This is a genomic window from Stutzerimonas stutzeri, from assembly GCF_024448935.1.
GTDB lineage: Bacteria > Pseudomonadota > Gammaproteobacteria > Pseudomonadales > Pseudomonadaceae > Stutzerimonas > Stutzerimonas stutzeri_AO.
In genome coordinates, this window is the sequence record NZ_JAMOIE010000004.1 from 55,321 (window position 1) to 111,427 (window position 56,107).

Annotated in this window: 53 protein-coding genes and 1 pseudogene (2 of these 54 running past the window's edge); 33 read left to right on the top strand and 21 right to left on the bottom strand. The window is 62.9% G+C overall.

Features of this window, described 5'->3' with window-relative positions:
- From NA637_RS02020 to NA637_RS02030, 3 genes and pseudogenes are all read right to left on the bottom strand, one after another.
- On the bottom strand, positions 1-576 hold the 5' portion of the coding sequence (locus NA637_RS02020; protein ID WP_256070764.1) for a 3-keto-disaccharide hydrolase. Its footprint begins 15 nt before the window's first position; the window shows 576 of its 591 coding nt (coding positions 1-576); it begins with the start codon at positions 574-576; its stop codon lies off the left edge, out of view.
- Positions 577-2,196, bottom strand: coding sequence for an alpha-amylase family protein (locus NA637_RS02025; protein ID WP_256070765.1), 1,620 nt, complete (start codon positions 2,194-2,196; stop codon positions 577-579).
- Between the two features lies 1 nt (position 2,197).
- A pseudogene (locus NA637_RS02030) lies at positions 2,198-3,741 on the bottom strand (alpha-amylase family glycosyl hydrolase).
- A 177-nt stretch (positions 3,742-3,918) separates the two neighbouring features.
- On the opposite strand from NA637_RS02030, the gene gap reads away from it, so the two are divergent.
- The 5 genes from gap to NA637_RS02055 all read left to right on the top strand — a co-directional run bounded on the left by gap (position 3,919) and on the right by NA637_RS02055 (position 9,822).
- Entirely contained in the window at positions 3,919-4,938 is a 1,020-nt protein-coding gene (gap, locus tag NA637_RS02035) for a type I glyceraldehyde-3-phosphate dehydrogenase (protein WP_256070766.1), read from the top strand.
- Positions 4,939-4,950: 12 nt separating this feature from the next.
- Complete coding sequence (locus NA637_RS02040; RefSeq protein ID WP_256070767.1) at positions 4,951-5,550, top strand: cyclodeaminase/cyclohydrolase family protein; 600 nt, start codon at positions 4,951-4,953, stop codon at positions 5,548-5,550.
- Between the two features lie 420 nt (positions 5,551-5,970).
- Positions 5,971-7,137 carry an iron-containing alcohol dehydrogenase gene (locus NA637_RS02045; protein WP_256070768.1) on the top strand — a complete coding sequence of 389 codons (1,167 nt, stop codon included), beginning with the start codon at positions 5,971-5,973 and terminating at the stop codon, positions 7,135-7,137.
- Between the two features lie 3 nt (positions 7,138-7,140).
- Positions 7,141-8,643: a CoA-acylating methylmalonate-semialdehyde dehydrogenase gene (locus NA637_RS02050; protein WP_256070769.1), complete on the top strand. Its 1,503-nt coding sequence runs from the start codon at positions 7,141-7,143 to the stop codon at positions 8,641-8,643.
- A 414-nt stretch (positions 8,644-9,057) separates the two neighbouring features.
- The gene (locus NA637_RS02055; RefSeq protein ID WP_256070770.1) at positions 9,058-9,822 is read left to right on the top strand and encodes an IclR family transcriptional regulator; all 765 of its coding nucleotides are present in this window, start codon (positions 9,058-9,060) and stop codon (positions 9,820-9,822) included.
- A 224-nt stretch (positions 9,823-10,046) separates the two neighbouring features.
- Here the strand turns inward: NA637_RS02055 and ppnN are convergent, their stop codons facing one another.
- From ppnN to NA637_RS02070, 3 genes are all read right to left on the bottom strand, one after another.
- Entirely contained in the window at positions 10,047-11,420 is a 1,374-nt protein-coding gene (gene ppnN, locus NA637_RS02060; RefSeq protein ID WP_256070771.1) for a nucleotide 5'-monophosphate nucleosidase PpnN, read from the bottom strand.
- Between the two features lie 413 nt (positions 11,421-11,833).
- Complete coding sequence (locus tag NA637_RS02065; protein WP_256070772.1) at positions 11,834-12,784, bottom strand: homoserine kinase; 951 nt, start codon at positions 12,782-12,784, stop codon at positions 11,834-11,836.
- 30 nt (positions 12,785-12,814) lie between these two features.
- The gene (locus tag NA637_RS02070) at positions 12,815-13,096 is read right to left on the bottom strand and encodes a DUF2782 domain-containing protein (protein WP_256070773.1); all 282 of its coding nucleotides are present in this window, start codon (positions 13,094-13,096) and stop codon (positions 12,815-12,817) included.
- Positions 13,097-13,172: 76 nt separating this feature from the next.
- Between NA637_RS02070 and polA the strand changes: the two genes are divergently transcribed.
- Positions 13,173-15,917 (top strand): DNA polymerase I, encoded by a 2,745-nt coding sequence (gene polA, locus NA637_RS02075; protein ID WP_256070774.1) that lies wholly within the window; start codon positions 13,173-13,175, stop codon positions 15,915-15,917.
- Between the two features lie 463 nt (positions 15,918-16,380).
- Positions 16,381-16,923, top strand: a complete 543-nt coding sequence (locus tag NA637_RS02080) for a DUF1523 family protein (protein ID WP_256070775.1) — start codon at positions 16,381-16,383, stop codon at positions 16,921-16,923.
- Between the two features lie 142 nt (positions 16,924-17,065).
- On the opposite strand, the gene NA637_RS02085 is transcribed toward NA637_RS02080, so the two are convergent.
- Both NA637_RS02085 and NA637_RS02090 read right to left on the bottom strand, forming a co-directional pair.
- Positions 17,066-18,319 (bottom strand): TerD family protein, encoded by a 1,254-nt coding sequence (locus NA637_RS02085; RefSeq protein ID WP_256070776.1) that lies wholly within the window; start codon positions 18,317-18,319, stop codon positions 17,066-17,068.
- A 201-nt stretch (positions 18,320-18,520) separates the two neighbouring features.
- Positions 18,521-18,979 (bottom strand): hypothetical protein, encoded by a 459-nt coding sequence (locus NA637_RS02090; protein WP_256070777.1) that lies wholly within the window; start codon positions 18,977-18,979, stop codon positions 18,521-18,523.
- A gap of 282 nt (positions 18,980-19,261) precedes the next feature.
- Here NA637_RS02090 and NA637_RS02095 point away from each other — a divergent pair, with 282 nt between their 5' ends.
- The 12 genes from NA637_RS02095 (at position 19,262) to NA637_RS02150 (ending at position 30,183) form a co-directional block, all read left to right on the top strand.
- Positions 19,262-20,275, top strand: coding sequence for an ATP-grasp domain-containing protein (locus tag NA637_RS02095; RefSeq protein WP_256070831.1), 1,014 nt, complete (start codon positions 19,262-19,264; stop codon positions 20,273-20,275).
- A gap of 47 nt (positions 20,276-20,322) precedes the next feature.
- Positions 20,323-21,465 (top strand): trypsin-like peptidase domain-containing protein, encoded by a 1,143-nt coding sequence (locus tag NA637_RS02100; protein ID WP_256070778.1) that lies wholly within the window; start codon positions 20,323-20,325, stop codon positions 21,463-21,465.
- Between the two features lie 69 nt (positions 21,466-21,534).
- Positions 21,535-22,668, top strand: a complete 1,134-nt coding sequence (locus NA637_RS02105) for a phosphoribosyltransferase domain-containing protein (protein WP_256070779.1) — start codon at positions 21,535-21,537, stop codon at positions 22,666-22,668.
- Positions 22,658-23,416 (top strand): trehalose phosphatase, encoded by a 759-nt coding sequence (locus tag NA637_RS02110; protein ID WP_256070780.1) that lies wholly within the window; start codon positions 22,658-22,660, stop codon positions 23,414-23,416. The genes NA637_RS02105 and NA637_RS02110 overlap by 11 nt, the downstream gene beginning before the upstream one ends.
- Positions 23,409-24,503 carry a cysteine protease StiP domain-containing protein gene (locus NA637_RS02115; RefSeq protein ID WP_256070781.1) on the top strand — a complete coding sequence of 365 codons (1,095 nt, stop codon included), beginning with the start codon at positions 23,409-23,411 and terminating at the stop codon, positions 24,501-24,503. Before NA637_RS02110 ends, NA637_RS02115 begins: the two co-directional genes overlap by 8 nt.
- Positions 24,504-25,445: an HpcH/HpaI aldolase/citrate lyase family protein gene (locus NA637_RS02120; RefSeq protein ID WP_256070782.1), complete on the top strand. Its 942-nt coding sequence runs from the start codon at positions 24,504-24,506 to the stop codon at positions 25,443-25,445. It abuts the gene before it with no gap.
- A gap of 171 nt (positions 25,446-25,616) precedes the next feature.
- Complete coding sequence (locus NA637_RS02125; protein WP_256070783.1) at positions 25,617-26,228, top strand: TerD family protein; 612 nt, start codon at positions 25,617-25,619, stop codon at positions 26,226-26,228.
- On the top strand, positions 26,228-27,421 hold the full coding sequence (locus tag NA637_RS02130; protein WP_256070784.1) for a TerD family protein: 1,194 nt from the start codon (positions 26,228-26,230) through the stop codon (positions 27,419-27,421). Before NA637_RS02125 ends, NA637_RS02130 begins: the two co-directional genes overlap by 1 nt.
- Before the next feature lie 50 nt (positions 27,422-27,471).
- Positions 27,472-27,921 carry a tellurite resistance TerB family protein gene (locus NA637_RS02135; RefSeq protein ID WP_256070785.1) on the top strand — a complete coding sequence of 150 codons (450 nt, stop codon included), beginning with the start codon at positions 27,472-27,474 and terminating at the stop codon, positions 27,919-27,921.
- A gap of 11 nt (positions 27,922-27,932) precedes the next feature.
- On the top strand, positions 27,933-28,982 hold the full coding sequence (locus tag NA637_RS02140) for a TerC/Alx family metal homeostasis membrane protein (protein ID WP_256070786.1): 1,050 nt from the start codon (positions 27,933-27,935) through the stop codon (positions 28,980-28,982).
- Between the two features lie 19 nt (positions 28,983-29,001).
- Positions 29,002-29,577, top strand: a complete 576-nt coding sequence (locus tag NA637_RS02145; RefSeq protein ID WP_256070832.1) for a TerD family protein — start codon at positions 29,002-29,004, stop codon at positions 29,575-29,577.
- A gap of 27 nt (positions 29,578-29,604) precedes the next feature.
- Entirely contained in the window at positions 29,605-30,183 is a 579-nt protein-coding gene (locus tag NA637_RS02150; protein WP_256070787.1) for a TerD family protein, read from the top strand.
- A 101-nt stretch (positions 30,184-30,284) separates the two neighbouring features.
- Here NA637_RS02150 and NA637_RS02155 read toward each other — a convergent pair whose 3' ends face one another.
- From NA637_RS02155 to NA637_RS02195, 9 genes are all read right to left on the bottom strand, one after another.
- Positions 30,285-31,379 (bottom strand): TIGR00266 family protein, encoded by a 1,095-nt coding sequence (locus NA637_RS02155; RefSeq protein ID WP_256070834.1) that lies wholly within the window; start codon positions 31,377-31,379, stop codon positions 30,285-30,287.
- Between the two features lie 248 nt (positions 31,380-31,627).
- Positions 31,628-33,586 carry a DUF4105 domain-containing protein gene (locus NA637_RS02160; RefSeq protein ID WP_256070788.1) on the bottom strand — a complete coding sequence of 653 codons (1,959 nt, stop codon included), beginning with the start codon at positions 33,584-33,586 and terminating at the stop codon, positions 31,628-31,630.
- On the bottom strand, positions 33,583-33,903 hold the full coding sequence (locus NA637_RS02165; protein WP_256070789.1) for a DUF2388 domain-containing protein: 321 nt from the start codon (positions 33,901-33,903) through the stop codon (positions 33,583-33,585). Before NA637_RS02165 ends, NA637_RS02160 begins: the two co-directional genes overlap by 4 nt.
- A 41-nt stretch (positions 33,904-33,944) precedes the next feature.
- Positions 33,945-34,238 carry a DUF2388 domain-containing protein gene (locus NA637_RS02170; RefSeq protein ID WP_256070790.1) on the bottom strand — a complete coding sequence of 98 codons (294 nt, stop codon included), beginning with the start codon at positions 34,236-34,238 and terminating at the stop codon, positions 33,945-33,947.
- Between the two features lie 93 nt (positions 34,239-34,331).
- On the bottom strand, positions 34,332-34,649 hold the full coding sequence (locus tag NA637_RS02175) for a DUF2388 domain-containing protein (protein ID WP_256070791.1): 318 nt from the start codon (positions 34,647-34,649) through the stop codon (positions 34,332-34,334).
- 112 nt (positions 34,650-34,761) lie between these two features.
- On the bottom strand, positions 34,762-34,962 hold the full coding sequence (locus NA637_RS02180) for a DUF1127 domain-containing protein (RefSeq protein ID WP_256070792.1): 201 nt from the start codon (positions 34,960-34,962) through the stop codon (positions 34,762-34,764).
- Positions 34,963-35,169: 207 nt separating this feature from the next.
- A complete protein-coding gene (locus NA637_RS02185) occupies positions 35,170-36,621 on the bottom strand; it encodes an NAD(P)(+) transhydrogenase (Re/Si-specific) subunit beta (RefSeq protein ID WP_256070793.1) in 1,452 nt (483 codons plus the stop codon).
- Positions 36,618-36,944 carry an NAD(P) transhydrogenase subunit alpha gene (locus tag NA637_RS02190; protein ID WP_256070794.1) on the bottom strand — a complete coding sequence of 109 codons (327 nt, stop codon included), beginning with the start codon at positions 36,942-36,944 and terminating at the stop codon, positions 36,618-36,620. The genes NA637_RS02185 and NA637_RS02190 overlap by 4 nt, the downstream gene beginning before the upstream one ends.
- A gap of 12 nt (positions 36,945-36,956) precedes the next feature.
- Positions 36,957-38,078: a Re/Si-specific NAD(P)(+) transhydrogenase subunit alpha gene (locus NA637_RS02195; protein WP_256070795.1), complete on the bottom strand. Its 1,122-nt coding sequence runs from the start codon at positions 38,076-38,078 to the stop codon at positions 36,957-36,959.
- Positions 38,079-38,611: 533 nt separating this feature from the next.
- On the opposite strand from NA637_RS02195, the gene gspE reads away from it, so the two are divergent.
- The 10 genes from gspE to gspM are packed head-to-tail and all read left to right on the top strand — an operon-like array spanning position 38,612 to position 46,273.
- The gene (gene gspE / locus NA637_RS02200; RefSeq protein ID WP_256070796.1) at positions 38,612-40,123 is read left to right on the top strand and encodes a type II secretion system ATPase GspE; all 1,512 of its coding nucleotides are present in this window, start codon (positions 38,612-38,614) and stop codon (positions 40,121-40,123) included.
- A gap of 39 nt (positions 40,124-40,162) precedes the next feature.
- A complete protein-coding gene (locus NA637_RS02205) occupies positions 40,163-40,288 on the top strand; it encodes a hypothetical protein (RefSeq protein WP_256070797.1) in 126 nt (41 codons plus the stop codon).
- Positions 40,288-41,502, top strand: coding sequence for a GspF family T2SS innner membrane protein variant XcpS (xcpS, locus tag NA637_RS02210; protein ID WP_256070798.1), 1,215 nt, complete (start codon positions 40,288-40,290; stop codon positions 41,500-41,502). Before NA637_RS02205 ends, xcpS begins: the two co-directional genes overlap by 1 nt.
- Before the next feature lie 5 nt (positions 41,503-41,507).
- Positions 41,508-41,942 carry a type II secretion system major pseudopilin GspG gene (gspG, locus tag NA637_RS02215; RefSeq protein ID WP_256070799.1) on the top strand — a complete coding sequence of 145 codons (435 nt, stop codon included), beginning with the start codon at positions 41,508-41,510 and terminating at the stop codon, positions 41,940-41,942.
- A 3-nt stretch (positions 41,943-41,945) separates the two neighbouring features.
- Entirely contained in the window at positions 41,946-42,521 is a 576-nt protein-coding gene (gene gspH / locus NA637_RS02220; protein ID WP_256070800.1) for a type II secretion system minor pseudopilin GspH, read from the top strand.
- Complete coding sequence (gene gspI / locus NA637_RS02225) at positions 42,518-42,925, top strand: type II secretion system minor pseudopilin GspI (RefSeq protein WP_256070802.1); 408 nt, start codon at positions 42,518-42,520, stop codon at positions 42,923-42,925. The genes gspH and gspI overlap by 4 nt, the downstream gene beginning before the upstream one ends.
- Positions 42,922-43,638 (top strand): type II secretion system minor pseudopilin GspJ, encoded by a 717-nt coding sequence (gspJ, locus tag NA637_RS02230; protein WP_256070803.1) that lies wholly within the window; start codon positions 42,922-42,924, stop codon positions 43,636-43,638. The genes gspI and gspJ overlap by 4 nt, the downstream gene beginning before the upstream one ends.
- Positions 43,635-44,618, top strand: a complete 984-nt coding sequence (gene gspK, locus NA637_RS02235) for a type II secretion system minor pseudopilin GspK (protein ID WP_256070804.1) — start codon at positions 43,635-43,637, stop codon at positions 44,616-44,618. Before gspJ ends, gspK begins: the two co-directional genes overlap by 4 nt.
- Before the next feature lie 3 nt (positions 44,619-44,621).
- A complete protein-coding gene (gene gspL, locus NA637_RS02240) occupies positions 44,622-45,764 on the top strand; it encodes a type II secretion system protein GspL (protein WP_256070805.1) in 1,143 nt (380 codons plus the stop codon).
- Positions 45,761-46,273 carry a type II secretion system protein GspM gene (gspM, locus tag NA637_RS02245; RefSeq protein ID WP_256070806.1) on the top strand — a complete coding sequence of 171 codons (513 nt, stop codon included), beginning with the start codon at positions 45,761-45,763 and terminating at the stop codon, positions 46,271-46,273. Before gspL ends, gspM begins: the two co-directional genes overlap by 4 nt.
- A 69-nt stretch (positions 46,274-46,342) precedes the next feature.
- Here gspM and NA637_RS02250 read toward each other — a convergent pair whose 3' ends face one another.
- The 3 genes from NA637_RS02250 to NA637_RS02260 all read right to left on the bottom strand — a co-directional run bounded on the left by NA637_RS02250 (position 46,343) and on the right by NA637_RS02260 (position 50,875).
- Positions 46,343-47,746: an aminoacyl-tRNA deacylase and HDOD domain-containing protein gene (locus NA637_RS02250; protein ID WP_256070807.1), complete on the bottom strand. Its 1,404-nt coding sequence runs from the start codon at positions 47,744-47,746 to the stop codon at positions 46,343-46,345.
- 128 nt (positions 47,747-47,874) lie between these two features.
- Positions 47,875-49,950 (bottom strand): ATP-dependent DNA helicase RecG, encoded by a 2,076-nt coding sequence (recG, locus tag NA637_RS02255; protein WP_256070808.1) that lies wholly within the window; start codon positions 49,948-49,950, stop codon positions 47,875-47,877.
- Between the two features lie 4 nt (positions 49,951-49,954).
- Positions 49,955-50,875, bottom strand: coding sequence for a hydrogen peroxide-inducible genes activator (locus NA637_RS02260; RefSeq protein WP_256070809.1), 921 nt, complete (start codon positions 50,873-50,875; stop codon positions 49,955-49,957).
- A 167-nt stretch (positions 50,876-51,042) separates the two neighbouring features.
- On the opposite strand from NA637_RS02260, the gene NA637_RS02265 reads away from it, so the two are divergent.
- The 4 genes from NA637_RS02265 (at position 51,043) to NA637_RS02280 (ending at position 55,478) form a co-directional block, all read left to right on the top strand.
- On the top strand, positions 51,043-51,903 hold the full coding sequence (locus NA637_RS02265; RefSeq protein WP_256070810.1) for an SDR family NAD(P)-dependent oxidoreductase: 861 nt from the start codon (positions 51,043-51,045) through the stop codon (positions 51,901-51,903).
- Positions 51,904-52,365: 462 nt separating this feature from the next.
- The gene (locus NA637_RS02270) at positions 52,366-53,538 is read left to right on the top strand and encodes a zinc-dependent alcohol dehydrogenase (protein WP_256070811.1); all 1,173 of its coding nucleotides are present in this window, start codon (positions 52,366-52,368) and stop codon (positions 53,536-53,538) included.
- A gap of 189 nt (positions 53,539-53,727) precedes the next feature.
- Complete coding sequence (locus NA637_RS02275; protein ID WP_256070812.1) at positions 53,728-54,252, top strand: transcriptional regulator; 525 nt, start codon at positions 53,728-53,730, stop codon at positions 54,250-54,252.
- Positions 54,253-54,545: 293 nt separating this feature from the next.
- Complete coding sequence (locus NA637_RS02280; RefSeq protein WP_256070813.1) at positions 54,546-55,478, top strand: AEC family transporter; 933 nt, start codon at positions 54,546-54,548, stop codon at positions 55,476-55,478.
- Between the two features lie 142 nt (positions 55,479-55,620).
- On the opposite strand, the gene NA637_RS02285 is transcribed toward NA637_RS02280, so the two are convergent.
- Positions 55,621-56,107, bottom strand: the 3' portion of a protein-coding gene (locus NA637_RS02285; protein ID WP_256070815.1) for a methyltransferase. 461 nt of this gene lie beyond the right edge of the window; 487 of the gene's 948 nt are visible here — the last part of the coding sequence; the start codon falls outside the window, past its right edge; it ends in the stop codon at positions 55,621-55,623.

Here is a 56,107-nt window from a genome sequence, read left to right on the forward strand (position 1 = left end):
GATCGACAAGCGGCGAAAGCGTGCCGCCTCGCCATGGTGCTGTAGCACCAAGTGGCCCTCCCTGGCCTGGGCGAAGTCTGGATAGCCACTGAATTTGCTGCGCGTGATACCTTCGCGCAGTGCTGGGTCATCGAGTCGATAGCGCAGCACACAGCGACCACGCAGCCAGTGCTCGACATGGCCGTCGCGTACGGTCAGGGCCGCCTCGATGAACTCGCCAGGCTCCAGGGTCGTTTCCGGCTCGGCTGCCAGCAACCCGTACAAGGCGCCGTTGCGTGTGGTGGGCTCGCGACCGTCGGGATGGCCGGCATCGTCTAACAGCTGCATTTCCGGGCCGCTGTGCCAGCTGAGTTCGGCATTTTCCTCGACGCGGAACAGCACGCCGGAATTGCCGGCGACAGGCAGGGCGAACTCGAAACGAAAGGTGAAATCGTCGTAACGCTGCAGCGATATCAGATCGACCCGCGGGGCGCCGGCGATGGCCTGCAGCTCGCCGTCAACGTTGCGCCAGCTGCCTACGGGAAACCCATCGATATGCCAGCCGCGCCATTGCGCAGCATCGAGGGAGCGTTTCATCTAGCCGAACAATTGCTGCTTGCGCCGCAACCAGCGGTAGCCGTAGCCGTTCGGGCGTAGTCGCAAGGGATGCCCTTTGGGCTGGTCGTAATCGCTGTCGGCCAGCACGTCGACCATGTCCTGAAGGTCGCGTTCGGCGATTTCGATGTCGACCTCCCGGTCCGCCAGATTCACCAGCATCAACACCGTCGAATCGTTGTCATGGCCAATGGCGAAGACCGACGGGCATCCCGCTTCGACCGCGCGGTGCTGACCGCCAGCAATCTCGCGCAGACCGATACGGGTGCGGGTCATGGTCCCGGACCTGGACAGCAAGGAGTCGTCGCGCAGGGTCTGGGCGTAGACGTTTCGCTGCTGGTAACCGAACTCGCCGTCGTCGATCAGCGGCGCGGCCAGCTGTGGGGTGTCGGCGCAGGAGAATCCGGCGTTGGCTTCGTTGGACCACTGCATCGGGGCACGCACCGCCAGCCGCTCGGGGCGCGACAGATCCTCGCCCATGCCGATTTCCTCACCGTAACGGATGACCGGCGTGCCAGGCAGTGCGAACAGCAGTGCATGGGCCATGGCGATGCGTCGTTCGTTTCCGTCGAGCATCGGTGCCAGACGCCGGCGGATGCCGCGGTTGTAAGCGCGCATGTCGGGATCGGGGGCGAAGGCCTGCATGACTTCTTCGCGCTCGTCGTCGCTCAGCCGCTCCAGGTCCAACTCGTCATGGTTGCGCAGCCAGATGGCGTACTGCGCGCGTTCGGGCGGTTCCGGCTGGCGTTCCAGTGCCCGCTGAAGGGTCTCTGCTTCGCTGCGCGCGAGCGAGAGAAAGAAGTGGTTGTTGGCCCAGAAGTTCAGCAACACGGCCAGCCGATCGCCTTCGCCGAAATAGTCGCGGTACTCTTCCGACTCCACGTCGACCTCGCCCAGCAGTACCGCTTCCGGGCGGCGCAGGGTGACGAAGTCGCGCATGTGCTCGAGCAGCCAGTAGCCGTCCGCGCGGTCGCCGTGGCCGGCCTGTTCGATCAGGTGCGAAGCGGCATCGACACGGAATCCCGACACGCCCAGGCGCAGCCAGAAGGCGATGATCCGCTCGATCTCCTCGATCACCTTCGGGTTGCCCGGATTCAGGTCCGGCTCATGGTGGTAGAACAGGTGGCGGTAGTACTGCCCGGCGTCTTCGTCCCGGGTCCAGACGCTCTTTTCCACCGTGGCAAAGATCGGCTCGATGCTGTCGTCCGGTTCGTCCGCCCAGAGGTAATAGTCCCGATAGGGCGACTGCGGGTCGCGGCGCGCTTCCTGAAACCAGCGATGTTCGATCGAGGTGTGTTGCACCACCAGTTCGATGATGACGTGCAGGCCCAGCTCCTCGGCTTTCTCCAGCAAATACACCACGTCGGCGAGATCACCGAAGCGCGGATCGACTTGCAGATGGTCGCTGACATCGTAGCCGGCATCGCGGAAGAGCGACTGATGGAACGGCATCAGCCAGATGGCCGTGGCGCCCAGGCCGCGTACGTAATCCAGGCGCTCGATGACGCCGCGCAGATCGCCGCAGCCATCCCCGTTAACGTCGAGGAACAGTGACGGATCGATCTGATGGATCACCGCGTTCCGATACCAGAGTGGCCGCATGTCAATGTTCCTCCGGGCTGAGAAGCAGCGCCTGGCCGGGTGCCAGTTCGGCGCTATAGCGCTCGCCTTCGCCCTGCGCGTCGCTGGCGACCTCCACCTGCCAGCGTCCGTTGAGCGGAAAGACGTGGGGCTTATCGGCGAAATTCAGACAGATCACCCGTTGCTCATCGTCCAGCTGTCGTCGATAGGCCAGCACGTTGGGGTGCGACGGTAACTCTTCCCAGTCGCCGTGAAGCAGAGCGCCGCTGCGTTTGCGCGCGGCGATCAGTCGGCGGTAGAGCTCGAGGGTCGAGCCGGGGGCACCCCGCTGCCGTTCGGCGGCCAACTCGTCGCTGTCGGGTGGGAAGGGCAGCCACGGCTGACTGCCTGCCCAGCCGTGAGGCGGTGCGGCGAGCCAGGGGATCGGCGCGCGGCAGCCATCGCGACCGCCGGGATCGACCTGCTCGTCCGCTTCGATCACCGCATCTTCCAGCCCCAGCTCCTCGCCCTGGTAGATGAAGGGCGTGCCGCGCAAGGTGAGCAATAGCACCGCCGCGGCATGGGCGCTGCGCAGCGAACCCTGATAGCGGCTGCGCTGACGCACGTTGTCGTGGTTGGACAGCACCCAGGTGGGCCAGGCACCGGCCGGTTGCAGCCAGTGCTGCACGTCGCGGATGCAGGTGCGAAACAGCACCGGGTCCCAGGGCGCGTCGAGCGGGTTGAAGTTGAAGGCCAGGTGCAGCTCGTCGCCGGCGCCGTAGTACTGCAGCACCCGCTCGGTGGAGCGGATATTGACCTCGCCGACCAGCACGCGCTCGCCAGGGTAGCTGTCGACCAGACGCCGAAGTCCGCGCAGCACTTCATGGCTGTAAGGCTGATCGTTGAAATCCGCCAGCGGCTGGCCGGCCTGGCAGCGCGGGTCGTCGGCGAAGCGCGGGTCCTTGCCGGTGCAATGAATGACGTCGATGCGAAAACCGTCGATGCCGCGGTCGAGCCAGAAGCGCAGCACGCCGTGCATGGCCTCGATCACTTCAGGGTTGCGCCAGTCCAGATCCGGCTGCGCGGGCAGGAACAGGTGCAGGTAATACTGCTGGGTCTGCTCGTCCCAGGTCCAGGCGCTGCCGGCGTTGAGTGCGGCGCGCCAGTTGTTCGGCTCGTCGCGCCAGATGTACCAGTCGCGCTTGGGGCTGCCCCGCGAGCGGCGCGACTCGATGAACCAGGGATGCTGATCGGAAGTGTGGTTGGGCACGAAATCGAGCAGTACGCGAATGCCGCGGGCATGGGCTTCGGCGATCAGCCGGTCGATGTCGTTGAGCGAGCCGAACAGCGGATCGATATCGCAATAGTCACTGACGTCGTAACCGGCGTCGGCCATCGGTGAGCGGAAGAGCGGCGACAGCCACAGTGCGTCGACGCTCAGGTATTGCAGGTGGTCGAGGTGGCGCAGCACACCGTCCAGGTCGCCAATGCCGTCACCGTTGCTGTCGGCGAAGGAACGCGGGTAGATTTGATAATTTGATAAACAGTGGCGCCTTTCCACCAGGGTGCGGGGGATGACTCGCTCATTACTCGTGGCCCTTTTCCGGAGTGCGGCAAGCCCGGGGCAACGGGCCTGTGAGAGTTACGACTGACGGACGGTGCCTTGGGTTTCCCCGGTTCATTGATCTCCGTCGGACGGTACTGAACGCCACCGCGGATACTCCGACTAACCTTCACCAGTCTCAACGACCCCGGGAGAGCACCATGTTGCGAGTTGCCATCAATGGTTATGGCCGTATCGGCCGAGCTGTACTGCGAGCCCTGTTCGAGCGAAACTTGGAAAACCAGATCCATATCGAAGCGATCAACGACCTCAGCGAGCGTTCGGCGATGGCGCACCTGACGCGCTTCGACACCACCTTTGGCCGCTTTCAGGGGCAGGTCGATCTGCATGACGATGTGATGCAGATTCGCGGCCAGTCGATCCGTCTGCTGCAAGAGCGCGACCCCAGCCAACTGCCGTGGAAACAGCTCGGGGTCGATGTGGTGCTGGAATGTTCGGGCAAGTTCAAGAAGCGCGCATTGATCGACCAGCACCTGGAGGCCGGGGCCATGCGCGTGTTCGCCTCGCATCCGCTCGATGGCGCCGATCTGACGGTCGTCTACGGCGTCAACCATGAGCTGCTCGACGGCAGCCACCGTGTGATCTCCAATGCCTCCTGCACCACCAATTGCCTGGCACCGCTGGCCAAGGTGCTGCACGAGGCAGTGGGGATCCGTCAGGGCCTGCTCAACACCGTGCACGCCTACACGAATGACCAGAGCCTGCTGGACAAGGCGCACAAGGACCTCTACCGCGCGCGTGCCGCGGCGGAATCGATCATTCCCTCGACTACCGGTGCGGCCAAGGCCATCGGTCTGGTGCTGCCCGAACTCGCTGGGCGGCTGGACGGCCTGGCGGTGCGGGTGCCGACGCCGAACGTGTCGCTGGTCGACCTCACCTTCACTGCCGAGCGTGCACCGGGAAGCGTCGAGGCGATCAACCAGATCCTCCGCCAAGGCGCGCAGCAGCTGCCGCTCGGCGTCATGGAGTGCAACGACCTGCCGCTGGTCTCGCGGGACTTCTTCGGCCATCCGACCTCCTGCGTTGCCGACCTCAGCCACACGCGCGTACAGGGCGACCTGGTCAAGGTGCTGGCTTGGTATGACAACGAATGGGCCTTCTCCAACCGCATGCTCGACGTGCTGCTCCATTGGGGCGAGGGTAATGCGCAGGCTGGCTGACGGATCGCCCGGATGAGCGATGAGGCGAGCATCTGGACGCAACGGCTGGCCGATTTCAGGGCAGCCACGGCGGCCAACCAGCCAACGCCCGGTTGCGGTGCGGCCGCCGCTGTCACGGCTGATATCGGGCTTGCACTGGTACTCAAGGGCCTGCGTATCAGCGAGGCCCACGGGTCCGATCCGACTCGCCGCGCGCTGTTGCAAGCGGCGGAAGCACTGTCGGGCAGGCCCGGCGCGTTCGCCGATGATGATGACCGGGCTTTCGGGGACTACCTGAACGCTGCTCGGGAGGGTGAGCCCGAACAGAAGCAGGCCGCGTCCCGTCAGGCCTGTGCCGTACCGCTGGCGCTGGCGCATTGCTGCCTGGAGGCACTCGCGCTGGCGGTCGATGCCTGGCCATGTACCGACCCGAACGTGCAAAGCGATACCCGGGCCGGCGCCATGCTCATCCATGCCGGGCTCAGCGCAGCCTTGATCAATGTCGATGCGGATATGGCAAGTATCGAAGACGCCGCCAGCCGCGATCAGGTTGCGCAGACTCGAACACGCTTACAGGCTGAGGGCGACGACCTGTTGCAGCGTCTGCTCGGTCAGGCGCTGTCGCCTTCTTAGTGCAGCTGATCGCCAGCAAGCTGGCTCCTACGAAAAGCCCGCGTCGTCAGCCGCTCGTGGTCTGTAGTTGTCTCCGCGCTGACGATCTCACCAACAATGAAAAGCCAGGGTTCAGTGCGGCTGTGGCATAGCAAACCACACATTCCTGTAGGAGCCAGCTTGCTGGCGATCCGGGCCCGCTCCCTCGTCACGTTCAGCACGTATCCATACGGCCCTGGCATACCGGCTCCTCCGATAACGAGAATAAACGTCTCGTTTTAGCTTGACGCTTGCGGTCATTGTTTCTAGTCTCCAAGCCACCTGAGACGAACTTTCTCAATCGAGACCTGAAGTTTTCTCATGCAATCCGTTCACATAGCGCCTCATCTGGCTGGCCTTTAGACCTGTCCGAGCGCAGCGCGAACCCTATCGGAGAACCCAATGAGCCATCGCATCGTTTTGCCGCGTCTGATGGAAGTCGGCGCCGGCGCCAGTCAGCAGGTTGTCTCGGTGCTGCATAACCTTGGCTGCAAACGACCATTGATCGTGACCGACCGGATGATGGTCGAGCTGGGCTATGTCGCCCGGATCAGCGAGATACTGGCCAAGGCTGACATCCCCAGCGACTGCTTTGCCGATACCCTGCCGGAGCCGACCGCGGCATCGATTCGTGCCGGCGTCGAGATGGTCCGTCAGGGCAGCTACGATTCGATCATCGCCCTCGGTGGCGGCAGCCCGATCGATTCGGCCAAGGCCATCGGCATCCTCGGCAAGTTCGGCGGCGAAATGCGCGATTACCGCTTCCCGCGCGATGTCAGCGAAGCCGGCCTGCCGCTGATCGCCATCCCCACCACGGCGGGCACCGGCTCGGAAGCCACGCGCTTCACCATCATCACCGACGAAACCAGCGACGAGAAAATGCTCTGCGCCGGCCTCGGTTTCATGCCCATCGCCGCGCTGATCGACTACGAGCTGACCCTGTCGCTGCCGCCGCGGGTCACCGCCGACACCGGCATCGACGCGCTGACCCACGCCATCGAGGCCTATGTCAGTCGCAAGGCCAGCCTCTACAGCGATGCCCAGGCGCTGCAGGCCATGCACCTGCTGGCGCCGAACCTGCGCGCGGCCTATCACGAGCCCGGCAATCGCCAGGCCCGCGAGGCGATGATGCTTGGGGCGACGCTGGCCGGCATCGCCTTCTCCAACGCTTCGGTGGCGCTGGTGCACGGCATGAGCCGGCCGATCGGTGCCTTCTTCCATGTGCCGCACGGGCTGTCCAACGCCATGCTGCTGCCGGCGATCACCGCCTTCTCGATTCCCGCGGCGCCCGAGCGCTATGCCGACTGCGCGCGGGCGATGGGCGTTGCCGCGCAAACCGACAGCGTCGAGGTGGCCAACGACAAGCTGCTCGCCGAACTGCGCGCGATCAATCAGGAGCTTAAAGTGCCGAGCCCAGAACAGTTCGGCATCACCCGCGAACGCTTCTTCGAACTGCGCGAAACCATGGCGCGCCAGGCGCTGGCCTCCGGCTCGCCGGGCAACAATCCGCGCGTGCCCACGGAAGCGGAAATCATCGACCTCTACGAAACCGTCTGGAACCAGGAGTAACCCATGCAGACCCTCGGCAACCTGATCAACAACGAGGCCGTCGCGGGCCGCTCCGAACGCCACGCGACCGTCTACAACCCGGCCACCGGTGAGCCGCGCCTCTATGTTTCGCTGTCTTCGGCCGACGAAACCCGTGAAGCCATTGCCGCCGCCCAGAGCGCCTTCGCAGACTGGTCGAAGACGCCGCCGCTGGTCCGTGCTCGCGTCATGTTTCGCTTCAAGGCGCTGCTCGAAGCGCGTCGCGACGAGGTGGCGCGGCTGATCTCGCTGGAGCACGGCAAGGTGTTTTCCGACGCCCAGGGCGAAGTCACCCGCGGGCTGGAAGTGGTGGAGTTCGCCTGCGGCATTCCGCATCTGCTCAAGGGCGAGTTCTCACCCAACGTCGGTCGCGATATCGATTCCAACTCGCTGATGCAGCCGCTGGGTGTCTGCGCCGGCATCACCCCGTTCAACTTCCCGGCCATGGTGCCGCTGTGGATGCTGCCGGTGGCCATCGCCTGCGGCAACACCTTCGTCTTGAAGCCGTCGGAAAAGGACCCGAGCGCCACCATGCTGATCGGCGAGCTGCTGGCCGAAGCCGGGTTGCCGGCGGGCGTGCTGAACATCGTCAATGGCGACAAGGAAGCGGTGGACGTGCTGCTCACCGACGAGCGCGTGCAGTCGGTGAGCTTCGTCGGCTCGACGCCCATCGCCGAGTACATCTACAGCACTGCCTCGGCCCACGGCAAACGCTGCCAGGCCCTGGGCGGGGCGAAGAACCACATGGTGATCATGCCCGACGCCGATCCCCAGCAGGTGGTCAGCTCGCTGACGGGCGCCGCCTATGGCTCGGCCGGTGAGCGCTGCATGGCGATCTCCGTGGCGGTGTGCGTCGGTGACGAGGTGGCGGACCATCTGGTCGAGATGCTCAAGGACGAGATCGCGCAAATGCGCACCGGGCCGGGCACGGGGATCGAACCCGAACCGCACATGGGGCCGCTGGTCACACGCGAGCATCAGCAGAAAGTATCCGGCTACATCGACCTGGGCGTGCAAGAGGGCGCAACGCTGGTGTGCGATGGTCGCGGCTTGAAAGTGGAGGGCTTCGAGAACGGCTTCTACGTCGGGCCGACCCTGTTCGACCGGGTGACCCCGAGCATGCGCATCTACCAGGAGGAAATCTTCGGGCCGGTACTCGTGGTGGTGCGGGTGCAATCATTCGACGAGGCGCTGAAATTGGTCAACGATCACGAGTATGGCAACGGTACCTCGATCTTCACCCGCGACGGTGACACCGCACGCCAGTACGAAGAGAACGTGAAGGTGGGCATGGTCGGCGTCAACGTGCCGATTCCGGTACCGATGGCCTTCCATTGCTTCGGTGGCTGGAAGCGCTCGATCTTCGGCCCGCTGAACATGCACGGCCCGGACGGCGTGCGCTTCTTTACCCGGATGAAGACCGTGACCCGGCGCTGGCCGACCGGTATCCGTGCCGGCGCGGATTTCTCGATGCCGACCATGAAGTAACCGCTAGGCTTATCCGCCAAGTCGTAGGAGCCAGTCGTAGGGTGGGCTTCAGCCCACCAATGGGTCGTCGCTTAGCCACCCTAGGGTCTGGAAGCGCTTCATCCGCCCGTCGAGCCTGCAGGGTCCTATGGCTTGCGCTTCTTCACGCGGATGAAGACCAGTGCCTGGCACTTGCCGATCAATATTCGCCTCAGCCGAGATTTTCAGAGCTGGCACGGGCACGGGGACGGGGGCGGGGGCAGGAGGGTAGGCCGTGCGGCGCCTCGCTTGAGCCCAGCTGATCGCGGTGGGCTGAAGCCCACCCTACAGGACGAGCCGGTCTCCCAGCGGGCTTGGTTGCGTCGGTTATACCGACCGATACATTCGTGCCGCCCCGATCGGGCGCTCTCTATTATTCGAACAACAGGGCAGACGATGCGCAGTACCCCCCGTGAAAAAGGTTCATCCATTACCCGCGTGCTCGAGATCATCGAAGCCGTAGCCAGCGCCGCGGAGCCGCTGACGCCCAGTGCATTGGCGGACAAGCTGGACATCCCCAAGCCGAGCGCCCACCGCCTGGTGCAGACATTGGAGAAAGAGGGCTTCCTGCAATTCGGCCTCAAGGGCGGCCTGCTGCCGGGCGATCGGCTGCATGCGACGGCGGTGAATATCCTCGGCAGTGGTCGTCACAAGGCGTTGCGCCAGGCGATCCTGCGTCAGCTGTCCGAGGAGATCGGAGAAACCTGCGGTTTGTCGGTGCCGAATGGCCTGGACATGCTCTATTTCGATCGGGTGCAGACCAACTGGCCGCTGCAGATCAACCTGCCCATCGGCAGTCATACGCCGCTCTGGTGCACGGCCAGCGGCAAGCTCTATCTCGCCTCGCTGCCGCTGGAACAACTGGAAAAGATTCTCCCGCGCCTGCCGATCCGACAGCTGGCACGCAACACCATCACTGACTTGAGCGCCCTGCGTGACGATCTGGCACGTATTCGCGAGGAAGACCTGTCCACCGACTCCGAGGAGTTCATCGACGGCATGGTCGCCTGCGCCGTGCCAGTGCGCGATGCCCGCGGCGAGCTGAGCGCCTGTTTGTTCACCCATGCCCCGGTGATCCGTTGTTCGATGGCGTCCCTGCTCGCCTTCGTGCCTCGCCTGCGGGCGGCGGCGAAGGAGCTGGAGGCGATCGTCGCCGGCTGAGGGTGGATGACGCTCTCTTCTTATCCGCCGTAATCCCGCTCGTTGAGCGTCACACATAGCGGATCGCCACCCGGTGGAGCGCCACCCGGTGGATCGATAAAGCGTGATCCACGTTGGCTGGGGATCGGGGCTGCTTTGGCGTTGGAGGATGGAAGCGCCGAAGGCGTTTGTGTCGTTTACCGCGTCGGGCCGTGCGGCGTTCGCTGTCACGGCCCCCTCTAGGCTCAGGTCACGACGCGGTAGCAGGGTTCGTACGGCCGGCCGCCGGGCAATTTCATCCGGTGCTGTTCGACGAATGCCTGCAGCAGGGCGTCCAGCGGCTTCATGATCGTCTGATCGCCGTGTATTTCGTAGCGGCCGAACTGCTCGATGCGGCGAATCCCCTTGTCCTTGACGTTACCCGCGACGATTCCGGAGAAGGCGCGACGCAGGTTCGCCGCCAGCAGGTGGGGCGGCACGTCGCGGGTCAGCTGCAGGCTGGCCATGTTGTCGTGAGTCGGGTCGAACGGGTGCTGAAAGCCTTCCTCGATTTTCAGCAGCCAGTTGAAATGGAAGGCGTCGTTACGCTCACGGCGGAACTGCTTGACCGCTTTCAAGCCTTCGGACATCTGCCGGGCTACCTGGGTCGGGTTGTCGATGATGATCTGGTACAAGCCCTGGGCTTTTTCGCCGAGCGTGGCGCCGACGAAGTCACGCAGCTGCTGCAGATACGGCGCGGCACTTTCCGGGCCGGTGAGGATGACCGGGAAGGGCACGTCGCGGTTGTCGGGGTGTAGCAGAATGCCCAGCAGGTAGAGAAATTCCTCTGCCGTGCCGACGCCGCCGGGGAAGATGATGATGCCGTGACCGACGCGGACGAAAGCTTCCAGGCGCTTTTCGATATCCGGCAGGATCACCAGCTCGTTGACGATCGGGTTCGGCGCCTCGGCGGCAATGATGCCCGGCTCGGTCAGGCCCAGGTAACGGCCGCCGACGATGCGCTGCTTGGCATGGGCGATGGTCGCGCCCTTCATCGGGCCCTTCATCACGCCGGGGCCGCAGCCGGTGCAGACATTCAGGTTGCGCAGCCCCAGCTCGTGGCCGACGTGCTTGCTGTACTTGTATTCCTCGGTGCTGATCGAATGTCCACCCCAGCACACCACCATGTTCGGTTCGACGCCGGGACGCAGCGTGCGGGCGTTGCGCAGTAGATGGAAGACGTAATCGGTGATGCCCTGGGAGCTGCTCAGGTCGATGCGCGGGCTTCCCAGTTCGCTTTCGGTGTAGACGATGTCACGCAGCGCACTGAACAGCATTTCGCGGGTGCTGGCGATCATCTCGCCGTCGACGAAGGCATCGGCCGGCGCATTGAGCAATTCCAGACGCACGCCGCGATCCTGTTGATGAATACGTACTTCGAAGTCGTCGTAGGCCTCTAGGATGGTCTTGGCGTTATCGATGCGCGCGCCGGTATTGAGAATGGCCAGGGCGCACTGGCGGAACAGCGTGTAGGTACTGCCACAACCAGCTTCGCTCAGTTGCTGGACTTCCCGTTGGGACAGCGTCTCCAGGCTACCTTTCGGGGTAACCGAGGCATTGATTACATAGCGTGAGGTCATGCGTGTTTTCCCTGAAAACAATGCGGCCTGGCCGAGACGGACAGCTGCATCAGGATGTTGAGCGCCACGGCGGTGGGCAGCGGCGTATGAGAATAGGGCCGTCCGAGCGGACAGTGCGCCAGTGGACAGGGTTGCTGCTGGGCGCAGCGGCTAAACCCACAGCCGCAAGCTGCTTGCCGGTGCCGGCTGGATCTTTCCGGGTGCAACGATGCGCCGGGACGGGCTGTACTTGACGTTTGACCGGCGACAACGTTCCTGGAATCCCCTCCTGGGGCATTGCTCTGTTCATGCGTACATCCCGTACGGTCTTGGCTGCAGGCGTTTTGACCGCGAGCATGGCTGTTTGATTGCGCACGGCGCGGAGGGTTTTTCCGCCACGGGGCGCGGCGCGGCCTTCCGCGTGAAGAGGGGTCTCAAAAGGCAAACGGCAGGGCGCTGCGGCAGTGCTGGCGGGCGCTGAGCATACGGCGGAATTCGTCGGGATCCTTGATCAACACAGGTTGGCCAGCGAACGTCTGCGCCGCGATCAAGCGCGACAGCCAGAAACGCACGCAGGCGACGCGTAGCATCGGTTGCCATAGTTCGGCCTCGGCCGGGGTGAAGCGGCGCAGGCTGGAATAGGCGGCCAGCAATGCCTGGCTGCGCGTCTCATCGATCTCGCCGTTGGGGTGCGAGCACCAGTCGTTAAGGGCGATGGCTATGTCATAGAGCATGGGCCCGGAACAGGCGTTGTAGAAGTCGATCACGCCGGTCAGGTGGCTGCCCTCGAAGAGCAGGTTGTCGCGGAACAGGTCAGCGTGCAGGTTGGCCCGCGGCAGCGCCAGAAGCTTCGGCTTCAGTTCGGCAATCTCTGCAAGGCTGTCACGCAGCAGCGGCATTTGAGCGGCGTCCAGCGCCAGCGCCAGGCTCGGGCCTTCTTCCTGCATCCAGTCCAGGCCACGGTCGCTGCGCCGCTCGATGATGTGGTCGCGGGTCGCCAGGTGCAGTCGCGCCAGTAGTCGACCCACTTCAGCGCACTGATGGGGGTTGGGCGCCCTGACGTGTTTGCCGGCCAGGCGCGGCTGCAGCAGGGCCGGCTTTTGCGCCAGCGTCCGTAGCGCTTCGCCGCGGTCGGTACGCAAGGCATAAGGCACCGGTAGTCCGGCGCGATGCAGCACGTCGAGCAGCTCGATGAAGAAGGGCAGATCCTGGCGCGGGCCGCGCTCGATCAGGGTCAGTACATACTCGCCCTGCTCCAGGCTGATGAAGAAATTGCTGTTTTCGCTGCCAGCCGCGATGCCCTCGAAATCGCGCAGCCGCCCAAGCCCATAGGGCGCCAGGAATACCTCGAGCTCTTCGCGTTGCAGGGGCGTAAAAACCGACATGGGCTGCCTTCCGTTAGGTGTGCTGCCAGGTTACCAGCTGAAGATTTTCCAGGCCGGGATGAGCATGTCCGGGCGATCGGCGCGGATGAAGTTGCTGTCGCCATCGGCGCGCACCAGGAAGTACGGCTTGCCGACCTTGGGCGTGATCTTTACCGCATAGAGGAAGCCGTTGACCCGGTATTCCTCAACCGTGCGATCCCCTTCCTGGCGAATGGTGACGTCGGGTTCGCCATCGACCGGTTCCTCGGCGAAACCGCTCAGCGGCACCAGTGCCAGCAGCCCGGCGAGCAGCAAAGGTTTGAATGTGCGCATGATAACCTTGTCCCTTTGTCGTCAAGTGGTCCTGTGCATTCTAGCCGCAGACCCGTCGAAAAGGTTGATCCTGCTCATGAGCCAAGCGCCCCTCGTTCTGGTGGACGGTTCGTCCTACCTCTACCGCGCCTTCCACGCCCTGCCGCCGCTGACCACCTCGACCGGCAAGCCCACCGGGGCGGTCAAGGGCGTGCTGAACATGCTGCTGGCGCTGCGCCGGCAATACCCGGACAGCCCCTTCGCGGTGGTCTTCGATGCCAAGGGGCCGACCTTCCGTGACACCCTGTTCGCGGAATATAAATCCCATCGCCCACCGATGCCCGACGACCTGCGCAGCCAGGTCGAGCCGCTGCATGCCAGCGTCCGCGCCCTGGGCATGCCGCTGCTGTGCGTCGACGGCGTCGAGGCCGACGACGTGATTGGAACACTGGCGCGCCAATGTGCGGCGCTGGGACGCGACGTGATCATTTCCACCGGCGACAAGGACATGGCGCAGCTGGTGTGTCCGCATGTCACCCTGGTCAACACCATGAGCGGCAGCGTCTATGACATCGAAGGCGTGAAGAACAAGTTCGGCGTCGGCCCGGAGCTGATCATCGACTTCCTCGCGCTGATGGGCGACAAGGTCGACAACATCCCCGGCGTGCCCGGCGTTGGCGAGAAGACCGCCTGCGGCCTGCTCAACGGCATCGAAGGCGGCATCAAGGGGCTCTACGAGAACCTCGACAAGGTTTGCGGCCTGCCGATCCGCGGCGCCAAGTCGCTGGCCGCCAAGCTCGAGGAACATCGTGACGCGGCGTTCATGTCCTACGAGCTGGCAACGATCAAGGTCGATGTGCCGCTGGACGTCCAGGTCGCCGATCTGATGCCCGGTGAGCCGCACCGCGAGGCGTTGATCGCCCTGTATCGCGAGCTGGAGTTCAAGCAGTGGCTCGACGAGTTGCTGCGCCAAGCCAAGGCCGCCGGGGGAAGCTGCGAGGTGCAGCCCGAGGGCTGTTCGATCCAGGCCGAAGCCCAGTACAGCACGATTTTCGAACAAGCCGAGTTCGACGCCTGGCTTGAACAACTGCGGGCCGCCGATTGCTTCGCCTTCGACACCGAAACCACCAGCCTGGACGCGCAGAAGGCGCAGCTGGTCGGCGTCTCCTTTGCCATCGAGACCGGCAAGGCGGCTTACGTACCGCTGGCCCACAGCTACATGGGCGTGCCGCAGCAGCTCGATCGCGATGCGGTGCTCGCCGCCCTCAAGCCGCTGCTCGAAGATCCGAGCAAGCGCAAGATCTGCCAGCACGGCAAGTACGACATGAACGTGCTGATGCACTACGGCATCGAGATGCACGGCATGGCCTTCGACACCATGCTCGAATCCTACGTGCTCGACGCCACCGCCACCCGCCATGACATGGACAGCCTGGCGCTCAAATACCTGGGCCGCGGCACCATCCGTTTCGAGGACATCGCCGGCAAGGGCGCCAAGCAGCTGACCTTCGACCAGATCGCCATCGAGCAGGCCGGGCCCTATGCCGCCGAAGACGCCGACGTCACCCTGCGCCTGCACCAGACGCTGATGAACAAGCTGGAAGCTACGCCATCGTTGCTCAAGGTGCTCAACGAGATCGAGATGCCGTTGGTGCCGGTGCTGGCGCGCATCGAGCGCAACGGCGCGCTGGTCGATGCCAATCTGCTCGGGCTGCAGAGCGTCGAGCTGGGTAACAAGCTGGTCGAGCTGGAGCGTGAGGCGTTCGAGATCGCCGGTGAGGCATTCAACCTGGGCTCGCCGAAGCAGCTCTGCGCGATCCTCTATGACAAACTCGGTTGCCCGGTGTTGTCGAAGACCGCCGGCGGTCAGCCGTCTACGGCGGAAAGCGTGCTGGCCGAGCTGGCCGAGCGGGACTACCCGCTGCCCAAGGTGATCATGCAGCATCGCTCCCTGAGCAAGCTCAAGGGCACCTATACTGACAAGCTGCCGCAGCAGATCAACCCGCGTACCGGGCGCATCCACACCAGTTATCACCAGGCGGTGACGGCGACCGGACGCCTGTCCTCGTCGGACCCGAACCTGCAGAACATCCCGATCAGAACGGCCGAAGGGCGGCGCATCCGTCAGGCCTTCGTCGCTGCGCCCGGCTACAAGTTGCTGGCAGCCGACTACTCACAGATCGAACTGCGCATCATGGCGCACCTGGCGCAGGACGCTGGCCTACTGCATGCCTTCCAGAACAATCTGGACGTCCACCGTGCCACCGCCGCTGAGGTCTTTGGTGTCGAGCTGGCGCAAGTCACCACGGACATGCGGCGCAGCGCCAAGGCGATCAACTTCGGCCTGATCTATGGCATGAGCGCGTTCGGCCTGGCCAAGCAAATCGACGTGGGCCGCAAGGAGGCGCAGGAATACATCGACCGCTACTTCGCTCGTTATCCCGGTGTGCTGGCCTATATGGAGCGCACCCGCGCCCAGGCCGCCGAGCAGGGTTACGTCGAGACGCTGTTCGGCCGTCGCCTCTACCTGCCCGAGATCAACTCCAAGAATGGCGCCATGCGCAAGGGCGCCGAACGCACCGCGATCAATGCGCCGATGCAAGGCACCGCAGCGGACATCATCAAGCGCGCCATGATTGCTGTGGATGGCTGGCTGCAGGACAGCGGCCTGGATGCCCGGGTGATTCTGCAGGTGCACGATGAACTGGTGCTGGAAGTGCGCGAGGATCTGGTCGAGCAGGTACGCGACGCCATCTGCGCGCTGATGAGCCAGGCCGCCGAGCTGGATGTACCGCTGCTGGTGGAAACCGGCGTGGGCGATAACTGGGACGAGGCGCACTGAGGAAGGGCACACGAGGCCGGCGCCGTTCAGTTGCAAAAATTTTGCGGCGCATTGAACTTCGCATGCAAAAGCCGGGTCCTAGGCTACGAAGGGTGTAAAACCCTTCGATGCTCCTTGTTGTGTTAAGTGTTGGCAGATCTCTGGACCCCGCCCTAGCGGTCCGGATTCAACCTCGAACTTCCCCCCTCCCCCAATGAAGTTCGAGGTTTTTTTTCGCCTGGAGAAAGCTCGGGGCGATCCGAGCATGATCAAAAGAGGCGTCGGCAAGAACGCAGCTCGGGCCGAATCGACTCAGCCCTGCTTTTCCCAGCTATGTGTAGCTGCAAGCTGATACAGCCAGTCCAGTCTCGGCTCACTGCTCACCGTATTACCGAACGCTGCCGCAACTTGATGTTTCGATGCCGGCTCAGCAAGACCGGTAGAGCCGTTATCATTGCCGCATCAAAAACCAGGAGACATCACCATGAAATGGATCAAGCGGCTTACAGTTGCCGTTGTGCTAGGCGCGATCGCCGCTTCCGCTCTCGGCCTCTACTACGTGTTGCCTCGACACGACGTCGTATACGTGACCGGCGTCGAGGTCAAACGGGTTGATGATGACGGCGTGATCAATGCGGAGAATCCAGCGGAGGGGCCGACGAGGGATATCTACTTCATCAATACCGAGAACCCTGACACCAGGAAAGTCAGGGTCTACCGCAATGAAGATACCGGCTGGGGCTTCCCGTGGTATTTCAAGTTCGATTCAGCGGACGTCCAGGCCCGCGCCCAGGGAATCTCCCGAGACAGCGAGCAACTTGCGCTGGTCCGTTATTACGGCTGGCGCATCCAATTGCTTTCCATGTTCCCGAACATTACCGAGGTGACGACCACCTCTACTCGTGACGAGCCGCTGCCGGTCTTCAATATCCTGTTCTTTGCGTGCTTGAGCGCATCGGTAATCGCTCTTGCAGTCTGGATCCGACGCAGATTGAAGCGCCGGTCCCAAAGCGTCAGGCCAGTTTGACGTACCAGGCGTGCCGCTTGGGCTCAGCAGCGGGTATCCGATAGCCCGCTGCCCGGAGTTGCCGACCCCGCACGATTGTCGAGCGAGACCGTATGGCATGCAGCGGCGGCTAAGCGACGCTGCATGCGGGCAGCCGAGCCGATCAGACGTACCGCTTCTTGCCGCTGCTGCTCAATGGGCGCCCTTTGAACACGTGAGGGCCGTCCATGGTGAGCTCGAGCTTTTGCCCCTTCCGGGTCAGCCACGGCGTCGCTTCGGAGCCGGCCTTCGACGTGACCCCAGATGGGCTCAGTTCAATCTGGTCCTGATCGATTTCGATCAGCCCGATCACGTACGTGTAAATCATGTTGCTGAAGAAGCCCTTCTTGAACTCGAATGCGCACTCGACAACCTGGTCGCCATACTCCATACGCATCTTCGGTTTTAGCGAGGCGACTGAAACCGCTCCATTATCGACCGCCGAGTAGACGCTGCACACCAGCGCCACCTTTCCGCCCATTCGCTGAGAGATGGCCGGATTGATTTCCACCGTCTCGATGCCAGGCGCTGAAGCGCTGGCGCTCACGACATCGCCGGTATGAAAGACAAACGGATCTGCATCGAATGCACCGCGCTTATCCGGCGCCTGGATGATGGACATACCGCCATCGGGGCGAAGAATGCCAACCCGCAGGTCCAGATCGTCATTGTCTCGCCCGTCACCGTTATCAACCCAGGTAGCGCTCACCCGGATCAGCTTCGGTGCGGATGGCCCCTTGTCCAGTATCACCTTGTGGCTTGTTCCCGGCTTGTCGAGCCGGATGACCGTCTTCTCGATGTTAACCGGCTTAGCGGCTGCTACCGGGGGCGTAGCGGGCGCCGGCGGCGTATCTTCCTCGACGTCCACGCCGTAGAGACCGCAGAGACCGGCAAGCCCCGATGCGAAGCCCTGCCAGACGGCGCGCGCTTTGTGCTGGCCGCCGCGGACATAGAGTTCGAGCACGATGATGCCGGTTTCCTGGGTAAACGCCTCCGGAGCCAGCTCCAGAACCTGGCCGCCTGCAGTTACGCTTGCGTTGAGATCACGCACCGCGGCGAACCCGCCGGCACCGCCGTCCTGAGTCAAGGTGATCGCGATCTTGGTAATCCCGACGGGAAGCCTGGACAGGTCGAAGGCGATGCTATGAACAACCCGTCCACCTTGAGCGACCGGGGCAGTGAAGGACGCAGCGCCGGATGCATGAACAGGTGCGTTGAAGAAAACCATCCCGCTATCGTCAATCATCTTGCCCTGCTCTGTAACAAGGAACGCGGTGAGGTTGACGTCCAGATTATCGCCGGCGGCATGGGACACCACCACTTGCCCTTTGGCGGAACTGATCGCTGTGTTTTCGCCCGGTTTGAGGAACTGATTCAATTCGATTCGCCTATTCCATGCGTTGGTCATTGAAGAGCTGGACGTTTTTCCACGCCCGTGAAGGTTACGGGTAGCACTGCTACCCGTGCGGCGCCACTATACTAAGCGTAGAGACAACCATCGCAAGCGGACAAGAAAGCACTCGGCTGTTCCCGTTGCGACGCCAGCCTTGCTTCAGTCTGGGCTGGGTGGCAGTGCGGGCTAGTTCAGCGATTCCTGTTGCTCCGGCGCAGCCTCGGGAATCTCGACGAGGCTAAGCAGGTAGCGATTATCCTCCAGCGGAGTAAGCGCTAGCTGAAAGCCTTGCGGAATATCCCCGTCGAGAATGGATACCCGCTGCGCCAACAGCGCATCGAACTGTTCGCTATGTTGCTTCTTCGCGCTGTTTGATACTAGCTGGCCGAGGCTGGCGATGAGGAACCCGACGGTGATGATCGGACCGGGGTATGCCTGAATCATCTGCAGGAAGCTCATTCCGTGCAGCCGGTTGTAATAGATCGTTTCGGGGCCGAACATCAGCGTCAATACGCCTACCGCAAGAATGATATAGCCGAGGCAAGCCACCACCGAGCCGATGAAGTCGTCAGGTTCAGGCAGCTTGATCTCGAATTCAGCTGGCAGGTCGTCAAGCGTGATCGGGGTATTCGTAGCGTCTGTCATGAATTCCGTTTCCTTTGTTTACCGGTAATTCGCTCAGCCAAAAAAAACATGAGCGATGCAGAGCAGGCATCCGCCTGCCCCGAACCCCTATGTTCGGGTGCAGGCAAGTCCGTGTCAGCAATCGCTCCGCTCAACTGTGGTGTTCGTCGCGATTTGAATGGCATTCCGGTGGTGGGGCGACAACGAAAGGGACGGCGAGTACTTGTTCCGACGAGGCACAGACTTGCGATGCTGCGAGACTTTTCTCCGAAACCAATGCCGCCTAACGTAACCAGGAAAAAAATGCTTCTGTTCCTTGAAGGGCAATCGAGCCAGCGTGACGTGATCGCTGGCGCACGGGAGGCGCTACCGTCTTCAGTTCTTATCTACGCATCTCACGGCCATGACAGGCCAGAGATCACAGGGCTAGCCAACGTTGCCTGGCTCGAGCCGGAAGATGAAGCCGAGCGTATTGAATGGGCACTCGCCAGCGCGTTGGAAAATGGCATCAAGGTTGTCCTTGCTGGCAGGTCAGGGCAAATTTACGAAGGTCACAGGGAGCGCTTCCAGGCCCAGGGCATTCAGCTGGTGACTGGCTGCACCTCGCTTGCTGGATTTCAGCTGATTGACGACAAGGGCAAGTTCACGATCGAAGCCACCAACGCGGGGCTGGCCTGTGTTCCGGCCATAGCTATTACCACCGCCGAAGAACTGTTGATGGCCTACCGTGAATTCGAGCAGCACGGCCAGGTGTGCGTGAAGCCTGCGGTGGGCATATATGGTCTAGGCTTCTGGCGACTCAATGAGACCGTTGACCCCTTCCGCTGCCTCGCCAATACGGATGCCCGCGAGGCAAATCTGCAGGTGTTTGCTGATCTGTATTCGCGAGCCGAGGATCCCAAACCATTATTGGTGATGCCATACATGCCGGGCACTGAGTGTTCGGTTGATATGGTCTGCGAGAACGGGAAGGTTGTCGCCCACGTTGGCCGGCGCAAGCAAGGGCTCGCCCAGACATTCGAGCGGGAAGGCGCGGCTGTCGAGCTGGCAATAAATGCAGCTGAGCATTTCAAGTGTGATGGGCTAATCAACGCTCAGACGCGTGACGATGCCAGCGGCGTTCCGCACTTGCTTGAAATCAACCCGCGCTATTCTGGTGGTATCGGCTACACCCGCCAAACGGGCATCAATCTGCCGGGTATCTTTGCCACACGCCGCCTCGGTCTTCCCGTGCCGGCATCAGCTTGGGCCAATGGTGTGCGCGTTAAAGCTATTACCGTGGCGGTACGGCTAAGCCCCGCCAATGGCAATGGCTAAAAAACCTGCGAAATGATAACAATGTGCGCTGGATAGGGGGTACACGGATGATATTGCTCACGCCTGGTGCCAATACCAGTCTTGAATGTAGCGACTGCTATTGGAGTTTGGAGTGTGATCGGGGGCCGCTGCTAGGCGATTACGCAGGCCTTGCGCTTCTGCCCGTTGATGGCAGGCGGTCGCCGTGCGGAAACCCTGCCCTGTTCCAGTCGCCGCAACCATGGATGGAATGGAGCGGTGGCCCTGAGCGCGCGGGCTGCAAAGTACAACTCGACAAGCTCCCGCATGGCTGCGAAAAGTTGCTGGTTGTCGCCTATACCTATGCTGCGATCGGACCGGTAGGCGAGCTCGGTTCTGTGCGCCTTGTCGTGAACGATCGCATCGAACACAGGCACAATCTCACTGGCTTTGGTGAGGCAGCCGTTGTTCTGGGCGAGTTCTATCTGCGAAACGCTGAGTGGAAGTTCAGGGCGCTTGCAGAAGGCTCCGCATATGGCTTGGCGGCGTTGGGGCGCCGGCTTGGTTGGGACATCGACGACACTCATCCTGATCGTGGCGCACGGGACGACACGGCATCGCGATGTGAGTCAGCTACAGGAACGGGGTTTGCTGTCAGCCCAGTCCATGTCCTCACTTGTGCGCATGTGATCGAGGGGATGAGGACGATCTCCATCGCTTCGTTTGAAGGGCGGTACAAGGCGGAACCCGTGGTAGTGGACGAGCGCAACGACATGGCCCTGCTACGGGTGGATGGGGCCAATCCGCTGGTGCCGTTGATATTCAGGGAAGGGGCTGGATGCGAGCTCGGCGAAACAGTCGTTGCACTAGGGTTCCCGTTATCCGGGCTTGCGGGGAGGGGCCTTCACGCGACGCAAGGGGGCGTCTCGGCGCTTTTCGGTATTCGAGATGATTCAAGCCTGCTGCAGTTCACCGCTGCGATACAGCCTGGCTCTAGCGGCAGTCCACTGTTCGACAGCTCAGGCTTTGCGGTGGGTCTGGTCAAGTCGAGTATGACTGACGCCCAGAGCATGAATTTCGCGGTGAAGTCGGCCTTGGTCCTGGCCTTCCTGGATGCGTCGGGCATCGATGCACGACGTGCCAGGGGTGAAGCGGGACTGCAGAAAAACGCGACTGAAATTGCCAGGGATGCACGTGCGTCGTTATGGCGCATTGAGGCGAGTTCTTTTTAAGCGACCTGTTTGACTTGAAAAGCACCAGCAGACCGTTAAGGTCTTCAGCCTCAACAACTAGGAAGTATTATGAATCACAGCAGTACCGCAGGTGTACAAGCCCTGCACGCGGAACTCATGCGTGGGCGGCTCGACGTCACAATCAGGCGCGCCAGCGTCGAGCCATCCTTGTTGTTCGGTTTTGCTGAGCGCCGCAACCCCAAGCGCGCGTTCCTCTTTGTCTCGAAGGTCCTCGGGCGGCACATTCCTGTGCGGCCCTCCGTCATGTCGGACAGTTTCAACCGACTCGCCGCGCAGATCCCAGCAGACCTGCCAGGCCCCGTTCTGGTGATCGGCATGGCCGAAACGGCCGTCGGTCTAGGCGCAGGTGTCCACAGGGCGCTAAGCCAGACGCGGCCCGACACCGTTTACATAGTGAGCACCCGCCATCCTGTCGGCACCGAAGTCTTTGCCCGGTTCGAAGAAGAGCACAGTCACGCGAGCGCACACCTGATACATCTCCCTATCGACCCAGGCACTCGAGAGATGATGCTCAATGCCAGGTCGCTTGTTCTTGTGGATGACGAAGCGTCGACTGGAAAGACGTTCATCAACCTGCACCGGGCGCTGATCGATGCAGGGCTCAGTCAGATTGAGCGAGTCGTCGCTGCAACCCTGACCGATTGGTCGGCTGGCGCTGTCACCCAAAGCATGGGCCGTCGTGCTAGCCAGGTTTCGCTCCTGGAAGGCTCCTACACATTCAGCACAAATCCTGACGCAGCGCTCCCGGAGATGCCTGAAGTGGGGACGGTCGCGGTGGGTGATTGGCCCATTCACGCCGACAGGGATTGGGGTCGCCTGGGCGTGAGCAAAGATCAGGATTCTCTCGGAACGGCTATCTCCGTGAAGCCGGGCGAGCGTGTTCTTGTGGTGGGAAACAGCGAGTTCGTGTGGCGGCCATTCCTTTTAGCTGAGCGCCTCGAGCGAGCTGGGGCCGAGGTGTACTTCAGCTCGACAAGCCGTTCGCCGATTGCGATGGGGCATTCGATCCAGCACGCCCTGTCTTTTTCCGATAGCTATGGTTTGGGGATTCCGAATTTCCTCTACAACGTGGCTCCAGGTCAGTTCGACCGAGTCCTGATCTGCAGCGAGACTCCGGCCGAGGCCGTGGACCGAACGCTCGTCCAGGCACTTAACGCCGAGGTGGTCGTCGATGGCCAGTAATCGTCCGCTTGCGTTCGTCGACCTCGACGACACGCTTTTCCAAACCGCGCGCAAGATGGAAGCGGGGTCGCCGCGTCATGTGGCGACCCTCGACATCGAGGGCAACCCGAACGGCTATATGTCCCCTGTCCAGAAAGCGTTTGTTGAATGGCTGGCTGCCAACGCCGACGTGGTTCCGGTGACCGCGCGAAGCGTAGAGGCGTTCAGCCGCGTCCAGCTTCCCTTCGAACATGGCGCTGTCTGCGCCCATGGCGGAGTGATCCTTCAGCCAGACGGTACATTGGATAGCGACTGGCACGCGGTGATGTCGGAGTCGCTGGCGAACTTCCAGACCCGGCTGGCTGAACTCAGCGAGGCCACGCTTGCGATCGGCGAGGCACTCGGAATCTCGCTGCGCGGCTGGGTCGTCGCTGAGGCGGGGCTTGAGAATTATGTGGTGACCAAGCACAACGGGAATGACGACGAAGTGCTTGTCCGGGTCCTCGAGGCCGTCCAGGAAAAGGGGCTGCTCGAAGGCATGTACGTGCACCGGAACAGCAACAACCTTGCCTTCCTGCCTATCGGTCTGGAAAAACGCCTGGCGGTGCAGGAGTGGTTGCGCCGGGACATCGCCGTCAATGGCGAGCGACCGGTTCTGGGCTTTGGCGACAGCATCTCCGACCTGGGCTTCATGGGCGATTGTCATTTCTGGGCGACGCCGGCCCATAGCCAGCTGGCCAAGGCGGTAAAAGGAGGCCTCCATGTATAGCGCCATCGACGCACTGGAGACCGTCGGTAGCGGAAGCTACGACGTGGCGGATGTGCATTTCCTGCTGCGGAAGATGGATATCGAGCCGACCGATGTGCTGGAAAAGGAACGTCTCATCCAGACTCGCCAGCGCCACTATTCGGAGATGATCAGCCAGGAGAACGCGCCAAGCGACATCCACCAGCAGCTATATGCGCGCGCGATGGTTCAGAACGGCGAGCGCATGGCCGCCGATGTCCAGGCGCTGGCCTTGGCGCTCGACAGCGAATACAAGGGCCCTTCGATTGCGCTTGTTTCGTTTGTCCGAGCGGGCCTACCCCTTGGGGTCCTGTTACGTCGCGCGCTCGTTGATCTAGGGCGCGAGGCCCATCACTACGGTATCAGCATCATCCGCGACCGAGGCATCGATAGCGCCGCCCTGGAATCGGTCATCCAGGCGCATGGTGCCGAGAACATCGTGTTCGTCGATGGCTGGACGGGGAAAGGCGCAATTTCGGGGGAGATCAAGCGCAGCCTGAAAGACGATTCCCGCTTCGCCGCAGAGCCGCGGCTGGTCGTGCTTGCTGATCCATGCGGAAAAGCATGGCTGTCGGCATCCGCGGAAGATTGGGTAATCCCTTCGGGCATTCTTGGCGCCACGGTTTCGGGGCTTGTTTCTCGATCCATCTGGCCGGCCGACGGCGGTCTGCACGGTTGCGTTGTGTACGAGCATTTGCATAACCACGATGTCACGCGGGAATTCGTCGATACGATTGATACCCTTCGGCAAAAAGCGAGCGGCGTAACGCCAGCGGCCCCATGGACTGCCGACCGCCGTGAAGCGCTCCAGGCCGCCGCATTGGACGTGGTGAGTGAAATCGCCAGTCGCTTCGATATTTCGAACCTGAACCGCGTCAAGCCTGGCATTGCGGAGGCCACACGGGCGGTGCTGCGCCGTGTCCCCGACCACGTTCTGGTAAGGGACAAGCGTGATGCTGACGTCCAGCTGCTCATGCACCTTACCGAGCGGGCGGGCGTGCAAGTGCAAGAGGTGGGCGTCGCACTCGGGCCTTACCGAGCGGTGACAGTGATAAGGAGCGTCAGCTAGATGAGGACCCTTTCTCCGTATGCACTGGGCGCTACGCTGTACATGCCCGCGACACGCGTGGACATCCTGGACGTCGTCTTTGGCGAAAAACTGCCAGACCTCCGCTCGCTCGTCGTCTGCCTGGAGGACGCCGTTTCCTCTACCGACGTGCAGATGGCGCTGGCCAATCTGGACAGGCTTCTGAAGAACATTCAGGAGCGTGGCGGGCGTCCGGCATGCGGCCCAATGCTGTTCATTCGGCCCCGGGACTCGAAAATGGCGGCCGTCCTGAATGACTGGCCGCTGATCGGCTTGGCCGATGGTTTCGTCGTTCCGAAGCTCAATTCAGCGAATCTGCGTGACTGGGAATCGGCGGTTACCAACCCAGCGATTGCCCTCATGCCGACGCTGGAGACGCCTGACGTCTACAACCCCTCGGCTATGGCAGATCTCGCCCAAGCGTTGCGCGGTGGGTTCGATCAGCGAATTATCGCACTGCGCATCGGCGGCAATGACCTGATGGGTTGCCTTGGGCTGCGCCGCAGTCCCACGATGACGCTTTACAAGAGCCCGATGAGCTACGTCATCCCGATGCTTGCCGGGGTGATGGGCGCGGCAGGTTTTTCCCTCACTGCGCCAGTTTTCGAGCAGCTCCGCAGTCCGGCGCTACTGGACGAAGAACTCGAGCTGGACATCGCTCATGGATTGGTCGGAAAGACCGCCATTCACCCTTCACAGATCGCGGCAATCCACGGTGCACTGCGCGTCAGCGTTGACGACCTGAACAGTGCGCGGCGCATCGTGGAGGATTCTGCGCCGGCGGTTTTCAAATTTAACGACGCCATGTGCGAGCCGGCGACCCATTACAAGTGGGCGCAGAACATTCTCGAGCGGGCCAAGTGGCATGGTGTCAGACAGGAAACAAGCGACTCCGCGCTGCGCCTGGCAGAAGTGGCCCAGTAGCGGTTCGTACAATCGGTAACGAATGAAACGCAAGAAATGCCTGGCGCTGTACGAAAATACTTTCGATCGAAGTCATTCGCGGCTGGGGATGATGGAAAACAGCGAGGGAGCGCCTTGAGGTGATCCTCGTGTCATCAACGAAAAGAAAGACTCAACAACAAGGAGTGCAACATGGCGCTTTCATTGGCTAAGAACCAAACGATTTCCCTCGAAAAAACCGCCGGCAACGGGCTGAAAAAAGTACACATGGGCCTTGGTTGGGACCCCGTGCAGAAAGCCAAGCCTAGCGGCGGTTTCCTGAGCCGCGTGTTCGGCGGCGGCGACAGCGGCGGCGACGCAGTCGACCTCGACGCCTCCTGCATCATGATGGACGCGGCCAAATCGGCTATCGACATCGTCATGTTCACCCAGCTGAAGTCGAAAGACGGCTCGATCACCCACTCTGGCGACAACCTGACCGGTGAAGGCGATGGTGATGACGAGACCATCTACGTCGACCTGGAAAAGCTGCCGGCTGCAGTGAAATACCTCGTGTTCACCGTCAACTCCTTCCGCGGGCAAACCTTCAACGAGGTTGAAAACGCCTACTGCCGCATCGTGAATCAGCAGGGAAATTCCGAGCTCGCGAGGCTTACGCTATCCGAGAAGGGCGGCCACACTGGCGTGATCATGGCCTACCTGACCCGTACTGCCGGTGGCTGGGACATGACTGCTGTCGGCCGTGCAACCAACGGGCGTACTGCTCGTGACCTCGCCAGCGAGGCTGCTGGAGTTATCGCCTGATGACTACCCTGACCCCAGGTGCGAACGCCCCGGTCGCCACCGGGCCTGTCTCGGTTACCGTTAACTATTCGCCGGTCGCGGGCGCTGACATCGATGTGTCGGCGTTCCTTCTCAGCGGCACAGGAAAGGTCCGCAGCGATGCTGACATGTGCTTCTTCGGCCAGAAAACCGTAGGCAACGGCGGCGTGCAATTGACCGAGGCGAGTGCCGGTCGTGCTGTGTTTACGCTGGATCTTTCGCGGATCGAAGCCGCGATCGAGAAGGTCGCGCTGACGGCGACGATCTACGAAAACAAGGCCAGTTTCGCCGCCGTGGCGAATCTCTCCGTGAGCGTCACGGGAGGGGTCGAAGCGACAATTCCCACGTCGGGAATGCAAGAAACAGCGCTTATCCTCGGTGAGTTCTATCGCCGCCAGGGCGCCTGGAAGTTTCGTTGCGTGGCTCAGGGATTTGCGGGCGGCCTCGAGCCGCTGGCAAAGCACTTCGGCGTCGATGTCGCGGCCGCACCGGCGCCTGCCCCGGCGGCGGCTCCGACTCCCGCGCCGAACCCGACACCGACTCCTGCAGCGACACCGGCGCCGTCACGGGTCAACTTGAACAAGATTACCCTCGACAAATCTCGCTCAAGCATCAGTCTCGAGAAGAAGGCAGGAGGCCAGTACGGGCAGATCCGGATCAATCTGAACTGGAACCAGCAGCAAACCAGCGGATTTCTCGGCTTCGGAAAGAAGGCTTCGGTTGATCTCGATCTGGGTTGTCTGTTCGAGCTCAAGGATGGCCGCAAGGGCGTAGTCCAAGCACTTGGCAAAGGCTTCGGCGCCTACAACTCGCCTCCCTACATCCAGCTAATGGGCGATGACCGAACCGGATCTGTAAGCGACGGTGAGTGGCTGCACATCAATGGCGATCGCTGGAGCGAGATCAAGCGCATCGCTGTTTTCGCTTTCATCTACCAGGGCGCACCCAACTGGGCCGCAACCGATGGGGTTGTCACGCTGTTCGCACCGAACCAGGCGCCAATCGAAGTGCGCGTGAGCGAGGAGGGTGGCCAACTCGGATGCTGCTGTATCGCGCTCCTTGAGAACGTCGATGGGGATGTTAAGGTCACCCGCCGAGTAGACTTCCACGGCGATCAGGAAAAGCTCGACAAGGCCTACCAGTGGGGAATGTCCTGGCGCGTAGGCTCCAAGTAAGTACACAGGCGGGGCCTGATCGGTCCCGTCTCTATTTGAGGTGAAACACAATGCTCGACTGGCTGAAGAAGAACGCGACAGAAGCGCGTGACCGGCTCGCGACCGAAGTAACCAAGTTCAAGAACCGCGAGTTCATGGACGCCGTCGTTGCTGGTTGTGCCCTGGTAGCTGCTGCTGATGGAAACATCAGCGCTGAAGAAAAGCAGAAAATGATCGGTTACATCCAGAACTCCAAAGAGCTCAAGGTCTTTGACACGAAGGACGTGGTCCGGTCATTCCAAGAAATTTGCAACAACTTTGAATTTGACCCTGCGATTGGAAGAGCTGAAGCTCTGAAAGTCGTTGGAAGGCTCCGTAAGAAAGAAGATGCGGCCCGTCTACTGGTGCGTGTTTGTTGCGCGATCGGTGGAGCGGATGGCAGCTTCGATCACAGCGAGCAAGCCATCTGCCGCACCATTTGCAACGAGCTCGGCTTGAATCCGAGCGATTTTGATCTTTGAGGGAAACAATCTTGGAAAACACGGCTATCGGCTTTCCGCCACTGACAATGGCAGTCTTTGCCGGCCTTGCGATATTTGCGTTGGCGCTCGACCTGTTTACCCATAAGAGCGACAAACCAGTGACGCTGCTTAACGCTTCGCTCTGGTCGGTCTTCTGGGTACTTGTCTCGCTCGCCTTCGCCGGCTTCCTCTACATCGACCACGGTCCCGAGGTCGCCAGCCTCTTCGTTACCGGCTACGCCCTGGAAAAAGTCCTCAGCGTCGATAACCTGTTTGTTTTCATGGCCATCTTTGCCTGGTTCAAGATTCCCGACGCGCTACGGCACCGTGTCCTGTACTGGGGCATCATCGGTGCGATCGTTTTCCGCATGGTATTTGTCGCGATCGGCACTGGCCTCCTGGCTTTCGGTCCTTGGGTCGAAATCGTTTTCGCGGCAATCGTCGCCTGGACAGCGGTCATGATGCTCAAAAGTGGCGGTGATGATGATGCTGAGGAAGATTACTCCCAGCACATCGCATACCGCTTCGGTAAGAAACTGTTCCCTGTTTGGCCCAAGCTGTATGGCCATAATTTCTTCGTCCGCCGCGAGGTGCTGGAAGGCGAATTGAAGAAACCTGAGAACAAGGGCATGACGCTGGCAGCAAAGGGCACATTGTTTGCCACTCCGCTGTTCCTGTGTGTGTTCGTCGTCGAAATCTCCGACGTCCTGTTCGCCTTCGATTCGGTACCGGCAGTTATTGCCGTTAGCCGTGAGCCGCTGATCGTCTATTCGGCAATGATGTTTGCAATTCTCGGTCTGAGAACCATGTACTTCGTGCTTGAAGCATTGAAGCGCTACCTGGTGCATCTGGAGAAAGCGGTCGTTGCTCTGCTGTTTTTCATCGCCGGCAAGCTAGCGCTGAACGCGACGAACCACCTGTTCCACCACGGCTATGAAATCGACCCGAACACTAGTCTGATCATCGTAATGGTCGTGCTGGTCATCGGAATCGCGGCAAGCGTCATCTTCCCCGAAAAGGAAGAAGTTGCAGACGATTCCAAGTCAAAAGAAAGCGTTTAACCACAAAAGGAGTTGCCAAATGGCTCTTTCCCTGCAAAAAGGCGGAAACCTGTCCCTGTCGAAAACTGATCCAGGCATGACCAAGACTCTGATCGGTCTTGGCTGGGACCCGCGCGCAACGGATGGCGCGGAGTTCGACCTGGATGCCAGCGCCTTCCTGCTTTCCGCAAGTGGCAAAGTTCGTGGCGAAGCCGATTTCATCTTCTATAACCAGTTGAAGAGCGCGGACGGTTCCGTAGAGCACACGGGCGACAACCGCACCGGTGAAGGCGATGGCGACGATGAAGTCCTCAAGGTCGACCTGTCTCGCGTCCCGGCTGACATCGACAAGATCGCATTCACTGTTACGATCCACGACGCGCAGGTGCGCAACCAGAACTTCGGTCAGGTTGCCAACGCCTTCATCCGCATCGTTAACGAAGTGACCGGCGCTGAGGTAGTGCGCTACGACCTGGCTGAAGACGCGAGCGTCGAGACGGCGATGATTTTCGGCGAGCTGTACCGCAACAACTCAGAATGGAAGTTCCGCGCTGTTGGTCAAGGCTTTGCTGGCGGCCTCAAGGCGATGGCGAACCAGTACGGCATCAACATCTAACGCTCCATCACCATAAGGAATATCGCAATGGCTGTAAGTCTGAGCAAAGGCGGCAACGTTTCCCTGTCCAAAGAAGCTCCGGGCCTGTCCGAAGTACTCGTTGGTCTCGGCTGGGACCCGCGCGTAACCGATGGCGCGGAATTCGACCTCGACGCGTCCGTCTTCGTCTGCGGTGAAAACGGCAAGGTTCTGAACGATGCCTCGTTCATCTTCTACAACAACAAGACGTCGCAAGACGGGACCATCGAGCATCTGGGTGACAATCGCTCCGGTGCTGGCGAAGGTGACGACGAGCAAGTCGCGGTCAAGCTGAGCGGTCTGGCGGCCGACGTGAAGAAGCTCGTTTTTGCCGTAACGATCCACGAAGCAGAATCGCGCAAGCAAAGCTTCGGCCAGGTTTCCAATGCGTATATCCGCGTAGTGAACAAGGCTGACGGCAAGGAAATCGCGCGCTACGACCTGTCTGAGGATGCGAGCACCGAAACTGCCATGGTTTTCGGTGAGCTGTATCGCCACGGTGACGAGTTCAAGTTCAAGGCAATCGGCCAAGGCTTTGCCGGCGGTCTGAAGCCGCTTGCCGAGGCGCATGGCGTCGCCATCGGTTAATTGCTAACACACGAAAGCCCCTGCCATCTGGCAGGGGCTTTGTTTATTGTGTGCCGCTGTTTTACCTTCTTTTTCGCCTGATTACAGCGTGCTATGCGTGATCAGCGACCCCCGATGAAATCTCCCAGCCCACCCAGGATAGAGCCCTCGCCTTGGCGGTTGCCGCCTCCTTGAGGTGCGGCGGCCAGCATGCGGCCGGCCAGTCGCGAGAATGGCAGGCTCTGGAGCCATACGGTTCCTGGGCCGGTGAGTGTGGCAAAAACAAAGCCTTCGCCACCGAAGAGCATGGTCTTAATCCCCCCAGCCTGCCGAATGTCGTAATCCACAGTACTGGTCATGGCCGCGAGGCAGCCCGTGTCGACGTCCAGGCGTTCGCCAGGCGCCAACTCAACCTGACGGATCGATCCGCCCATGTGGACGAACACCCAGCCATCGCCTTCGAGCTTCTGCAGGATGAAACCCTCGCCGCCGAACAGGCCGGTCAGGATCTTCCGCTGAAAGTGCAGGCCGATTGAAACGCCCTTCGATCCGGCGAGGAAACTGTCCTTCTGGCAAATGATCCGACCACCGTATTGCTTGAGGTCCAATGCCATGATGGTGCCAGGGAACGGCGCGGCAAAAGCCACACGGCCCTTGCCGTTACCTTGCTGTGAAAAAACCGTGGTGAAGAGACTCTCGCCGGTGATCAATCTTTTGCCAGCACCGAAGAGCTTGCCCATAAGGCCGCCGCCTTGCTCGCTGCCATCGCCGAAGATCGTTTGCATCTCGACGCCAGAGGTCTTGTACATCATGGCCCCGGCTTCAGCCACGGCCGCTTCGCCTGGGTCGAGTTCTATCTCAACGAACTGCATTTCAGTGCCGATAATCTTGAAATCGACACCGTCTGTTGCCTGTGATGAGCCATACCCATCGGAGGCCGAGCCTCCTGTGGCGGCGGCAGGAGCAGGCTCGGGCTGCGCAGCGGGCGGCGTAGCGTTATCTACAGCCGGGACTGCGGCCGGCTTGGACGAGATCAAGTGCGGAGGCGGCGGGGGGAAGGGTGTGATGCCATCCTTCTTCATGGCGCGCACTTCTGGAATCAGATGGATGAGTTGCCAATCAGGCATGCCGACACGCCAACACCATGCGCCAGGATTCTCCCTGGCAATTGCCTTTGCCTGGTCAGTGTTGACAGGTCCCGTCAGGGCTCCGTTCATGGATACGTACCAATCGGTCACGGCTAAGGTCCTTTCTTTACGTTTGTGCACGTTATAGCCATCGGGGCGGCAGGCATCAATACGCATGCAGGGCAAACTGCGACGTGTAAGTCGCTTAGACCGCCGCTAATTGCAGGATTCTGCTGAGTTCTGGCCGCGACGAAAAACCGCGGAACGTCGGGTCGGAGCATTGGCAAAGCGTTGGTTGGTCAACAGCATGGTCTTGACGCCGGCCAGCCTGTCGATAATCAGGGCAGCTCCAGGCCGCCGGCCGCCTTGTGCAGGCCGCGCAGATGTTCACCGATGTGCATGAGGTTCTGTTCGATGCGGCCCAACTCCAGCCGGCGCTCGTCGCTCAGCAATAAGCGAACTTCCCGATCCAGTTCTTCGCTCAGTTGCTCGAGGTGCATCTGGCGCTGCTGGCTTTCGCGTTCCAGGCGTTGCCATTCGCTGGCCTGCGGCAGCCCGTAGCCCTGATTGCCGAGCAGTTCGGCCGGGCGGCTGAGGTAGCCGCTGTTGGCGAGAATTTCCTGTAGTGCCCCATCGGCCTTGGTCAGGCTCGCATCGCCGCGCTCACGGCCGCTGAGGTAGCGCTTCTTCAGCTCATCCTGGACCTGTAGCAATTGCTGGCGCAGTGCGGCCTGTTCCACCAGCAGCAGTGCCGCACTGGCGCGCAGGCCGGCCTTGGCGATCCAGGGCTGGCGTTCGCTGGCAGGCAGATCCAGCCACTGCTCCACCTGTTCCTGCGGCAGGCCCAGGCGTTCCTTGAGCACGCGGAACATCGCCTGGTAGCGATCGCGGTAGGAGTCGAAGCGATAACCCAGGCGCAAGGCCTCGCGCGGGTCGTCGAGCACGCTGATATCGGCCAGGCCGCGGGCGATCAGCAGTTCCAACAGGCCGCTTGGCAGGATGCTGTCGAGTGCGACCAGCTCCGCCCGGTCGGTGCCGCTGCGCAGCAATTTCAGGGTTTCCACCGCGCAGTTGTTGGACAGGAAGTAGTAATCGCCGTCGTAGCTCCAGTGCAGCTCGGCGCTGCGCTCGACCAGCATCTCGATCTCGCGGCGTTCCAGCCTGAGCGGAATCGAGGCCAGGCTGCGCAGCTCGACCTTGGTGTATTCATCGATCACCTGTCCCAGCGGCAGGACGAACAGGCGCGATGGATAGGCGCCGGTCAGGCCGTCCCAGCTGGACAGCTGCACGTCACCGACGAAGGCGCGAAAGGACAGCACCAGATGATGGTCCAGATCCAGCCGGCAATCGGGGCCGCGAGGGCGTCCCGGTGCACAGATCACCAGCCGCAGCATGCTGTGGCCCCAGCGGCTGGCCCAGGCATCGTTGGCTTCGGCGAACAGGTAGTCCACCTCGTAGACCCGCTCGGGATCGAGACGCAGCAAGGGCGTGCGGCCGAAATTGCTACCGGCATTGAGTATCGGATAACCCTCGGCGCATGCCTCGGTTGCGCCAGGTTGCCAGCCAAAGTGCTCGCGGAAATAACGATGCAGCGAAGGACGGCGACAGGCGTAGCTGGGGTCGAGCAGGAAATACTCGAGGTTCACCGCGACGAATTCCAGCGGGCTGGTGAGCTCGTAGTGGTCGGGGCTGCGTGCGACCTGCGCATTCCGCGTTTCGCGCTCGCCTCGGGTGCCGACACGCTGTGGCCAACCGGCCAGGTCGAGCAGCCGCGGATCGTCGCTCAGGGTAAAGCGTCGCTGGGTCTGTCCACGACAGACATCCGGCAGGCCAATCAGGTCGAGGCTGGCAGCGCGCTGGCCACAGAAGGCCAATAACCGATTGTTGGGCGGCGACCATAAACGGGCGCGGTCGTAGAGATGGGCCAGCTCGTGAATCAGCGTGGCGAGCAATTCCTGGCGCACCGTGCCGTGGACCCGTGCGGTGTGCTGCCGCGCCGCAGAGCCATCGACCAGAGAAGGCAGCAGGTTGCGGTTGAGCTCGATGAGATCGCCGCCGGCACGCCCGTAGGCCTGGGTCGGCAGGTCATCTCGCCAGCGTACCCGTACGTTCCGGTCCAGCTGCTGCAGCATGCGCGGCGGCAAGGCGGCCAGGGCTTCGTCGAGCAGCGCCTGGGTAGCAGCGCGTTCGGTGTCTTGCAACGCCTGGCCTTCGAGCGTGAGCCGCAACGCCGCGCAGGCATGGCCGGTGAAGGCGGCCAGTGCGAGCGTCAACAGCCAGGCGCAGACTGGCCTCACAGGGCGAGGATGGCTGCGGCCAGCGCCTGATCGCTCGCCTGGCGAGCTTCGGCAAATTCATTGCGAAGGGACTGGAAAGCCGCTTCCAGACGCGCGCCGCGGGTCTCGCCGGCGCTGGCGACGAAGCTCGCCGCTTCGTCCCGCGCGTCGAGGACGAGCTTCATGCCGCTGACCCGGCTGGTCACATCCGAGGTGAAGTTGACGCTGCGATCCACCGCGTTGATGACGATGTTGCTGGTGGCCACCAGCGTCTGCGCCTGGGCGGCACTGGCGAGCAGGCCCAGCGTGACCGCTGTGGCATTGAGTACTGTGCGCATTGGCTTAGGCTCTCGTTCGGGCAGGCCGTTCGCAGGCCGCTTTATTGGACGAGGATGATCTGGGCCAGTTCCAGGTCGCTCGCCGCCAGCTCCGGCTGACTATGACGCAACCAACGCAGGGCAGCTTCCAGCCGCACGCCGTGGACCTGACCGCCGCTGGCGACGAAGCTTGCTGCGTCTTCGCGGGCCTCGATGATCAGCTTGTTCTCGAGCGGAAGACTGGTCAGCTGGCTGGTGACGTAGCCGGAGCCCACGAGGCCGGCGGTGGCGGTATCGAATGCCTGGGCAGAGCCGCAGGCGCAACAAAGGGCGAATACAAGAGTGAACCGTCGCATGCAAATCCTGACGCAGAAAAATCCGGCGCCAAGGCTAGCGAAACGCCAGCGTCACGGCTAGCTACTTAATCGTTACTGCAACGGCATATCTTCTTATAGCGCCAGAATGGCTCGCGCCAGCTCAAGATCGCTGGCTTCGAGCGTGGGAGCCTGGCTGCGAATGTGAACGAGGGCGGCTTCCAGCTGGGCACCTCGTTGCTCGCCATCGCTGGCGACGAAACGCGCGGCATCATCACGCGCATCCAGCACCAGCTTGTCGTCGTTGACCGATGAGGTCAGGTCGGAAGTACCTTCTGCTGTGTTGGCGAGCGAAACGCCGAGCGTGTCGGTCGTGGCGACGAAGCTGGATGCCGAGGCAGTGCCGGCCAGCAGCGTGGCGGATGCGGCAACAATCAGTAGGGTTTTGAACATCGGTATCTCCAGTGCGGCCTGACAGGGCGAACGAACGCGGCCTTGCTGGCCGGCCGGTCGGGTCGTGCAGGATAGAGCCTGCTGTGCGGGCTGCAAAGCCGACCGAATGCCTTCAGCGCCAGAAGGGCTTGTCCAATTCCGCGATTCGCTCGCTGTTACTGATACCGATGTCGGCCAGCAGACGATCATCGAGTGTCGCGAGTTGGCGGCGGGTATCGCTGCGTTGCCGCCACAGGTGTAGCAAACGCAGCAATTTTGCCAGCGCATCGCCGGGCTGGCGCAACGGCACGGGGCGAGACAGGGCGCGGTCCATGATGCCTTCCTTCCGGCTGGCGCCGGGATGAGTGGTATGGGCATATAGGTTCGCGCGCGGCGTAGGGAATCAAACAGTCACAGCGCTGGAGAATTGTGTCGGTTCAGTTGATGTTGCCGGGCAACTGTACCGGTAATCGCGAGGACAACTGTTGCCAGCCGTAGGCGCCCACGCGAAAGCATGGGCGCCATTCGTGGCGGAAGGCGGTTACTCCACGGCCTTGACCATATCCTCGACGACCTTCTTGGCATCGCCGAAGACCATCATGGTCTTGTCCATGTAGAACAACTCGTTATCCAGACCGGCATAGCCGCTGGCCATGGAGCGCTTGTTGACGATCACCGTCTTGGCCTTGTACGCCTCGAGGATCGGCATGCCGGCAATCGGCGACTTCGGATCGTTCTTCGCCGCCGGGTTGACCACGTCGTTGGCGCCGAGCACCAGCACCACATCGGCCTGGCCGAACTCGGAGTTGATGTCGTCCATTTCGAAGACCTGCTCGTAGGGCACTTCGGCCTCGGCCAGCAGGACGTTCATGTGGCCAGGCATACGACCGGCGACCGGGTGGATCGCGTACTTCACGGTCACGCCCATGTGCGTCAGCTTCTCGGCCAGCTCGTTCAGCGCATGCTGCGCACGGGCCACCGCCAGGCCGTAGCCGGGGACGATGATCACGGTGTCGGCGTTCGACAGCAGGAAGGCGGCATCATCGCTGGAACCGGATTTGACCGGGCGCTGTTCCTTGCTGCCCGCAGCCGGGCCGGCATCCGCGTCACCACCGAAGCCGCCGAGGATGACGTTGAAGAAGGAGCGGTTCATCGCCTTGCACATGATGTAGGAGAGGATCGCGCCCGAGGAGCCCACCAGCGAGCCGGCGATGATCAGCATCGAGTTGTTCAGCGAGAAGCCGATACCAGCGGCCGCCCAGCCGGAGTAGCTGTTGAGCATCGAGACCACAACCGGCATGTCGGCGCCGCCGATGGGGATGATGATCAGCACGCCGATGACGAAAGCCAACGCCACCAGGATCATGAACGCAGTGAAGTTGCCGCTGAAGGTGTAGATCAGGCCCAGCACCAGGATCGCGACGCCGACGGCGAGGTTGATCTTGTGCTGGTTGGCGAACACCACTGGCGCGCCCTGGAACAGCCGGAACTTGTACTTGCCCGACAGCTTGCCGAAGGCGATCACCGAACCGGAGAAGGTGATGGCGCCGATGGCTGCACCGAGGAACAGCTCCAGGCGGTTACCGGCCGGGATCGGGTAGCCGATGGCCTGGACGATGCCCAGCGACTGCGGCTCCAGCACCGCGGCGATGGCGATGAACACCGCGGCCAGGCCGATCATGCTGTGCATGAAGGCGACCAGCTCGGGCATTTTGGTCATCTCGACGCGCTTGGCCATCAGCGTGCCGATGGTGCCGCCGATCAGCAAGCCGAGCACGATGAAGCCCAGGCCGCTCCAGGCACTGGCGCTCTCGGCCAGCTGCGCGCCGAGCTTGAACACCAGAAACACGGTGGTGACCACGGCAATGGCCATGCCGATCATGCCGAACAGGTTGCCGCGGCGTGAGGTGGTGGGGTGGGACAGGCCTTTCAGGGCCTGGATGAAGCTCACCGAAGCGACGAGGTAGAGCAGGGTAATCAGGTTCATGCTCATGGCTTGGACTCCGCCTTGGCGCCCGCAACGGCGCGCTCCTTCTTCTTGAACATTTCCAGCATGCGGCGGGTAACCAGGAAGCCACCGAACACATTCACGGCGGCCAGCGTCACCGCCAAGGTGCCCATCAACTTGCCCATCGGGGTGACGGTCAGCGCGGCAGCCAGCATGGCGCCGACGATGACGATCGCTGAGATGGCATTGGTGACCGCCATCAGCGGCGTGTGCAGCGCGGGAGTGACGTTCCAGACCACGTGGTAACCGACGTAGATTGCCAGCACGAAGATGATCAGGTTGTAGATGCCATCAGAAATCAGGTCCATGTTCAGGCTCCCTTAACCGTTGGTGCGCACGACCTGGCCGTCGCGGCACATCAGGCACGCAGCGACGATGTCGTCTTCGAGATTGAGCTGGAATCGGGCATCGCCATCGATCACCAGCTTGAGGAAGTCCAGCAGGTTGCGGGCGTATAGCGCCGAGGCATCCGCTGGCACGAGCGTCGCCAGGTTGGTGTAGCCAACCAGGGTCACGCCGTGCTTGACCACTACCTGTTCGGCTTCGGTCAGTGGGCAGTTGCCGCCTTGTGAGGCGGCCAGATCGATCACCACCGAGCCGGGCTTCATCTGCTGCACGGTTTCTTCCTGCAACAGCGTCGGCGCCTTGCGGCCCGGGATCAATGCGGTGGTGATGATGATGTCGGCCTGCTTGGCGCGTTCGTGCACGGCTTGTGCCTGACGCGTCATCCAGGAAGCGGGCATCGGCCGGGCGTAACCGCCGACGCCCTCGGCGCATTCGCGTTCTTCATCGGTCTCGAACGGCACGTCGACGAACTTGGCGCCGAGCGATTCGATCTGCTCCTTCACCGCCGGACGCACGTCCGAGGCTTCGATCACCGCACCCAGGCGTTTGGCCGTGGCGATGGCCTGCAGACCGGCGACGCCGGCACCGAGGATCAGCACCCGCGCGGCTTTCACCGTGCCGGCAGCGGTCATCAGCATCGGCATGAAGCGCGGGTACTGGTTGGCGGCGAGCATCACGGCCTTGTAGCCGGCGATGTTGGCCTGCGAGGACAGCACGTCGAGGCTCTGCGCGCGCGAGGTACGCGGCGCCGCCTCCAGGGCGAAGGCGGTGATGCCGCGTTCGGCCATGCGTGCGATGTTGTCGTTGTCGAAGGGGTTGAGCATGCCGATCAACACCGTGCCTGGCTGCATCTGCGCCAGTTCGGTTTCATTCGGTGCGTTCACCTTCAGCAGGATCTCTGCTGCGAACGCCGCTGCGGCATCGCCGATGGTCGCGCCAGCAGCCTCGTAGGCGCTGTCAGGGACGCTGGCCTGTACGCCTGCGCCACGTTGCACGGTGACCTGATGCCCTTGGCCGATCAGCTTCTTGACGGTTTCCGGAGTCGCGGCAACGCGCGTTTCACCGGGCCTGGTTTCGAGAGGAACACCAATGTGCATTGTTCTTGTTCTCCTGCTTGATCGTAACCAGCGGGCTGCCCGGGCCACCCCGGCAATCGCACCACTGGTGTTGCTTTTCGCCCGGCCACTGCGGATGGTGACTGGGTGTGGATCGGCTAACGGGCCCTGCACTAGTTGGTTTGAGCCTGCTGCGGCGCGGCATTCTGCAAGGGCTGCGGAAATCAAACAACTGTTTTAATCGGAACGCAGCAATGGCGATTCGTTCACGACGTGACCATCAGGTTGCTTTGTATCGCTGCAGGCTGCGTCGGTATTGGGTTCGACCTTCGTCTAAGGTTCCGTACCCGGTTATGCGCGGCGCAATCATGAATGACGGCCCATAGACGCGGTATTCGTCTGCGGCCTTGTCTATATTCGACCTTGGTGTCGGTTTTGCACCGCTGTTGCGGTGTAGCAGAAAAAGTCTGAAAGGTTTGCAATGTCATGCATTCCTTGTAGTCCATGGCTGTTGGTCGTGCGTAATCGGACCGCCGGCCAACATCAATCGCACCCACTGCGAGAACATACCGGGCATGGCCGAACTGGATTTGAACGAAATAACCTTGCTGGACGAGCCGCTGCCTCGACGCTTGCCCTTCGCCTTTGCCCGTCGCCATGGGGTGCTCCTGCAGGAACGCCCGGAAGGCCTGCGTTTGTGCATGCGTGAAGGCGCGCCGCTGACCGCCTTGCAGGAAGCACAGCGGGTCGCCGGCGGGCCGTTGGCGATGCAGTGGCTGGCGCAGGACGAATTCGAGCAGGCCTTGAGCGCGGCCTACCAGCATGACTCTTCGGCTGCCATGCAGATGGTTGAAGGCCTCGGCGACGACATGGATCTGCATAGCCTGGCCGACCAGATCCAGGAAACCGAAGACCTGCTGGAGCAGGAAGACGACGCGCCGATCATCCGCCTGATCAACGCCATCCTCGGCGAGGCGATCAAGGAAAACGCCTCGGATATCCACGTCGAAACCTTCGAGAAGCGCCTGGTCATCCGTTTTCGCATCGATGGCATTCTGCGTGAAGTGGTGCAGCCCAAGCGCGAGCTGGCGGCATTGCTGGTATCGCGGATCAAGGTCATGGCGCGGCTGGACATCGCTGAAAAGCGCATCCCGCAGGACGGTCGGATTTCCCTGCGGGTCGGCGGGCGGGAGGTCGATATCCGGGTGTCGACGCTGCCTTCGGCCAACGGCGAACGCGTTGTGCTGCGTCTGCTGGACAAACAGGCCGGTCGCCTGACGCTGCGCCATCTGGGCATGAGCGACCGGGATCGCAAGATTATGGAGCAGGCGGTGCAAAAGCCGCACGGGATCATCCTCGTCACTGGCCCCACCGGCTCGGGTAAGACTACAACCCTTTACGCCAGCCTGGTTACGCTCAACGACCGCACGCGCAACATTCTCACCGTTGAGGACCCGATCGAATACAACCTCGAGGGCATCGGCCAGACCCAGGTCAACACCAAGGTCGACATGACCTTTGCCCGCGGCTTGCGCGCCATCCTGCGTCAGGACCCTGACGTGGTGATGGTTGGCGAGATCCGCGACCAGGAAACCGCCGACATGGCGGTGCAAGCGTCTCTGACCGGTCACCTGGTGCTCTCGACACTGCACACCAACAGCGCCATCGGCGCCGTGACCCGCCTGGTGGACATGGGCGTCGAGCCCTTCCTGATCTCCTCGTCGCTGCTCGGCGTGCTGGCCCAGCGCCTCGTCCGCGTGCTGTGTAATGACTGCAAACGCGCCTATGTGGCTGATGAAGCTGAGTGCGCGCTGTTCGGCCTCGACCTCAGCGAGGCCCCGACGCTGTACCACGCCGAAGGCTGTGAGGTGTGCCAGCAGCTAGGCTATCGCGGGCGGACCGGGATCTACGAGCTGGTGATGTTCGATGACACCCTGCGCAGCATGATCCACACCCGTGCGGCCGAGCAGGACATGGTTCGCCATGCCCGCCGCCTGGGCCCGAGCATTCGTGACGACGGCCTGCGCAAGGTGCGAGAAGGTGTGACCACCATCGAAGAAGTGTTGCGCGTGACACGCGAGGAATAAGCGCATGAGCAGTACTGGCAGAAGGATCGCTACCCGGCCATGACCAGCCCTGAATACATTCATACCGCCCATACCGCCGCCGACGTTGGGCAGGCGACTGCCCTCCAGCGGTTTCGCGTCCATTGCCCCGCGCTAGGGCACCTGATCGCCATGGTTGAGCGCTGATGGCGGCGTTCGAATACATCGCCCTCGATCCGCGTGGCCGCGAGCAGAAGGGCCTGATCGAGGCGGACAGCGCACGCCAGGCGCGGCAGCTGTTGCGCGAGAAGCAATGGTCGCCGTTGGAGGTCAAACAGGCCAAGGCCAAGGAAGACATCAGTGGCGGAGGTTTCGCGTTTGGCCGTGGTCTGTCGGCGCGCGACCTGGCGCTGGTGACCCGGCAACTGGCGACCCTGGTGCAGGCCGCGTTGCCCATCGAGGAAGCGCTGCGTGCCGCAGCGGCGCAGTCGTCGTCACAGAAGATCAAGTCGATGCTGCTGGCCGTGCGGGCACGGGTGATGGAAGGCCATAGCCTGGCGGGATCGCTGCGTGAATACCCGTCGGCATTTCCCGAGTTGTACCGCGCCACCGTTGCGGCCGGCGAGCATGCCGGTCACCTCGGGTTGGTGCTCGATCAGCTGGCTGATTACACCGATCAGCGCCAGCAGTCGCGGCAGAAGATTCAACTGGCGCTGCTGTATCCGGTGATCCTGCTGGTGGCTTCGCTGGCTATCGTGGTGTTGCTGCTGGGCTATGTGGTGCCGGATGTGGTGAAGGTGTTCGTCAATACCGGGCAGGCGCTGCCGGCCCTGACCACAGGGCTGATCGCGGTAAGCGAAGTGGTGCAAAGCTGGGGTTGGCTGATGCTCATTGGCATTGTCGCCGCCGCCCTGGCGATGCGGCAGGCGCTGCGTGATGAAAAGATAAAGCGCCGCTGGCATGCCTTCATCCTGCGCATCCCACTGGTGGGTCGGCTGGCGCGGGCGACCAACACCGCGCGTTTCGCCTCGACCCTGGCGATTCTCACCCGTAGCGGTGTGCCGCTGGTGGATGCGCTGGGCATTGCGGCGGCGGTGATCGCCAACCTGCGTATCCGTGACAAGGTCATCGAGGCGGCGCAGCGCGTGCGTGAGGGCGGTAGCCTGACCCGCGCGCTGGATGCCACCGGCGAGTTTCCACCGATGATGCTGCACATGATTGCCAGCGGTGAGAAATCCGGTGAGCTGGATCAGATGCTGGCGCGCACCGCGCGCAATCAGGAGAACGATCTGGCTGCGCAAATATCGCTGATGGTGGGACTTTTCGAGCCCTTCATGCTGGTGTTCATGGGGGCTGTGGTATTGGTAATCGTGTTGGCGATCCTGCTGCCGATCCTTTCTCTCAATCAACTGGTGGGCTAGTGAGAATGACGTTGAACGAACGCAAACAGGGTGGCTTCACCCTGATCGAAATCATGGTGGTGGTGGTGATCCTGGGGATTCTCGCCGCGCTGGTGGTGCCGCAGGTGATGAACCGCCCGGATCAGGCCAAGGTCACCGTGGCCAAGGGCGATATCAAGGCCATCGGCGCCGCCCTCGACATGTACAAGCTGGATAACTATGCCTACCCCAGCACGCAGCAGGGGCTGGATGCGCTGGTGGAGAAGCCGGGCGGCAATCCGCAGCCGAAGAACTGGAACCGCGACGGCTACCTCAAGCGTGTGCCGAAGGATCCATGGGGCAACGAATATCAGTACCTGTCGCCCGGCACCCAAGGCGCGTACGACCTGTATTCCTATGGTGCCGACGGTAAGCAGGGCGGCTCCGAGCTGAACGCGGACATCGGTAACTGGGACCTCTGATCGATGCCCCAGGCGCGCCGGGACGGTGGCTTCACGCTGATCGAGCTGCTGGTGGTGATCGTCATCCTTGGCGGCCTGGTGGGCCTGGCGGTGCTGTCGACCGGTAATACCAGCTCATCGCGTGAAATCCGTGATGAAGCGCAGCGCGTGGCCACCCTGATCAGCCTGATGGCCGACGAAGCCGTACTCGATAGCCGCGAATACGGCCTGCGGTTCGACCGGGACGGTTACCGGCTGATGCGCTACGACGAAGCCGATGCGCGCTGGCGCGATGTTGCTGATCGCGAGGCGCACCAGGCACCCGAATGGATGCGCCTGGAGCTGGAGCTCGATGGCTCACCCCTGAAGTTGCTGGCGCCGGTCAAGCGCGAGGATGACCCGGCCGGGCTGTCCAGCGACGAGGATCGAGCGCGTCGGCGAGCCCCTCGCGTGCAGCCGCAGCTGCTGATCCTTTCCAGCGGTGAGCTGTCTCCGTTCACCCTGACCCTGTCCGATCAGCGACCTGGAGGGAGCCGCTGGACGGTCTCCAGCGATGGCTTTCGCATGCCGCGTGCCGAACCCGTGGAGACCCGTCGATGAGTCATCGTCCGGCGCGCTCGCGCGGCTTCACCCTGCTTGAAGTGCTGGTGGCGCTGGCGATCTTCGCCATCGTCGCGGCGGTGGTATTGACCGCGGCCGCGCGCAGCGTGAGCAATGCCGGGCGGCTGGAAGCGTTGACGCTGGCCGGCTGGATCGCCGACAACCGCCTCACCGAGCTGCAGCTGCAACAACCGGCCCCGAGCGTTGGCCGCGAAGATACCCGCCTGGAATTCGCTGGGCGCCAGTGGCAGACCCTGAGCGAAGTGGAAACCAGCGGCACGCCCGGTTTGCTGCGCATTCGCGTCTGGGTCGCGGCCGCCGAACAGCGGCGGGGTGTCGGGGCCGGCTCTATCGAAGAGCGCGCGGTGACCAGCCTCACCGGTTTCGTTGGCGTTGATCCATGACGATCCGCACAGCTCGCACCGCCGCAGGCTTCACGCTGCTTGAGCTGCTGATCGCCATCGCCCTGTTCGCGCTGTTGGGCCTGGCCACCTACCGCATGCTCGAAGCGGTGATGCGCAGTGATGAGGTGGTGCGGGCGCAGGAAGTGCAGCTGCGCGAACTCGGACGCGCGATGTGGAGTCTGGAACGCGACCTCATCCAGGCCATGCCACGACCCGTGCGCGATGGCTATGGGGATGAGCAGAACGCGTTTATCGGCCAGATGGCCGGTGCCGCGGACGGCGTGTCGCTGGAGCTGACCCGCAGCGGCTGGCGAAACCCCACCGGTATGCGCCGGGCCAACCTGCAACGGGTGCGCTGGCGGCTGGTTGGCGACACGCTGGAGCGGGTCTATTGGGTGGTGCTCGATCGCGACGTGGACAGCGAGCCACGGGTGCAGCCTGTGCTCGACAATGTGTTGGCGCTGCGGCTGCGCTATCTGAATGCGGAGAACACCTGGCACGAGGAATGGCCGCCGTTCGAATTCGGTCGCGGTGACCCGGCTGAACAAGCGCGGCGGCTGCCGCTCGCCGTGGAGGTCTCCATTGACCATCAGCGTTACGGCACCATCACCCGCCTGCTGCGGTTGCCGGATGGCCCGACGCCGGCTGCGCAATTCATCCAGCCCGACTCCCAGGGCGTACCGGAGCCCGGCGGCGTGGGAGAGATGCAATGAAGGCCCAGCGCGGCGTCGCGCTCATCACCGTGCTGCTGGTGGTCGCCATCGTTACGGTGATTTGCGCCGGGATGATTGCGCGTCAGCAGCTGTCGATCCGAGGTACCGGCAACCAGCTGCAGGCGCGCCAGGCCTGGCACTACGCGCTGGGTGGGGAGGCGCTGGCGCAAAGCATGCTGCGCCGTGATCTGCAGCTTTCCGGCCAGGGCACAGGACAACCGGCGGTGGATCATCTGCTCGAACCCTGGGCGCTGCCGCAACCGGCGTACGATCTCGACGAGGGTCAGGGGCAGGTCCAGGTACGAATCGAGGACCTGGCCGGGCGTTTCAATCTCAACAGCCTGGTGCAGGAACAACAGCCCAACGCGGCAGCGCTCGCTCAGTTTCGCCGGCTGCTGCTGCGCCTGCAGATCACCGAGCCTTATGCCGAGCGGCTGGTGGACTGGATCGACAGCGATCAGCAACCCGGCGGCGAACTGGGCGCGGAGGACAACGCCTACCTGCTGCTTGATCCGCCGTATCGCACCGCGGGCAGACGGCTGGAGGACCTCTCCGAACTGCGCCTGCTGCTCGGTATGCGCGATGAAGACTTTCAGCGTCTGGCGCCCTATGTCAGTGTGCTGCCAGCGGATACACCGCTGAACGTCAACACGGCCAGTGCCATGGTGCTGTCGAGCCTTGCCGACAGCCTCAGCCCCAGCGCTGCCGAAGCGCTGGTGAAGGCACGACAATCCGCCCCGTTCCGTGACACGGCCAGTTTCATGGCGCAACCAGCGCTCAGCGGTGTCCAACTTCAACGCACCAACATCGCGGTGACCAGTCAATTCTTCCAGGCCATCAGCGAGGTGCGCCTGGCGGACCGCCGCCTGGCACTGGTGAGTCAGCTGCGGCGTGAGGACGACGGCGATGTTCGCGTGCTGCAGCGCAACCTGGGACAGCCGCCACGGCTGCCCCGAGCAACCCATGACGGAGATCGATAGCCGATGGACTGCCTGTTTCTGCCCGCTGACTGCGGTTCCCGGATCGACAGCGATACCCGGGTCTACTGGCTGCCGGGTGAAGGTGATGATGGCTGGATGCCATTGGCGAACGTCACCGAGCGGGCAGCGGCGGCCGTGACCCTGGTGCTGCCGGCTGAAGTCTGCAGCGCGTTCGCGGTCAACCTGCCGACCCGCAAGGCGCGCTGGGTCAATCAGGCACTGGCCTATGCCGTGGAAGACCTGCTCGCCGAAAACGTCGATGACCTGCACCTGACCCATGGCGATGCGCTGGAAGACGGGCGGCGTCGGGTCATCGCCATTCGCCGGCAGCTGCTGGCCGACTGGCTGGAGGATCTCCAGGCGCTCGGCCTGACCATCGTCGCGATTCATGTCGATGCCGACTTGCTGCCGCGCGACGGTACACAGCTGCTGTTCATCGACGGTCGCGCGCTGCTCGGGGGCAAGCCGGAAGCGCGGCTGGCCTTCGACAGTGCGCAGTGGCCGCACCTGGCTGGGCAGTGCCCTGTGCCGCATCACGGACATGGCACGCTGGAAGCAGCACCCTCGCCGCTGGACGACTACCGGCAGCTGGACGATCCCTATCGTTTCCTGGCCTCGGGTCGCGCGGCTGCGCTCAATCTGGCGCAGGGCGATTTCGCCATTCACGCCGCGGGTAGCGGGCTGGGTCAATGGAAGCCGGTCATGAGCGTGCTGGCGCTGGTGTTGGCGGTGCAACTGGTATTCAACCTGGTCCAGGCCTGGACGCTGGAAAACCAGGCCGAGCACTATGCAGAGGCAAGTCGGGCGCTCTACACCGAGCTGTTTCCCGAAGACCGACGCATCGTCAATCTGCGCGCTCAGTTCGACGACCATATCAGCCAGAACGCCGGTGCTTCGGCAGAGTTCATGCGCTTGTTGAATGAAGTGGCGCTGGCATTGGCCGAGGGCATTCCGGTGTCGGTCGGGCAGCTTGATTTCAACCAGGCCCGAGGTGATCTCGCCCTGCAGGTGCGCGCCAGCGATTTCGCTGCGCTCGAGCAGCTGCGACAGCGACTCGGGCAAACCGGGGAGAGCGTCCAGTTGGGCTCGGCCAGTCGTGACGGCGATGCCGTCAGCGCGCGTGTGGTGATCGGAGGCCGAGGATGAATTTGAGCCAGCAGTTGCGCGTGCGCCTGGCCGAGTCGCCCCTGTGGCTGCGCTGGCAACGGCTGCAACCCCGCGAACGCCTGGCGCTTACCTTGCTCGGTGGCTTTTTGCTGGTGCTGCTGTTCTACCTTCTGCTCTGGGCGCCGGCGCAGCAGCGCGTGCGGGACGCGCAAGCGCATTTCCAGCAGGCGCGTGAGCTGCATGCCTATCTCGAGCAGAACACCGAGTTGGCACGACAGCTGTCACGCAGCAACCCGGTTTCGCTGGCACCGGATCAGTTGCAGGGGCTGGTAACGCAGCGTGCGCAGCAGAGCGGACTGATCATCGAGAGCTTCGATTTCGGCAATGACGGCAGCCTGCAGGTAACGCTCCCCGGTGCATCCTATGGAACGCTGCTGCGCTGGTTCGACGACCTCCAGGCCGCGGGTGCAAGCCTCGCCGAGGTGAGCATCAGTCAGGTCGGAGAGGGTCTGGTCGATGCACGCGTAAGTTTCCGTGCGCAGGGCTAGACCGTTGCACACCGGACGCGGGCAGGGCTCGGTTGCCGGCAGCGCCGCGCAGGCGCTGCTGGCCGAGGCTCACGGCGCCCGCTGAACCTGCATCGCCAGGGCGCGTAGCGCGGCTTCGGCCTCGAGCACCTTGTTCAACGCCTCGTTGGCCTTCTCACGGCTCAGTCCGAGGCGATCGAAGAGGCCCTGCGGGATCTCGCTACGGGGGCCGGAGCCGATGCCGCGGTTACGCAGCAGGCGGACCGCCAGGCAGACCAGGTTGGCGTGCCCGGCATGCTCGCCCTGATAGTGCGGGTCATGCTGGAAGCGCAGTGCCGTCGACAGCTCGTCGGGCATGCCCCAGTAGCGCACCAGCCAGGCACCGATCTGCTCACGGGTAATGCCCAGCAGGTGCTGTTCGATCACGCCGTGACTCAGATGCGGGTTGACCTCCAGGTGTCGACAGATCAGCGAAAAATGCGGTGGAAAGACATGCGCGAGCACCAGATAGCCGAAGTTGTGCAGTAATCCGGCGAGATAGCTGATGCCCGCCTCGGGCCGCTGGATTCGCGGCATGGCGCGGTTCAGCCCCTCGATCACCGCCGCGGTATAGATCGACTGCTGCCAGTATGGCGTGGCCTGCTGCGGCTGATCCTTGGGCAGGCTCAGGCTCTTGCCCAGCGCCAGGCCCAGCGCCAGGTTGATCACCAGGTCGAAACCGAGCACCCGCACGATGGCATCTTCCACCGAGCGGATCTTGCCGGGCGCGGCGTAATAGGGCGAAGCGGCCCAGCTGACCACTTGTGCCGCCAGCGCCGGGTCGGTTTCGACCACGCCGGTGATATCGTCCACCGTGGCGTCAGGGTCGACACGTAGCTTGATGATTTTCTGCGCCGTCTGCGCCAGCGGCGGAATCTCGATGGTTTCCTCCAGCCGCTTCTGAATGCGCCGGGCGGTGAAGCTTTGCACCGCCTTGGTAATGTCCGCGCGGTCCTCTTCGGGACGGTCGAGGTTCGGCTGGATGGTGCTTAACGGAACGGCGAACTGACCGGCGCTGGCTGTGCTGAGCAGCTGCTTGAAATCCGGGCTGGCCATTTCCAGCAGCAGGCCGGGCTGCCCGCTGTCGACGAACAGCAGCGGCTGTTGCAACAGCCTGTCCTCGTACAGGCAGGGCGAGGTGGTCAGCGGCGGCAGGCCGGGCAGAACCTTCAGGTCATGCTTGGACAACATTCGAGTCAGCCGCTCGGGTTTAACCGCCACCAACTGGCGCCCGGTCAGTTCAGCCAGACGTGGCAGGTCGAGCAAATGGTCGCTGGGATAGAGCACCAGCAGCGCGCCGATGGCATCGTCGACCAGAATGGCCTGCACGCGCCGGGCCGGATCAAGGTCCGGTCGGTCCTCGCAGGCGCGGTAAGGCAGCGCCAGCTTGTCCAGCAGTTGAGCGATCATGGGTGGGAGCGCAATGTTGTTTTTGGTTTCAGCAGCCGAATTCATTGAAAGTCCGTCTTTATTCCCGATCGGCGCAGTATAGCCTCAGGGTTTGAGGGTCTGTTCCCGTTTCGTCGCAAGCCGCGCACGAAACGGGAACAGACCCTAATGCGGTTAGGGTCTACCGACGAGCGTCAAACCTGCCCGTATTGCTGGCCGTGGCGCAGCCAGCGCTCTAGCAAGGGGCTTACGTGCTGCGGCCAGCGTTCCAGGAGCGCGTGCGCTGCATCGCGTACGGCAGGCAGCAGATCGGCATCGCGCATCAGATCGGCGACCTTGAACTGCAGCAGGCCGGTCTGCCGGGTGCCGAGCATTTCGCCCGGGCCGCGCAGTTCCAGATCCTTTTCCGCGATGATGAAGCCATCGCAGGTTGCGCGCATGATCCCCAGCCGCTCACGGCCAATCTGCGAGAGGGGCGGGTGATAGAGCAGCACGCAATGGCTGGCGGCACTGCCGCGACCGACCCGCCCGCGCAGCTGGTGCAACTGGGCCAGGCCGAGGCGTTCAGGGTTTTCGATGATCATCAGGCTGGCGTTTGGCACATCGACCCCCACTTCGATCACGGTAGTCGCCACCAGCAGTTGCAGCCGGCCTTCCTTGAACTGGGCCATCACCGCGGCTTTTTCAGCGGGCTTCATGCGGCCGTGGATGAGCCCGACGTTGAGCCCGCCAAGCGCGGCGGAGAGGTCTGCGAAGGTGGTTTCCGCCGCCTGGCAGGTCAGCTCCTCGGACTCCTCGATCAGGGTGCAGACCCAGTAGGCCTGACGGCCTTGGTTACAGGCCGAGCGCACCCGCTCGATGACCTCCAGGCGGCGGCTGTCGGCCACCAGTACCGTATTGACCGGGGTGCGGCCGGGCGGCAGCTCGTCGAGGATCGAGGTGTCCAGGTCGGCGTAGGCGCTCATCGCCAGGGTCCGCGGGATCGGCGTGGCGGTCATGATCAGCTGATGGGGGCAGAGCCGTCCCTCGACGCCCTTGCGCCGCAGCGCCAGGCGCTGCTGCACGCCGAAGCGGTGTTGCTCGTCGATGATCACCAGGGCGAGCCTGCTGAAGCGAACTTCATCCTGAAACAGTGCGTGGGTGCCGACCACCATCGGGCAGCCTGAGGCGATGCGTTCCAGTGCGGTGGCTCGCGCCTTGCCCTTGAGCTTGCCGGCCAGCCAGACGACCTCGATGCCCAGCGGCTCCAGCCAATTGCAGAAGGTGGTGAAGTGCTGCTCGGCGAGGATCTCGGTCGGCGCCATCAGCGCCACCTGATAGCCGGCTTCCAGTGCCTGCAGGGCGGCGAGCGCGGCGACCACCGTCTTGCCGGCACCGACGTCGCCCTGCACCAGGCGCAGCATCGGCTCGTTCTGGGCGAGGTCGTAGGCGATCTCGGCGCCGACTCGCTGCTGAGCGCCGGTGGGCTGGAAACCCAGATTCTGCAGGTAACGCTGCGGCAGGTCGCGGGCAGCCGGCAAGGGCGGTGCGTGCTGGGCGCGGCTGCTTTCGCGCAGGCGTTGCATCGAAAGCTGGTGGGTCAGCAGTTCCTCGAAGGCCAGGCGGTGCTGGGCCCAGTGGCGGCCCTCGGCGAGTTCTTCCAGATCGGCATCCGGCGGCGGGCGGTGCAGGTAGCGGATCGCTTCGTCCAGCTTGACCAATCGGTAGTCGCGGGTCAGCTCGTCGGGCAACCAGTCGGGCAGGCTGTGCGGGCCGAGTCGTGCCAGGGCTTGCGCGGTCAGTTGGCGCAGGCGCTGCTGGGTCAGGCCTTCGGTGGTCGGATAGATCGGCGTCAGTGTCTGCTCGACGGCCACCGCTTCGTTGTCGTTGAGCGCGCGGTATTCGGGATGGTAGATCTCCAGTCCCGAGGCGCCCGGTCGCGCTTCGCCGTAGCAGCGTACCTGGGTGCCACGCTTGAGGGCTTCCTTCTGCGCCTGGCTGAAGTGGTAGAAGCGCAGGCTGAGGCTACCGCTGCCGTCATGCAGGCGCACCAGCAGACTGCGGCGCCGGCCCATCACCACCTCGGCGCCGGTGACGGTGCCTTCGATGACCGCATCCTGGCCCGGCCGCAGGGCGCCGATTGGCACGATGCGGGTACGGTCCTGGTAGCGCAGTGGCAGGTGGAACAGCAGGTCCTGCAGGGTTTCCAGGCCGACCTTGGCGAGCTTTGCCGCCAGCGCCGCGCCGACGCCCTTCAACGCCGTCACCGGGACCGCCGCCAGCTCGCTCATGACGTCAGGCTTTGTCGGCGGGCGGTTTTGCCACCGAGCACAGGCGGATGGAGTCGGCCAGCACTTCGATGGCCTTCGGCCGTGGGAAGCTGGCACGCCAGGCGATGGCCACGGTGCGGAACGGCACGGGTGCCGTCAGCGGCCGGATGTCCAGCACACCGGCCGAGTAGTGATGGCTGTCGACCGCCGACAGCGGCAGGATCGACACGCCAAGGCCGGAAGCGACCATGTGGCGGATGGTTTCCAGTGAAGACGATTCCACCGTGGTGTGGCTTGGGGCCTCGCCCTTGCGGGTGGTCGGGCAGGCTTCGAGCACCTGATCGCGGAAGCAATGACCCTCACCCAGGAGCAGCAGGCTCTTGTCATTGAGCATCTCGCTGTCGATGGTTTCCCGCTTCGCCCATGGATGCCCGGCCGGCATCAGCACATAGAACGGCTCGTCATACAGCGGCAGGGTCAGCACGTCGGCTTCCTGGAAAGGCAGCGCGATAATGATGGCGTCCAGCTCGCCGGTGCGCAGCTTGTCGCGCAGGATGTGGGTGAAATTCTCTTCGATGTACAGCGACATGCCCGGCGCCACGCGATGCAGCTGCGGGATCAAGTGCGGAAACAGGTAGGGGCCGACCGTATAGATGGCGCCCACCTTGAGCGGGGCGGTCAGCTGATTCTTGCCGACCTGGGCCAGCTCGCGAATGCTCTGTGCCTGTTCCAGTACTTTTTGTGCCTGGGTGACGATGCCTTCACCGACCGGTGTCAGCCGTACCGCGCTCTTGGTCCGCTCGAAGATCAGCACGCCGAGTTCGTCCTCGAGCTTTTTCACACCCACCGAGAGGGTGGGCTGGCTGACATGGCAACGTTCGGCGGCGCGGCCGAAGTGTGATTCCTGGGCGAGCGTGACGATATAGCGCAGTTCGGTCAGAGTCATAGGGTTGTTCCATCAGAGTGCGGGCTAGCATAGCCTTTGCTCGTGTTCGAACCAACTGGCCAGCAGCCGTTCCCTTGTTATGTGATCAGCGGAAATGCTGCTGACAGCAGTACACTTGGAAAAGGCGGGCCGAATCGGTGGTCCGCATCGGTTATGGAGCAACCGCCATGGCAACTCGACCTTCTGTAATGATCGCCGGCTGCGGCGATGTCGGTATTCGCCTCGGCCTGCAGCTGAGCCGCGCGGGTTGGACGGTGTATGGCCTGCGACGTCAGGCGGCGAGCCTGCCGGTACCGATCCTTCCGGTACGTGGCGACCTCGCCTCGAGCGAGGTGCCGCGTGGCTGGCCCAATGGCAAGCTGGACTACCTCGTGTATGCCGCCTCGGCCAGCCAGCACGACGAGCCCGGTTATCGGCAGTCCTACGTGGAGGGCCTGCGCAATGCGTTTGGCTGGCTGGAGCAGCGGGGGCAACGCCCGCAGCGCGTTTTCTTTGTTTCCAGTACTGCTGTCTACGCGCAGAACGGCGGAGAGTGGATCGATGAAACCTCGGCCACCGAGCCTACCGGCTACACCGGGCAGGTGATGCTCGAGGCCGAACAGCTGGCGCTTGAGTGCGGCTTTCCAGCGACGCGGGTGCGCATGGCGGGGTTGTATGATCCGGTGCGGCCATGGATGCAGAACCAGGTGCGCTCGGGTCTGCGGGTGGAGCGCGATCCGCCGCAATACAGCAACCGCATCCATCGCGATGATGCCGCTTCCCTATTGGCGTGCCTGCTGCAGACCGATCTGGCCGGTGGCGCTCTGGAAGATTGCTACCTGGGCGTCGACGATGACCCTGCGCCGTTGCATGAAGTGGTGGACTGGTTGCGCGAGCGACTCGGCGTGACCCAATGGGCCGAGCAGACCATGACCCGCCGTGCTGGTAGCAAACGGTGCAGCAACGCCCGAGCGCGGGCGCTTGGCTGGACGCCGCAGTATCCGAGTTATCGTAACGGTTACGCCTCTGTGCGCCCGGGCAAGGGTTGAGCCGCAACGGCCCGGCCGCGGGTGTAGTTGTTGGAGCGAGTGGCGCAAGCTCGGCCTCGTGGGCCACGAAGCGGTTGTCGCAGTGTCGCTAATGTAGGGGCGAACTTGTTCGCCACGCGGTGTTTGCGGGGAGTTCGCGGGGAACAGGGGCGAATGAATTCGCCCTGCAGGGTTATGCGGGGTGCGAGCAGCTTTGTCTGGGTTGCGAGAAGACGCTGCGGGCGCCGTGCGGTTCATGAGCCCTGGCCGCGTCCACACGACAGCCCGTCGGTGATTCCGCCCCAACGGCATCGTTTCTTGCAACTCTGCAGCGGTCGCGAACACTAAAAATCTGATAGCACGCACGCCGTACACCCTGCCGCATGGCAGCGGGCGGGTCAGGAGCAGCTGCCGCAGCGCGGCGCAGAGATCAGGAAGAACCACCACGGCGGCGTTTTCGAACACCGAAGCAGGAGATTTCCAATGAGAGCCCTTCGCTGGCACGGTAAGCACGACATTCGCTGCGACAACCACGTACCCGATCCGTCGATAGAAGATCCCCGTGATGCCATCATCAAGGTATCGTCCTGTGCCATCTGTGGCTCCGACCTGCACCTGTATGATGGCTTCATGCCCGGCATGCAGCACGGCGACATCCTGGGCCACGAGTTCATGGGCGAGGTGATGGAAGTCGGTTCGGCGAACAAGAAGCTCAAGGTCGGCGATCGCGTGGTGGTGCCCTTCACCATCGTCTGCGGTGAGTGCGATCAGTGCCGGCGCGGCAATTTCTCCGTCTGCGAGCGCACCAACCGCAACAAGGACATGGCCGACAAGGTCTTCGGCCACACCCCCGCCGGCCTCTATGGCTACACCCACCTCACCGGTGGCTATGCCGGCGGCCAGGCCGAGTTCGTCCGTGTGCCCTATGCCGACGTCGGCCCGGTGGTGATCCCTGATGGCCTGACGGACGAACAGGTGCTGTTCCTCGGCGACATCCTGCCCACCGGCTGGCAGGCCGCGGCGCAATGTGACATCCAGCCCACCGACACGGTGACCGTCTGGGGTGCAGGTCCGGTCGGCCAGTTCGCCATCCGCAGCGCGATCATGATGGGTGCCGAGCAGGTCATCTGCATCGACAACGTGCCCGAGCGGCTGTCCATGGCGCGTGCCGGCGGCGCCATTACCATCAATTTCGATGAAGAAAGCGTGCTCGAACGACTCAAGGAGCTGACCCGTGGCAAGGGCCCGGAAAAGTGCATCGACTCGGTGGGCATGGAGGCGCATGCCGCGCGTTCCATTGACTCCATGTACGACCGCGCCAAGCAGGCACTGATGATGGAAACCGACCGTCCCCATGTCCTGCGCGAGATGATCTATGTCTGCCGCCCGGCCGGGATCATTTCCATTCCCGGCGTCTATGGCGGGCTGATCGACAAGATCCCGTTCGGCGCGGCGATGAACAAGGGGCTGACCTTCCGCATGGGCCAGACCCACGTCAACCGCTGGACCGACGATCTGCTCAGGCGCATCCAGGAAGGCGAGATCGACCCCAGCTTCGTCATCACCCACAGCGTCAGCCTCGAGCAGGGGCCGGAGATGTACAAGACCTTTCGCGACAAGCACGACGGTTGCATCAAGGTGGTTCTCAAACCCTGAGCCAGACCCTGTGAAAACGACTGCGCTTGGTCATGCTGCGTCGAAGGCAGGCGGGCGACCCGCCCGGTCAGACGCTGATTTACAAGCGCCGTTGTCTTTGCTGTCTGCCTTGCCTGTCCTGCGCGGGCTACGTTTCCCAGGGCTTGCCAGTGCCGTGTTTCGAGAAGCGGCTGTAAAGAGGAGGTTTTCATGAGCGTTCCACACCGCGTTACCCGCCCCAACCATTCCGCCCGGACGCTGGCCCGTGGCCTTGGCTGGTTCAGTATCGGCCTGGGCATTGTGCAGTTGACCATGCCCGGCAAGCTGGCGCGCTTTCTCGGCGTGCCCGACCACGAGGGGCTGATCCGCGCCTGCGGTGCCCGTGAAGTGGCCGCCGGTATCGGCCTGTTGCTGAGTGACGATCCCAGGCCTTGGATCTACGGTCGCATCGGCGGCGATGCCCTGGACCTTGTCGGCCTGGGCTTGAGCATCGAGAACGGCACCGAGCAGGCCAACGCAGCCATTGCGGCGGGCGCTGTGGCCGGCATCACTGCGCTGGACATCTCCTGTGCAAAAGGGTTGGCGAGCGAAGGCCAGCTGGTGACGGAATGGGATTACAGCGACCGCAGTGGCTTCCCGCAGGGGGTTGAGGCCATGCGTGGTCGAATCGAGGCGGAGTTTGCCGCAGGGCGTGCCGAGCCGAATGGGTACAGTCCGTCGACGATGTTGCATTGAGGTTGGGTGCTAAGTGCGGCGCTGGAATGGTCAGAACGTAGGATCGGCGGAGCCCTTCGCGCGTGGTCGATGGGTTGCACCCATCCTACGGCTGCGCGCATGGTTGATGGGTTGGGCCCATCCTGCGAGCTGCGTTCGGAATCGCTCATTTCACCGGGATTCGATTCGTCCCCAGGGCTTGCGGCAACCCGCGAATAGCCGATTTTTCTGCTAAGGTTTGCCGCCGGCTCGTTCCGGCCACCGCCGTTCCCGCGCCGCCAGCCTGCTGCCGGCGAGCCTGCCGATGAGAATCCATGTCCGCCGTCGTCAATGTCGTCCTGCCGGTTTTCGCGCTGATCCTGCTGGGTTTCATCTGTCGCCGTACCGGACGCATGGGGCCGACCGGCGCCTCCGAGCTGAACCGTTTCGTGGTCTGGCTGGGGTTGCCAGCGCTGCTGTTCAGCGTCGTCGCCAATTCCACTTGGCAGCAGCTTTGGCAGCCAGGCTTCATCACGGCGTTCTCGGTGGGCTGCCTCGGTGTCTTCGGCTTCACGCTGGGTTATCGACTGTTGCAAAAGCAGCCGCTGGCCGACGCCAGTCTCGATGCGCTGGGCGCGTCCTATGCCAATACTGGCTACATCGGCATTCCGCTGTGCATGTTGGTGCTCGGCGACGAAGCGCTGCAGCCGGCCATGGTGGCGTCGATCATCGTCGTCTGTGTGCTGTTCGCCATTGCCCTGGCCTGCGTGGAAACCGGATTGCACGCCGGGCAGGGCTTCAACCAGACGTTGCGAAAGGTCAGTGTCGCGCTGCTGCGTAATCCGCTGGTGGTGGCGCCCCTGCTGGGTGGGTTATGGGCGGCGAGCGGGTTGGAGCTGCCGGTGCCGGTGGCGACGCTGCTGACGTTGCTGGGCGCGGCGGCGGCGCCCTGCGCGTTGGTTTCGCTGGGGTTGTTCCTGGCGCAACCGCAGCCGGGTGGCACGGTGAGCGGTGTCTGGCCGCTGGTCACGCTGAAGCTGGTGGTGCAGCCGCTGATCACCTGGTATCTGGCTTTTCAGGTGTTCGAGTTGCCCGCGCTCTGGGCCTACTCGGCGCTGCTGCTGAGCGCGCTGCCCACCGGTACCGGGCCCTATATGCTCGCCGAGTTCTATGGCCGCGAGGCCTCGCGGGTGTCGCGCGTGGTGCTGTATTCCACGCTGGGCTCGCTGCTGACCTTGTCGGCATGCCTGGTTCTGTTGCCCGTGTAGCCTCCAGCGTCTGCTTGGGGTTGAATTGGGTTTCACCCGTCTACGGACGGCAGTGGGCAGTGGGGTGACGGGCTTCCTGTCCAGCAGTCGGCGCCGCGTAGGATGGGTGCAACCCATCAACCCATACAATGCGCCGCGTCGATCACGCTGACGGCCGGGTTACTTCCAGCACCACCGCGGCGATGCGGTCGCACTGGATATAGGCACCATCGAGCAATTCCTCGCCGAATACATCCGGGTCCACTTCACGATAGCTCCATTGCAGCCCGCGTCCTTCCAGGCGCTGGCTGACTTCGCGGAGAAAAGGGTCCTGGTTGCTCACCATCGCCACCCCGGTGTAGAGCAGCAGTGTGCCGCATGGGGCCAGACGTTCCAGCGCGTTGTCGAAGATCGCCAGCGACAACCCGGCGCCCAGCGGACCGCCGCCGTGGCGGTAGGCGCGCTCGCCCGGATCGACCAGATAGGGCGGGTTGGCCAGGATCAAATCGAATTCGCCCTCGACACCGTTTAGCAGATCGCTGTGTCGAGCCGCCAGGTTGTCAGCGCCCGCCAAGGCCGCGTTGATGCGCGTCAGGCGCAGCGCCGACGGATTGATATCCACGGCCAGTACTTCAGCCTGTGGCCGCGCC

Excerpts from the sequence above, each read along its gene's own strand:
- NA637_RS02080 (WP_256070775.1), top strand. The coding sequence starts at position 16,381 with ATGAAATGGATCAAGCGGCTTACAGTTGCCGTTGTGCTAGGCGCGATC.
- NA637_RS02170 (WP_256070790.1), bottom strand. The coding sequence starts at position 34,238 with ATGCGACGGTTCACTCTTGTATTCGCCCTTTGTTGCGCCTGCGGCTCT.
- NA637_RS02050 (WP_256070769.1), top strand. The coding sequence starts at position 7,141 with ATGCAGACCCTCGGCAACCTGATCAACAACGAGGCCGTCGCGGGCCGC.
- NA637_RS02100 (WP_256070778.1), top strand. The coding sequence starts at position 20,323 with ATGATATTGCTCACGCCTGGTGCCAATACCAGTCTTGAATGTAGCGAC.
- NA637_RS02065 (WP_256070772.1), bottom strand. The coding sequence starts at position 12,784 with ATGTCGGTTTTTACGCCCCTGCAACGCGAAGAGCTCGAGGTATTCCTG.
- NA637_RS02190 (WP_256070794.1), bottom strand. The coding sequence starts at position 36,944 with ATGGACCTGATTTCTGATGGCATCTACAACCTGATCATCTTCGTGCTG.
- gap (WP_256070766.1), top strand. The coding sequence starts at position 3,919 with ATGTTGCGAGTTGCCATCAATGGTTATGGCCGTATCGGCCGAGCTGTA.
- NA637_RS02150 (WP_256070787.1), top strand. The coding sequence starts at position 29,605 with ATGGCTGTAAGTCTGAGCAAAGGCGGCAACGTTTCCCTGTCCAAAGAA.
- gspG (WP_256070799.1), top strand. The coding sequence starts at position 41,508 with ATGACGTTGAACGAACGCAAACAGGGTGGCTTCACCCTGATCGAAATC.
- NA637_RS02195 (WP_256070795.1), bottom strand. The coding sequence starts at position 38,078 with ATGCACATTGGTGTTCCTCTCGAAACCAGGCCCGGTGAAACGCGCGTT.
- NA637_RS02205 (WP_256070797.1), top strand. The coding sequence starts at position 40,163 with ATGACCAGCCCTGAATACATTCATACCGCCCATACCGCCGCCGACGTT.
- NA637_RS02275 (WP_256070812.1), top strand. The coding sequence starts at position 53,728 with ATGAGCGTTCCACACCGCGTTACCCGCCCCAACCATTCCGCCCGGACG.
- NA637_RS02110 (WP_256070780.1), top strand. The coding sequence starts at position 22,658 with ATGGCCAGTAATCGTCCGCTTGCGTTCGTCGACCTCGACGACACGCTT.
- gspL (WP_256070805.1), top strand. The coding sequence starts at position 44,622 with ATGGACTGCCTGTTTCTGCCCGCTGACTGCGGTTCCCGGATCGACAGC.
- NA637_RS02155 (WP_256070834.1), bottom strand. The coding sequence starts at position 31,379 with ATGAACGGAGCCCTGACGGGACCTGTCAACACTGACCAGGCAAAGGCA.
- polA (WP_256070774.1), top strand. The coding sequence starts at position 13,173 with ATGAGCCAAGCGCCCCTCGTTCTGGTGGACGGTTCGTCCTACCTCTAC.
- gspH (WP_256070800.1), top strand. The coding sequence starts at position 41,946 with ATGCCCCAGGCGCGCCGGGACGGTGGCTTCACGCTGATCGAGCTGCTG.
- NA637_RS02045 (WP_256070768.1), top strand. The coding sequence starts at position 5,971 with ATGAGCCATCGCATCGTTTTGCCGCGTCTGATGGAAGTCGGCGCCGGC.
- recG (WP_256070808.1), bottom strand. The coding sequence starts at position 49,950 with ATGAGCGAGCTGGCGGCGGTCCCGGTGACGGCGTTGAAGGGCGTCGGC.
- NA637_RS02125 (WP_256070783.1), top strand. The coding sequence starts at position 25,617 with ATGGCGCTTTCATTGGCTAAGAACCAAACGATTTCCCTCGAAAAAACC.
- gspI (WP_256070802.1), top strand. The coding sequence starts at position 42,518 with ATGAGTCATCGTCCGGCGCGCTCGCGCGGCTTCACCCTGCTTGAAGTG.
- NA637_RS02145 (WP_256070832.1), top strand. The coding sequence starts at position 29,002 with ATGGCTCTTTCCCTGCAAAAAGGCGGAAACCTGTCCCTGTCGAAAACT.
- NA637_RS02120 (WP_256070782.1), top strand. The coding sequence starts at position 24,504 with ATGAGGACCCTTTCTCCGTATGCACTGGGCGCTACGCTGTACATGCCC.
- NA637_RS02270 (WP_256070811.1), top strand. The coding sequence starts at position 52,366 with ATGAGAGCCCTTCGCTGGCACGGTAAGCACGACATTCGCTGCGACAAC.
- gspK (WP_256070804.1), top strand. The coding sequence starts at position 43,635 with ATGAAGGCCCAGCGCGGCGTCGCGCTCATCACCGTGCTGCTGGTGGTC.
- gspJ (WP_256070803.1), top strand. The coding sequence starts at position 42,922 with ATGACGATCCGCACAGCTCGCACCGCCGCAGGCTTCACGCTGCTTGAG.
- NA637_RS02175 (WP_256070791.1), bottom strand. The coding sequence starts at position 34,649 with ATGTTCAAAACCCTACTGATTGTTGCCGCATCCGCCACGCTGCTGGCC.
- xcpS (WP_256070798.1), top strand. The coding sequence starts at position 40,288 with ATGGCGGCGTTCGAATACATCGCCCTCGATCCGCGTGGCCGCGAGCAG.
- NA637_RS02090 (WP_256070777.1), bottom strand. The coding sequence starts at position 18,979 with ATGACAGACGCTACGAATACCCCGATCACGCTTGACGACCTGCCAGCT.
- NA637_RS02185 (WP_256070793.1), bottom strand. The coding sequence starts at position 36,621 with ATGAGCATGAACCTGATTACCCTGCTCTACCTCGTCGCTTCGGTGAGC.
- NA637_RS02250 (WP_256070807.1), bottom strand. The coding sequence starts at position 47,746 with ATGAATTCGGCTGCTGAAACCAAAAACAACATTGCGCTCCCACCCATG.
- NA637_RS02130 (WP_256070784.1), top strand. The coding sequence starts at position 26,228 with ATGACTACCCTGACCCCAGGTGCGAACGCCCCGGTCGCCACCGGGCCT.
- NA637_RS02115 (WP_256070781.1), top strand. The coding sequence starts at position 23,409 with ATGTATAGCGCCATCGACGCACTGGAGACCGTCGGTAGCGGAAGCTAC.
- ppnN (WP_256070771.1), bottom strand. The coding sequence starts at position 11,420 with ATGACCTCACGCTATGTAATCAATGCCTCGGTTACCCCGAAAGGTAGC.
- NA637_RS02265 (WP_256070810.1), top strand. The coding sequence starts at position 51,043 with ATGGCAACTCGACCTTCTGTAATGATCGCCGGCTGCGGCGATGTCGGT.
- NA637_RS02260 (WP_256070809.1), bottom strand. The coding sequence starts at position 50,875 with ATGACTCTGACCGAACTGCGCTATATCGTCACGCTCGCCCAGGAATCA.
- NA637_RS02025 (WP_256070765.1), bottom strand. The coding sequence starts at position 2,196 with ATGCGGCCACTCTGGTATCGGAACGCGGTGATCCATCAGATCGATCCG.
- NA637_RS02165 (WP_256070789.1), bottom strand. The coding sequence starts at position 33,903 with ATGCGCACAGTACTCAATGCCACAGCGGTCACGCTGGGCCTGCTCGCC.
- gspM (WP_256070806.1), top strand. The coding sequence starts at position 45,761 with ATGAATTTGAGCCAGCAGTTGCGCGTGCGCCTGGCCGAGTCGCCCCTG.
- NA637_RS02280 (WP_256070813.1), top strand. The coding sequence starts at position 54,546 with ATGTCCGCCGTCGTCAATGTCGTCCTGCCGGTTTTCGCGCTGATCCTG.
- NA637_RS02070 (WP_256070773.1), bottom strand. The coding sequence starts at position 13,096 with ATGCGCACATTCAAACCTTTGCTGCTCGCCGGGCTGCTGGCACTGGTG.
- NA637_RS02040 (WP_256070767.1), top strand. The coding sequence starts at position 4,951 with ATGAGCGATGAGGCGAGCATCTGGACGCAACGGCTGGCCGATTTCAGG.
- gspE (WP_256070796.1), top strand. The coding sequence starts at position 38,612 with ATGGCCGAACTGGATTTGAACGAAATAACCTTGCTGGACGAGCCGCTG.
- NA637_RS02105 (WP_256070779.1), top strand. The coding sequence starts at position 21,535 with ATGAATCACAGCAGTACCGCAGGTGTACAAGCCCTGCACGCGGAACTC.
- NA637_RS02055 (WP_256070770.1), top strand. The coding sequence starts at position 9,058 with ATGCGCAGTACCCCCCGTGAAAAAGGTTCATCCATTACCCGCGTGCTC.
- NA637_RS02095 (WP_256070831.1), top strand. The coding sequence starts at position 19,262 with ATGCTTCTGTTCCTTGAAGGGCAATCGAGCCAGCGTGACGTGATCGCT.
- NA637_RS02180 (WP_256070792.1), bottom strand. The coding sequence starts at position 34,962 with ATGGACCGCGCCCTGTCTCGCCCCGTGCCGTTGCGCCAGCCCGGCGAT.
- NA637_RS02135 (WP_256070785.1), top strand. The coding sequence starts at position 27,472 with ATGCTCGACTGGCTGAAGAAGAACGCGACAGAAGCGCGTGACCGGCTC.